Source organism: Pseudomonas sp. RG1 (genome assembly GCF_025910115.1).
Classification (GTDB): Bacteria; Pseudomonadota; Gammaproteobacteria; order Pseudomonadales; family Pseudomonadaceae; genus Aquipseudomonas; species Aquipseudomonas atacamensis.
The window spans coordinates 166054-207926 of the sequence record NZ_JAPCIK010000020.1 but is presented as its reverse complement, the minus strand read 5'-3'; the positions used below and the strand labels follow the sequence as shown (position 1 = coordinate 207926).

General features: G+C 58.4%; 39 protein-coding genes, 1 tRNA gene and 1 pseudogene (1 of these 41 running past the window's edge). 15 read left to right on the top strand and 26 right to left on the bottom strand.

Features of this window, described 5'->3' with window-relative positions:
* Both OK411_RS14405 and OK411_RS14400 read left to right on the top strand, forming a co-directional pair.
* Window positions 1–1846 (top strand): annotated as a pseudogene (locus OK411_RS14405) (hypothetical protein); the annotation flags it as partial.
* A gap of 472 nt (window positions 1847–2318) precedes the next feature.
* The gene (locus tag OK411_RS14400; protein ID WP_122699330.1) at window positions 2319–2678 is read left to right on the top strand and encodes a DUF6124 family protein; all 360 of its coding nucleotides are present in this window, start codon (window positions 2319–2321) and stop codon (window positions 2676–2678) included.
* Window positions 2679–3173: 495 nt separating this feature from the next.
* Here the strand turns inward: OK411_RS14400 and OK411_RS14395 are convergent, their stop codons facing one another.
* The 10 genes from OK411_RS14395 to OK411_RS14350 form a co-directional block, all read right to left on the bottom strand.
* Window positions 3174–4154: a substrate-binding domain-containing protein gene (locus OK411_RS14395; RefSeq protein WP_217878082.1), complete on the bottom strand. Its 981-nt coding sequence runs from the start codon at window positions 4152–4154 to the stop codon at window positions 3174–3176.
* A gap of 166 nt (window positions 4155–4320) precedes the next feature.
* Window positions 4321–5268 (bottom strand): peptidylprolyl isomerase, encoded by a 948-nt coding sequence (locus OK411_RS14390; RefSeq protein WP_264365194.1) that lies wholly within the window; start codon window positions 5266–5268, stop codon window positions 4321–4323.
* Window positions 5265–5735 (bottom strand): YbjN domain-containing protein, encoded by a 471-nt coding sequence (locus OK411_RS14385; RefSeq protein WP_130888114.1) that lies wholly within the window; start codon window positions 5733–5735, stop codon window positions 5265–5267. The genes OK411_RS14390 and OK411_RS14385 overlap by 4 nt, the downstream gene beginning before the upstream one ends.
* Window positions 5736–5752: 17 nt before the next feature.
* Window positions 5753–6382 carry a DNA repair protein gene (locus OK411_RS14380; RefSeq protein ID WP_264365193.1) on the bottom strand — a complete coding sequence of 210 codons (630 nt, stop codon included), beginning with the start codon at window positions 6380–6382 and terminating at the stop codon, window positions 5753–5755.
* Window positions 6383–6399: 17 nt separating this feature from the next.
* The gene (locus tag OK411_RS14375; RefSeq protein ID WP_264365192.1) at window positions 6400–8097 is read right to left on the bottom strand and encodes a putative porin; all 1698 of its coding nucleotides are present in this window, start codon (window positions 8095–8097) and stop codon (window positions 6400–6402) included.
* A 39-nt stretch (window positions 8098–8136) separates the two neighbouring features.
* On the bottom strand, window positions 8137–8841 hold the full coding sequence (locus OK411_RS14370; RefSeq protein ID WP_122692655.1) for an energy transducer TonB: 705 nt from the start codon (window positions 8839–8841) through the stop codon (window positions 8137–8139).
* Between the two features lie 3 nt (window positions 8842–8844).
* A complete protein-coding gene (locus OK411_RS14365; protein ID WP_003201710.1) occupies window positions 8845–9270 on the bottom strand; it encodes an ExbD/TolR family protein in 426 nt (141 codons plus the stop codon).
* A gap of 11 nt (window positions 9271–9281) precedes the next feature.
* On the bottom strand, window positions 9282–11081 hold the full coding sequence (locus OK411_RS14360) for a DUF2341 domain-containing protein (protein WP_136493427.1): 1800 nt from the start codon (window positions 11079–11081) through the stop codon (window positions 9282–9284).
* A gap of 12 nt (window positions 11082–11093) precedes the next feature.
* Window positions 11094–12692: a ShlB/FhaC/HecB family hemolysin secretion/activation protein gene (locus OK411_RS14355; protein WP_122610433.1), complete on the bottom strand. Its 1599-nt coding sequence runs from the start codon at window positions 12690–12692 to the stop codon at window positions 11094–11096.
* A 54-nt stretch (window positions 12693–12746) separates the two neighbouring features.
* On the bottom strand, window positions 12747–13358 hold the full coding sequence (locus tag OK411_RS14350) for a transposase (protein WP_073474621.1): 612 nt from the start codon (window positions 13356–13358) through the stop codon (window positions 12747–12749).
* A gap of 376 nt (window positions 13359–13734) precedes the next feature.
* Here OK411_RS14350 and OK411_RS14345 point away from each other — a divergent pair, with 376 nt between their 5' ends.
* From OK411_RS14345 to OK411_RS14330, 4 genes are all read left to right on the top strand, one after another.
* Complete coding sequence (locus OK411_RS14345) at window positions 13735–15360, top strand: NADP-dependent glyceraldehyde-3-phosphate dehydrogenase (RefSeq protein ID WP_264365191.1); 1626 nt, start codon at window positions 13735–13737, stop codon at window positions 15358–15360.
* 105 nt (window positions 15361–15465) lie between these two features.
* On the top strand, window positions 15466–15822 hold the full coding sequence (locus OK411_RS14340) for a DUF3302 domain-containing protein (protein WP_110599509.1): 357 nt from the start codon (window positions 15466–15468) through the stop codon (window positions 15820–15822).
* Between the two features lie 2 nt (window positions 15823–15824).
* Window positions 15825–16784 (top strand): HlyD family secretion protein, encoded by a 960-nt coding sequence (locus OK411_RS14335; protein ID WP_016774598.1) that lies wholly within the window; start codon window positions 15825–15827, stop codon window positions 16782–16784.
* A 55-nt stretch (window positions 16785–16839) separates the two neighbouring features.
* Entirely contained in the window at window positions 16840–17880 is a 1041-nt protein-coding gene (locus OK411_RS14330) for an FUSC family protein (protein WP_177421660.1), read from the top strand.
* A gap of 3 nt (window positions 17881–17883) precedes the next feature.
* Here OK411_RS14330 and OK411_RS14325 read toward each other — a convergent pair whose 3' ends face one another.
* Window positions 17884–18777: a DMT family transporter gene (locus OK411_RS14325; RefSeq protein ID WP_056785729.1), complete on the bottom strand. Its 894-nt coding sequence runs from the start codon at window positions 18775–18777 to the stop codon at window positions 17884–17886.
* 147 nt (window positions 18778–18924) lie between these two features.
* On the opposite strand from OK411_RS14325, the gene OK411_RS14320 reads away from it, so the two are divergent.
* Together OK411_RS14320 and OK411_RS14315 are read left to right on the top strand one after the other, a co-directional pair.
* Window positions 18925–19362 (top strand): Lrp/AsnC family transcriptional regulator, encoded by a 438-nt coding sequence (locus OK411_RS14320; protein WP_016774595.1) that lies wholly within the window; start codon window positions 18925–18927, stop codon window positions 19360–19362.
* A gap of 58 nt (window positions 19363–19420) precedes the next feature.
* Complete coding sequence (locus OK411_RS14315; protein WP_217878078.1) at window positions 19421–19750, top strand: YceK/YidQ family lipoprotein; 330 nt, start codon at window positions 19421–19423, stop codon at window positions 19748–19750.
* Between the two features lie 66 nt (window positions 19751–19816).
* Here OK411_RS14315 and OK411_RS14310 read toward each other — a convergent pair whose 3' ends face one another.
* Window positions 19817–20488 carry a Bax inhibitor-1/YccA family protein gene (locus OK411_RS14310; protein ID WP_008006561.1) on the bottom strand — a complete coding sequence of 224 codons (672 nt, stop codon included), beginning with the start codon at window positions 20486–20488 and terminating at the stop codon, window positions 19817–19819.
* A 123-nt stretch (window positions 20489–20611) separates the two neighbouring features.
* Between OK411_RS14310 and OK411_RS14305 the strand changes: the two genes are divergently transcribed.
* Window positions 20612–20699, top strand: a tRNA-Ser gene (locus OK411_RS14305).
* A 138-nt stretch (window positions 20700–20837) separates the two neighbouring features.
* On the opposite strand, the gene OK411_RS14300 is transcribed toward OK411_RS14305, so the two are convergent.
* The 6 genes from OK411_RS14300 to pstS form a co-directional block, all read right to left on the bottom strand.
* Window positions 20838–21479: a hypothetical protein gene (locus OK411_RS14300; RefSeq protein WP_240997324.1), complete on the bottom strand. Its 642-nt coding sequence runs from the start codon at window positions 21477–21479 to the stop codon at window positions 20838–20840.
* A complete protein-coding gene (locus tag OK411_RS14295; RefSeq protein ID WP_264365190.1) occupies window positions 21479–22177 on the bottom strand; it encodes a hypothetical protein in 699 nt (232 codons plus the stop codon). Before OK411_RS14295 ends, OK411_RS14300 begins: the two co-directional genes overlap by 1 nt.
* Window positions 22178–22270: 93 nt before the next feature.
* The gene (gene pstB / locus OK411_RS14290; RefSeq protein ID WP_016774591.1) at window positions 22271–23032 is read right to left on the bottom strand and encodes a phosphate ABC transporter ATP-binding protein PstB; all 762 of its coding nucleotides are present in this window, start codon (window positions 23030–23032) and stop codon (window positions 22271–22273) included.
* Between the two features lie 75 nt (window positions 23033–23107).
* Window positions 23108–24019, bottom strand: coding sequence for a phosphate ABC transporter permease PstA (gene pstA / locus OK411_RS14285; protein WP_016774590.1), 912 nt, complete (start codon window positions 24017–24019; stop codon window positions 23108–23110).
* Window positions 24019–24984 carry a phosphate ABC transporter permease subunit PstC gene (gene pstC / locus OK411_RS14280; protein WP_024012838.1) on the bottom strand — a complete coding sequence of 322 codons (966 nt, stop codon included), beginning with the start codon at window positions 24982–24984 and terminating at the stop codon, window positions 24019–24021. The genes pstA and pstC overlap by 1 nt, the downstream gene beginning before the upstream one ends.
* Before the next feature lie 74 nt (window positions 24985–25058).
* A complete protein-coding gene (gene pstS / locus OK411_RS14275) occupies window positions 25059–26090 on the bottom strand; it encodes a phosphate ABC transporter substrate-binding protein PstS (RefSeq protein WP_051600442.1) in 1032 nt (343 codons plus the stop codon).
* Between the two features lie 313 nt (window positions 26091–26403).
* Here pstS and OK411_RS14270 point away from each other — a divergent pair, with 313 nt between their 5' ends.
* Together OK411_RS14270 and OK411_RS14265 are read left to right on the top strand one after the other, a co-directional pair.
* On the top strand, window positions 26404–27843 hold the full coding sequence (locus tag OK411_RS14270) for an ATPase domain-containing protein (protein ID WP_264365197.1): 1440 nt from the start codon (window positions 26404–26406) through the stop codon (window positions 27841–27843).
* Between the two features lie 23 nt (window positions 27844–27866).
* Entirely contained in the window at window positions 27867–28226 is a 360-nt protein-coding gene (locus tag OK411_RS14265; RefSeq protein WP_016774585.1) for a response regulator, read from the top strand.
* Here OK411_RS14265 and OK411_RS14260 read toward each other — a convergent pair.
* Window positions 28221–29177 carry a fimbrial protein gene (locus OK411_RS14260; protein ID WP_123442582.1) on the bottom strand — a complete coding sequence of 319 codons (957 nt, stop codon included), beginning with the start codon at window positions 29175–29177 and terminating at the stop codon, window positions 28221–28223. The genes OK411_RS14265 and OK411_RS14260 overlap by 6 nt on opposite strands.
* Before the next feature lie 329 nt (window positions 29178–29506).
* Here OK411_RS14260 and OK411_RS14255 point away from each other — a divergent pair, with 329 nt between their 5' ends.
* A complete protein-coding gene (locus tag OK411_RS14255; protein ID WP_264365189.1) occupies window positions 29507–30091 on the top strand; it encodes a hypothetical protein in 585 nt (194 codons plus the stop codon).
* Window positions 30092–30129: 38 nt separating this feature from the next.
* Here OK411_RS14255 and OK411_RS14250 read toward each other — a convergent pair whose 3' ends face one another.
* The 7 genes from OK411_RS14250 to OK411_RS14220 form a co-directional block, all read right to left on the bottom strand.
* Complete coding sequence (locus OK411_RS14250; RefSeq protein WP_073474635.1) at window positions 30130–31758, bottom strand: methyl-accepting chemotaxis protein; 1629 nt, start codon at window positions 31756–31758, stop codon at window positions 30130–30132.
* Window positions 31759–31872: 114 nt separating this feature from the next.
* Window positions 31873–32334 carry a hypothetical protein gene (locus OK411_RS14245; RefSeq protein ID WP_073474637.1) on the bottom strand — a complete coding sequence of 154 codons (462 nt, stop codon included), beginning with the start codon at window positions 32332–32334 and terminating at the stop codon, window positions 31873–31875.
* 308 nt (window positions 32335–32642) lie between these two features.
* Window positions 32643–33020 carry a type 1 fimbrial protein gene (locus OK411_RS14240; protein ID WP_016774580.1) on the bottom strand — a complete coding sequence of 126 codons (378 nt, stop codon included), beginning with the start codon at window positions 33018–33020 and terminating at the stop codon, window positions 32643–32645.
* Window positions 33021–33122: 102 nt separating this feature from the next.
* On the bottom strand, window positions 33123–36002 hold the full coding sequence (locus OK411_RS14235; protein WP_264365188.1) for an ATP-binding protein: 2880 nt from the start codon (window positions 36000–36002) through the stop codon (window positions 33123–33125).
* Window positions 35962–36690 carry a transporter substrate-binding domain-containing protein gene (locus tag OK411_RS14230; protein ID WP_264365187.1) on the bottom strand — a complete coding sequence of 243 codons (729 nt, stop codon included), beginning with the start codon at window positions 36688–36690 and terminating at the stop codon, window positions 35962–35964. Before OK411_RS14230 ends, OK411_RS14235 begins: the two co-directional genes overlap by 41 nt.
* Before the next feature lie 73 nt (window positions 36691–36763).
* Window positions 36764–37471: a response regulator transcription factor gene (locus tag OK411_RS14225; protein WP_016774579.1), complete on the bottom strand. Its 708-nt coding sequence runs from the start codon at window positions 37469–37471 to the stop codon at window positions 36764–36766.
* A 173-nt stretch (window positions 37472–37644) separates the two neighbouring features.
* Entirely contained in the window at window positions 37645–38865 is a 1221-nt protein-coding gene (locus tag OK411_RS14220; protein WP_024012832.1) for an EAL domain-containing protein, read from the bottom strand.
* Window positions 38866–39185: 320 nt separating this feature from the next.
* On the opposite strand from OK411_RS14220, the gene OK411_RS14215 reads away from it, so the two are divergent.
* From OK411_RS14215 to OK411_RS14205, 3 genes are all read left to right on the top strand, one after another.
* Window positions 39186–39788, top strand: coding sequence for a fimbrial protein (locus tag OK411_RS14215; RefSeq protein WP_101159472.1), 603 nt, complete (start codon window positions 39186–39188; stop codon window positions 39786–39788).
* Between the two features lie 68 nt (window positions 39789–39856).
* Complete coding sequence (locus OK411_RS14210; protein ID WP_130899379.1) at window positions 39857–40606, top strand: molecular chaperone; 750 nt, start codon at window positions 39857–39859, stop codon at window positions 40604–40606.
* A 197-nt stretch (window positions 40607–40803) separates the two neighbouring features.
* Window positions 40804–41873, top strand: partial view of a fimbria/pilus outer membrane usher protein gene (locus OK411_RS14205; RefSeq protein ID WP_264365186.1) — the beginning only. It continues 1390 nt past the right edge of the window; 1070 of the gene's 2460 nt are visible here — the first part of the coding sequence; its start codon is at window positions 40804–40806; the stop codon falls past the right edge of the window.

Below are 41873 nucleotides of genomic sequence, written 5' to 3'. Positions count from 1 at the left end.
GGCGAAACCCGGTGTGAACAACGGCAGCGTCGAATTCCTGATCCCCGCCGAAGCGGTTGCCGCGAACATTGGCAAAAACGTCAAGAACCTCACGCTGCAATACGAAGTGACCTCCCCGGGCTCCAATGAAGTCCCGTCAAAAACACTCACCGTAACTGTCATGCCCCTGCCGGCTGCGGAACTGGACAAGCTGAGCATCGTGCAGGCTGATGATGGTGAACTGGATCTGAGCAAGATTACGGCGGGAGGCACTATCAAAGCGGGTGTATGGGCCTTTATTGCGCCTAATCAGCGCGTGAAACTGGTACTCAAGGGCCGCAAAAACAACGGCGACGAATTCAATCAAGTGATCTGGCCGTGGCCTTCTTCGTACGTCAACCAGAACTGGATAACAGCCGGTGAGTTTACTTACCCGCTGGCGTATGACGATGTGAAGGATCTGGCGCATGACAGCCAGTTCGAAATGCATTTCAAAGCGGCATTGACCCTGAGTCAGGTTGAGGCGGATGCGATTGACGGGCCGGTTAAGCGTTATCGGGTGAAGGCGGTTGAGGATGTGGCGCCGATGATCGATTTGATTGTGGCCACCGATAACGGTGAAGAAATCGCCGAAGGCGCCACTATTGTTAAAACCGCCGTGACGTTGAGCGGTATAGGCGCCAAGGGTCAGAAAGTCGAAGCGTTCGACAATGGAAAATCCATAGATACGCCTTTGGTTGACGGTGCTGGGGAGTGGACTTTGCCGGTATCAGGTTTGGCACTGACGCTGCATAAATTCACTGTCGCGCGGATTGGCTCGGGTGATCGATCAGAGGAAAGAACGCTGACGGTTACTGAACTCGTCACGCCCACGCTCACTTCTGTCAAGGACAGCAAGGATGTCGAAGTTCCTGAGGGGGCGTACACAGTCAGCACTTCGCTTACGGTTAGTGGTAAAGCGAGTAAGGGACAGGAAGTAGAGATTTTTGATGGCACCGCTCCGGATGCGGAATCGAAAGGAAAAGCGTTAGCTGACTCAGTGACAGGGGATTGGCGACGGCCAATATCGATCGATTTAGGCCCGCGCCGGTTGTTTGCCAGGTCGTTGTATCACAGTGGTGAAATGGATTCTGGCGCGCGTAGTTTTACGGCAACAGCGGAAGTTAGTCCGACGATTGATTCGGTGAAAGGATTGCCAAGTAATGTCGAGATTGAAAATGGTGGTACTACAGAGGATAGAGAGGTAATCCTGACCGGCGCCGCATCCAAGGGACTGAATGTTGAGATATTCGACGGCGCGAATACTAGCGGGTCGGCTGCGGTGAATCCTACAACAGGAACTTGGAAGGGAACAGTCAACAACTTGAATCTGGGAGATCACATATTTACCGTTAAGGCTTCGTATGGAGCGGAGCAAATATCTCAACCTCGAAATTTACAAGTGATGCCGAAACTTGATGATCTGACGACATTTACGAACTATGAATGGAATGGATGGAGCAATGCAAATCCACAACACCCCATTTCTATCACAGCAACTGCAGGTGAATATTTCGTAATTTCGCAACCTGGCACAGATGGATATCACCGAACACTCGAGATCGTGAAAGCATTTCCAAGCTTGGACGAAGATAAAACTTACACCTTGAGCTTCGATTACAAATGCGCAAGCAATCCATGGTTAAGCACTACTGGCATTCCAGGAATCAGTTTACCAGCAAGCGCACAATGGAGAGGTCATTCATCCACATTCATTATGCCAAGCGCTTTCCCGGATTATCCACCGCCGATGTATTATTTTTCCCTAAGCGGTTTTAGTAATAATCAAAGCGTGAGCTTGGATAATTTGCGACTAACAAAAAATTAGTCAATAGAGTTGATATTTAGCGTCACGCGACCGCAAAGGTGACGGATTTGTCTAACCTATTATTTAACGATGATTTAAACAGCGAAGCGCGATCCAGGCTTCTCTTCTGATCGCGAAAGGACCGTCAGGTTTGCGCAATTCTTTGATTTAAACGAAGGTGTTTAAAAGACACCTGCTGACACGCCTTCCAGGCTACAAATTCTTGCACCATTGCCTACAGCTACGCGAGAATCCGCCGGCTTGTGCGCCTTGGGGACGGGTTCTATTGTGGTGCGGTCGCTGAATGTTCAGTGATCGGGTTTAGCAGCCCGGGTTATCTCTAGACGCACAAGGTGTTGCCGTTATGGCGGCTTTGCGTGGGGCACTTCGGTGCGCCGGGTTCTAGAGTCCTGGTCTGCTAACCCGCGTACAGCCGCCACCTCCTTCGTTAGCAGCGAACGGTGGCAGCTCCACCACTCTAGAGGCTTCACCCATGATCAAACCAACACCCAACCCACCCGAAACTGACCCCACCTCCCCCTACGAATCCCTCGATTCAAAAAAACTCCACCAAGCCGCCGACCGCGCCCTCGACCACTACCTCTGCCCACCCGGCTCTACTCCACCGCCGTTCAGCCCCCGCGCCATGTACGCCGTCACCGCCGATACCAAAAACGAAGACCTGCTGGCCAATGCCTGCGAAACGCTTGCGTCGGCCAAAACCATCGCTCAGGAATTCGCCGGGCTGGCGAAGCCATCGCAGCGCCGGACGCTTATGGGGATTGCGCAGTTGATCATGCTCGGGGAGTTGGCGGTGAATCGGGTGCTGGATAATCTGGAGTTGCCGCAGTAGCGGGCCTTTGATGATCGTTCCCACGCTCTGCGTGGGAATGCCTCAAGGGACGCTCCGCGTTCCAGCTCTTGGGGGGACGCAGAGCGTCCCGGGCTGAATTCCCACGCGGAGCGTGGGAACGATCAACGCGTAAGCAGTGAAGATTCTTGTGGGAGCGAGCCTGCTCGCGAATGCGGTTTGTCAGTCACTGTGGCTTCGACTGGCGGATTGCTTTCGCGAGCAGGCTCGCTCCGACTGTTGATGCGGTACGGGTGCAGTTGATGATCGTTCCCACGCTCTGCGTGGGAATGCCTCAAGGGACGCTCCGCGTTCCAGCTCTGGGGGGACGCAGAGCGTCCCGGGCTGCATTCCCACGCGGAGCGTGGGAACGATCAACGCGTAAGCAATGAAGATTCTTGTGGGAGCGAGCCTGCTCGCGAAAGCGGTTTGTCAGTCACTGTGGCTTCGACTGGCGGATTGCTTTCGCGAGCAGGCTCACTCCTACAGGGGGGCGGGTCAAGGCTGGAACCATTCGTGGCGTTCGTTGAAGGTTTGCTGGATGAGGTCGATGAGGGCTTGGATTTCGGGAGAGTTTTGCGAGTCGGTGTTGACGGCGAGCCAAGCATGGAGCTGCATCGGTTCGGCGAATAATCCGGGCAGTGCGATGAGGCCTCGGTCGAAGCGGCTCATGTATGCCGGCAGCAATCCGATGCAAGCGCTGCACCGGATCATCTCCAGCATCAATTCATAAGATTGAATCTGTACTACGCCAGCCAAGCGCCGCTCGACCAACTCATTCCAAGGGCGAAAGCTCTCAACCTGCCGATCGCACTGCCACTGCACCAGCATGAAGTCCGCCAGATCATCCGGCGTTTCCGGTCGCGCTGTCACCCGCGAATAGCGCTTGGCGATGTGCGGCAGATATTCAATTCGCGCGAGGTGTTGCGGTGCGCTTGTGGCGAAGGTGGGACCAGGGTTTGAAGCATCGCTGGGCGCCAGCCAGAGGACAATGTCGGCGCTGACCGCACGCAAGGCCAGTTCGCTATCCAGAGCAATAATTTCCAGACGCAGGCTGGCATTGCGGCGCAGCAATGCGATGAGGTCGCGGCCGAGGATGTCGTGGAGGATGGATTCGGCGATGGCGAGGCGGATCAGCGGTTGTTCGATGACCGGGAGTTTGCGTTGGTGGGCCAGGGTGCTGAGTCGGGCCTGCAACTGTTGGCCTTCGCGGGTGAGCGTTAGGGCGCTGCCCTGGAAGCTGAACAGGCTGTGTTGCAGTTGTTGTTCGAGTTGCGCGAGTTGTTTGCGCAGCAGCGTCGAGCGCACATTGAGGCTGCGCGCGGCTTGCATGAAGCAACCGCAGCGGGCGCTGACGAGGAAGTATTGGGCGACTTCGCTGTCGATGGTCGCGGCCTGGTTGAGCCAGGGTTCGGGGCTGGTTTGGGACGATTGGTAATCAACGGCGCCCGGGCGTCCTGCGGGTTCGGTGAATGACATTGATGACTCCCTGTCGATCTAATGTGGTTGCTCTGAATACACCGGATCTCATTGTGGGAGCGAGCCTGCTCGCGAAAGCGTTGGCACATTCAACATCTTCGCTGACTGACCCACCGCATTCGCGAGCAGGCTCGCTCCCACAGGGGTGATTGGTGTTTGGCTGACGTCAGTGTTTTTCCTCGAGGATTTTGTTCAGTTCAGCCCCGTCGATGCTCAGGGTGGCGGTATTAAGCATGCCGTCCAGATAAGCCTGGGCGATCTGTTCCTCGCGTTGTGCGCGCAGGGCCTGGGTCAGTTGGTCGCGCAGTTCCTCCAGCGTCGCGGTGCGGGCCGGTTGTTGTTCGGTGAGTTTGATCACGTGGAAGCCGGCGGCGCTTTGCACCGGATCAGACACGGCGCCCACCTTGAGCCGCGCTACAGCGCCACGTACTTCCGGCACCAGCTGTTGCAACGGTTGCAGGCCGGTATCACCGCCCCGCTCTGCCGTGACGCGATCCTGCGAATATTGCGTAGCGAGCGCCGCAAAATCAGCCGGTGCTGATTGCGCCTTCTTGCTCAATTCAGCGGCTTGTTTGCGCACGGTTTCCACATTCGCTGCGTCACTGACGCCAAGGAAAATCTGACTGACCCGATACAGCGCCGGGGTCTGCCAATTGGCCTTGCCGGCGTCGTACGCCTGCTGCAATTCAGCTGCGCTTGGATACTCCGCCGGCACCTGACTCACCGAGCGCAGATAATCACGAAACACGATTTGCTCAGTCGCCGCGCGAGTTTGCCGGGCGACGTCCGGCCGCTGCGCCCAACCCTGCGCATCGGCCTGTTCCAGCACGGCTTTTTCCGCCAGTCGCGAGCGAATCCAGCGCTCCAGCGCCTCACGGTTGCCGCGCAATTGCTCGCGGGTTTGCGCCGGGACAGTGGCCAGCAGCGCCTGCAATTCCTCTGGCGAAACCTGCTGATTGCCCAACCGCGCCACCGCTGGCCCGACTGCAACCGGCATCACCGGCGACGGCTGCTGAGCGGCGACCGGGTCACTGCCCGGTCGCATCACCAGCGCCACGGCCATCACCAACAGCGCCACTGCTCCGGCGCCGATCACCATGGCAGGCTTTTTCACAGTGCAACTTCCTCTTGTTCGGCGACAGCGGATTTGGCGGTGTGCGAAGCAGCGGTCTGGCTGAAATCGCGCAGGTACACGATGAATTCCTGCAACAGGCGATCCCACAACTCCAGATTGCCGCGCAGGTGTTCGTTGCTCACGCCCGCAGCCACGACAACGTCCATCTCCATGACCAGAAACTCACCCTGCAACGACAACCGTGCAAAACGTCGAGTAGCATTCCACTGCTCTGCGACTCCCTCAGGCAACTCACCCTGCACGCGCAGCGCACAGCTGAAAGTGAAATCAACGAACCCGCCCTGCTCCAGCGCCGGGTTGCCGAACCGCACGGCGTAGCCGATGCCCTGACTGGCGCTGAGCAACTGGACGATGCCGTTCTGTTCGCTCTGGTTGACGCGGTAACCGGCGGCTTGCAGAACGTCGGTCAGCGATTGCGGGGAAACGTGGGTGATCAATTGAGTCATGGCTTTCTTCCTTGCTATCAGTGAGCGATCGCCGCTTGCGGCGCGTCGAATTGGGTTTTGTACAGCTCGTCGCCGAAGCCCTGGGCCAGTTCATCGAACTTGACCCGGGCGCTGCCAGCGAAGGGCTGGCGGATCTTCATCACTTCGGCGACGTCGATGTTTTCGTAGGCCGTGAGGATCTGTTTGGCGACGCCGTACATTTGCTGATTCTTGGCTGAACATTGCTGCACTTGTGTGTCACGTTCCGCCAGTTGCGCTTGCAGCTTCGTGCGTTCGGCTTCTTTGCCACGAGCGAGGACCAGCAATTCGTCATAGGCTTTTTTGAACTTGCCGGTCTGCTCGGCACTGGCCGCGACTTGCGCCTGCGCCTGGCTGTGCAGGCTCTGTTGTTGTCCGGCCAGTTGCTCGGCAAGGCCTTTGGCTTTGGCCAATTCGGCCGTTAGTTGCTTGATCTGCGCTTGGGCAGCCTTGGCTTCGTTCTGCGCCGCCAGTTGCGCGGCGCTGGCCTGGGCCTGCTGACTTTGCAGGGCCTGCAATTGCTGGGTGGTGCTGCGCAACTGCGTGCGCAAGCGTTCTTCCATGCCTTCGGCGCTCGCCCCGCTGGCAATCAATAAACCCAGGCCCAACGCGAGAAAACGCGTGTTCATAAAGCTCTCCCGGCGCCCTAGAAGCGCGTGTTGATCTCAAGCTGCAAGACGTCGATGTCGAACGGCGCGCCGTACACCGCTTCGGTGCTCATCCAGCGGCCCGTTGCGGAAACGTTCTTCGCCAGGCCGTAGTTGCCGCCCATGAAATAGCCCTTGGCGTTGGTGCCGCCGAGGTGGAACGACGAGTCGTTGAAGCCGTCCGGCAAGGCGTCCGGCTGGATGTACTTGTAGCCGGCGAACAGGTTCCAGTCGCCCTTGCGCGTAAGGTCCAGCGCGTTGCCGAGGGTGAACTGCACCATCCATGCGTTGGCGCCGCTTTCGATCTCGCCGCTGCTGTCGAGGTTGTTGACGATCTGCCCGGCGGAGCGCTTGCGCATGTCGCCTTCGTCGTAGCTGAGGTTGTGGATGTAATTGCCCTGGCTGCGCAGTTTGAAGTCCTGCGGCAGGTCGGCGTCCCACACGACGTTGAGATCGAGCAGGTTGAACTCGGACGCAAGCCCGACGAATTGCGGCTGCGGCGTGGCGCTCGGGTTGAGCGGGTTCGGCGTGATGTCACGCAGCAGGAACACGCTGTTGCCCTTCTGCATGAACGCCGCACGGGTACCGTCGCTGTCGCAACCCGGCGCGCCGGCCCACGGTTCGCAGGGGCTGGAGCGCTGGCCCTGTATGTCGTCGAAGCGGTAATAGGCCAGCGCACCTTTGAGGCGGTTGTTGCTGTTGATCGCCCATTTCGCGCCGAGCTGGGCGCCGTAAAGCCACTTGTTGTCGCTCTCTTCCTTGTCGAAACCGTTACTGCTGGAGGTGTCGTTGGTGTAATCCACCGGGAATGCGCCGACGGTGCCGAACACGCCCCAATCGCGGTTGAGCTTGTGATCGAAAATCGCCGCCACACCATCGAAATTCAGGTCGTTGGAATAGAGCATGTCGGTGGACATGAACGGGTTGGCGAAGCGCCCGCCGGTCAGGGTCAATTCGTCCATTGGCTTCCAGGTCAGGTAGCCCTGATCGAGCCAGATGTCCTTCTTGGCAAAGCCGCCGCCGAGGTTTTGCGTGGTCGATACCGGGTTGTCGTCCGAACCGGTGCCGATGCGAATGCCGGCGGTCCATTCCTCCGAAATCACCGCTTTCATGCCCAGGCGTGCGCGCAGGCGAAAGAGGTTTTCGCGGTCTTCGCGGGTGTTGAGCAACGGTGGCAGGCTGGTGCTGCTGTTGGGATTCACGTCGTACGGGCCGTTGTTGTTGAGCTTGGCGAAGTCGACGATTTCGTTGCTGTTGTTGCCCGAGTAGTACCGCGATTCGTCACGCAGACGAATGTCGCCGTCGAAGCTGATGCGCGAGGCCCAGTCCGGAAAGGTATTCGGCGCTGCCCAGTTTTCCTGTTTGGCGGTGGCCATGACCTCGGCTTTGACCTGATCGCGGATCTGGTCGCGCACCGCTGCCGGCACGTACTGCACACGCACATCGCCCGGCGCGGCGACCGGTCCGGCCGCGACTGCGGTGGACGCGGCAGCCTGTTTGGCCTGCGCCGCTTCGTTCTGCGCCTGGGCGATCAGCGCGTCGGCCTTGTCCTGTTTGAGAATGCCCTGCTCGACCAGCAAGCGGATCAGATTGATCGTGGCGTTCTCCGAGGGCGCAGGCGCTGCCACGGCCTGACCGACCAGGGTCGCAATGACCATGCCGACCGCCAGGGACAATCGATTCACGTTGGAAATCATCTGCACACAACTCCTTTTGCCGAAGCTTGAATAAGTGAATTAACCCGGACGCCGCCCTTGCAGGGACAAGCGCACGGGCAAAGTGATGGAGGCCGGAGGCCGTTCGCTGAGGGCTGGCGCACCGCGTAAAGCGGCCAGCACCTGGGTATCGATTTGCGGGTTGCCACTGGACTTGATCAGCTCGACACGGGTGATCTCGCCGACGCTGCTCAGCCACACATCGGCCTGCAGCGAGAATGCGAGGTTGCGCAGCTCGGGGTTCTCGCGCAGCAAACGCTGGAAAGTGAACGCGAGAAACTGGCTGTACGTGCCCGTACCCAACCGCCCACCACCCGCGCCGGCCATGCCGCCGCCCTTGCCGGCGCCGATGTTGAAAGCGTCGCTGCCGGCCTGCGCGTCGCCGTCCATTTGCATCGGATTGGCCAGATCGTCCGCCGGCGATGGCGGCGCCTCCTCTTCAGGCTTGACCTCCTCCGGCTCCGGCGTTGGCTCGGGCTCGACGACTTTTTCTTCCACCGGCGTTTCCGGCTCTGGCGGTTTCTCCGGCGGCGGTGGTGGCGGTGGCGGCAACGGAATGATCGTCGGCACTTTCGGCGCTTCGCGGCGCACGCCGGCCATGTCGTTGGCCCACTGCCAGAGGAACCACGCGGCGAGCGCGCCGACCAGCAATCCGGCGCCCCACTTCACATAGCGCAACGGCGACTTTTTCACGGGCGGCGGTTCGATCGGGAGTTGTGCGGTCATGACTCAGCCCTGACTCGGTTTGCCGGTAACGAGACCGACCTGGGACAGTTCGAGCCGGCGCAGCAGATCCAGCACTTCGATGACTTTCTGGTACTGCACCGTCGCATCGCCGCGCACGATCACCGGGAAATCCGGGCTCTGCGCTTTCTCGATGCGCAGGCGCTCTTCCAGCTCCGCCAAAGTGACCGGATAGGCATCGAGGAACACCTGGCCGCCGTCGTTGACCGAGATCGCCTTGGTCTTGGCTTCCGACAGCGACACCGAAGCGCTGGCCTTGGGCAGGTTGATCTGGATCCCGGAGACCTGCGCGGTGGCGGTGAGGATGAACATCACCAGCACCACCATCAGCACATCGACCAGCGGAGTGATGTTGATGCTGTCGACCGCGGCATCGTCATCATCGTCGTGGGAGGCATTTACGGACGCCATGGCAGTGCTCCTCAGGCCGGTACGGAGTGGTTGGCGTGATGGCCGCGCTGGTGCGACGCCTCACTGAACTGGCTCTCGCCGTGCATTTCCGCCAGCCGGGTGATGAACTCGTCGACGAATACGCGCATGTCGGCGCTGACTTCCTTGTTGCGGGTGATCAGGCGGTTGTAGCCAAACAGCGCGGGGATCGCGACGAACAGGCCCATCGCCGTGGCCAACAGCGCGGCGGCCATACCGGGAGCGATGGCGTTGATGTTGACGTCGCCGGCCATCGCCGTGCCGAGGAACACCACCATGATCCCCAGCACGGTGCCGAGCAGGCCGATGTACGGGCCGCCGGCGATGGCGTTGGACAGGGTCGAGAGTTTCGAACTCAGTTGTTGGTTCTCGCGGGTGCGCACGCCGTCCATCGAGCAGCGGATGGCTTCGATGGTCGCCGCTGAAACCGAGGAGGTATCGGCGCCCTGCTCACGACGGGTACGGATCTCTTTGACCGCCACCAGGTACAGGCGCCACAGCGACGAATGCTGCAGACGCTGAGCCAGTTGCGCATCGTCGGCGAACATTTCCAGACGCGTGCCGACCTTGGCGAATTGCACGCGAAAGTCTTCGTTGGCAGCGGTGACGCGACTGAGGCTGCGGTTCTTGCGCAACATGATGATCCACGACTGGAACATCATCAGCACCAGCACGGCGATGATCACCCAGGCGTCGACTGGCACCGCGTTGAGCAGGAAGCCGAGGCTACCGAAGCCAAACCCGGATTGTTCTTCATCGACGCCGTAAGCGACCAGTTTCGACTCGGCGCCTTGCGAGGTGGCATCGGCCAGCAACAGCGCGGCCGGACGGGCGACTTTCGACAGGCGCAGCTCATCAATTGCGCCAGCGAATGGCTGGAACGCGCCTTCCTGCAGATCGGCACCGATGGCCATGACCGAGTTGAACGCCGGCATCGCTTGGGCCAGTGCAGCGCTTTCGCGACCGTTGATGTACAGGGTGACTTTCGAACCCTCGGCGGTCAGCGCAACGTGTTGCCATTGCGCCGGAGCCAGAGCTTGCGTTGCGGCGGCGCGCTGGCCGTCGATTTCCACGAACGGCAGGCCTTGGCTGACGCCGATCAGCAGACTTTGCGTGCCTTCGCGCCGAGCCAGGATCAGTTGCTCGCCAGAGGCCTGATCCAGACGCAGCCAGGCACTGAAGGTGAACGCGCTGCCGGCGTTGTGTTGCAGCGACGGACTGGCCGGCAGCAACAACGGCTGGCCGCTGAACTGCAAGGCGCGCCCGACGACGCCATCGATCGCTGTGCCGGTCGCGCTTTGCGCGGTGTTGCCGTACGCCGTGGTGTCTTTCGCCGGGGTGCCGGTGGCGCCGTCGAAGTGATACAGCGCGGTGTAATTCGGATCGAAAGTGAGTTGGCCGTTGCCAGTGGCCGGGGCTTTCTGGTTGCCGTAGTACATCCAGATGTCCTGACGCTGACCGCCCTCTACATTCGGCACATCAACCCAGATCAGCGCCATGCCCATCAGCGCGTCGAAACTTTCGATCTGGTGGTTGAGCACGGTTTTGTCATCCGCCGCGACGAAGCGCAGATCGGAGCCGTCCTCTTTCACGCCGTCGAAGGTGAAGTTGCCGGTGTGCAGGCGCACCAGCAGCGCGGTGCGGCCGAGGGCCTGATTGATCGCCGCGCCTTGCGGGGTGGTGTCGACGGCGATCTGTTTGCGGTAATGCCAGTCGTCCTGCCACCAGGCCTGAGCCGTGGCCGGGAGCACGAAGCCCAGGCAGATCAACAACGAAAGGAAGAGGCGTTGCATGGACGTGCTCCGTTAGAAAGTGGCTTGAAGGTTGAAGTGCAGGCGCGATTCCTGCTTTGAGGTGTTCGGCCCTTCGAGTAGCGGGTAGCCCCAGTCGAGGCTGCCGGACAGCCATTTACTCAGGCTGGCGCGGGTGCCGAGGCCGACGCTGGCCAGGGCGTAATTGGCGTCCTGATCCGGCAGTTCGTCGCGCAAATACAACTGCGCGCCTTCGGCGAAGGCATAGAAGCGCCAGTCCTGCATCCACGTGCCGGCAAATTTCGCCAGCGACGGTGTGCGCAATTCCTGGCTGAGCAGGTAACCGTCATCGGCGGTACGTTCAGCCGCGAGATAGCCGCGCACGGAGGTGGCGCCACCGGCGGAGAATTGTTCGTTGGAAACCAGCGGCCCCGAGGCGAGTTGGAATGCGGCTTTGCTTGCGCTCTGCCAGTCGCTGTCGAAGGTCCAGGTGTAGTTGGTGTCGCCCTTGAGCACGGCGAAACTCGGTTTGGCGCGATAACGTTTGTAGTCGAAGTCTTCGTCGTCGCTGCCGTAGCCGAACACGCTGCGCGTGGCGGCCACCAGACTCAGGCCGAGGCCGAGCTGGCTCTTTTCGCTGTAGCGAAAGCCGTTGTAGGCGAAGGTGAACGGTGCGTATTTGAGCGGCACCTTGTCGCTTTCGCCGGACAGGCTCAGGCGCTCGTCGAAGTCCTTGAAGTCGATGCCGGCCGACAGCGAGTTCGACCAGTTACCGCTCGAGGGCAGCGTGTAAATCGCCGCGACGCCGTAAGAATGACCCTTGCCGAGCACGTTGCTGCCGCCGATGGTGGCGACGTTGCTGTCGGACTGGTAACCGGAGAACTGCACGCTCCAGCGCTCGCTCAGCGGCGCGGTGTAGGACCCGGACCAGACCTTGGCGTTGTCGGTTTCCTGCGGCGCGGTGAAGAACGTCAGGTTGACGCTGTGGCCGAGCTGCCAGAGGTTGTTGTAACCGAGACTGGTGACGCTGCGCAGCTTTTCGGTGTCGGCACTGTAATCGTTATTGAGGCCGACGCTGGCCGTCCACGGGTTCTGGTCTTCGACCTGCAAGTCGACATCCATGGTGCCGGGGCGCTGCCCTTCACGCACCAGCGGCATGACCTGGCGACCGGGTGTCTTGTTGAGCTGCGCCAGTTCGCCCTGGACCTTGGCAAAGTCCGGCACCTCGCCTTCTTTCAGCGCCGGGACGTTGTCGCGGATATCCAGCGGCGAATAGTGTTTGGCGCCGACCACGCGCACCCGGCCGACCTTGGTTTCGCTGACTTGCAGATAGACGATGCCATCGGCCACGGCCTGCTCGGGCAGCTCGACAAACACCGATTGATAGCCGCGTTCCTGATAGGCCTTCTGCAACGCATCGCGGGCGCCTTCGATGTCGCTCAAGGCTTTCTGCGGGCCGAGAAACGGGTACACCGCTTCTTCGATCGCCCGGGCATCGAGCACGGTATTGCCGCGCACGAAGTATTCGTTGACGTCGACCAGTCGCTGCGCGGCGGGCGCTTCTGTGCCCTCCTCGGCCAGCGCCGGCTGCGCGCCCGCCGTCACCAGCAGCCAGCCCCACAGCGCCAGCCGTGACGTGAAAATCCGTTCCACATTACCCCCTGAAATTCGCGATGACCTGTGGGCGTTAGCGCCCGGTGTGCTGCGTCAATTGCTGATCGTTGTGGCGCAGGCGTGCTTGCCCAGCCAGGTGTGCAACAGCGCAAAGTTCAGCGAGAACTCGGGCATTTGCAGCAAGGCACCGCAGAACACTTCGCCGATGATTTTCTGAATCAGCAGCACCGCGCGCGGCTCGTTGAGCAGCGTGGCGATGTCACGGCTGAGGGCGGTGAAACTCCAGACTTTCTGGTTCAGGCCGAGGCCGACAAACCAGCGGAACAGCAGGTTGTAGTTCAGTTGTTCATAGAGCTGCTGTTCGCTGGGCACCGAATACAGCAATTGCAGGAGCAGGATGTGCATCACCGTTTGCGCGGGAATGAGCATGCCGGGCGCGGCATTGAGGTCGTGCAGCAGGTCCTGATGGGCGTCGAGCAGATCGTCAATCTGCGGGCGCAACAACACCAGCGAATGGCCCGGCGGAATGTAGCTGGACACTTCTTTCAGAGCGCCCTGCCAGTCCTCCTGCGAGACGATCCAGACCCACGGCGCGCCGTAGCGATACACCGAAACCGGCTTCTTGCGCGCGGCTTCGACGATCTTCGACAGGCGTTGATCGAGCTCCTGCATGCCCACTTTCGAATAGCGTTCCATAGTCCCCATTGCCTCACTCCCGGCGTCCCGCCTCGGCTTGCAAAGTACGCCCCGAAAGGCCCCTCAAGCGCGTTACACAGGCATGACCGGACTGGCAAAGGGCTACCGAACTTTTGTCATAAAAGCTTCATTACCGAAGACAGACTGACTGATTTAAACGATCGACCGTGGGAGCGAGCCTGCTCGCGAAAGCGCTGTGTCAGGCAATGAGGATGTTGGATGTGCCGCCGCCTTCGCGAGCAGGCTCGCTCCCACAGGGTGGACTGCGGTTGCACCGTTGCGTGACATTCGCGTGACATTCACAGGGTTAAATCCCGGCCCGTTCAGGCGTATAACCTTCACAAGACTTTCAATCGGCACGCCGACTTCAACACAGGGTAGTGACATGACCACAGCAAACATCCTTGGCAACCTGTTCCCTTCGGTCAGCGACATCCCGGAAAAATATCGCCTCGACGCTCAGGTCGAGCAGCGTGAATACCTGGTCGATGGTCAATTGCGCCGCTGGGACGGCCCGCTCGCGCAGGTGCGCAGCCCGGTTTATCTGAAAAGCGAAAACGGCGAAGAACAGGTGATCCTCGGCAGCACGCCGCTGCTGGATGCCGACACCGCGCTCACCGCCCTCGACGCTGCCGTTCGCGCTTACGATCGCGGCCAAGGCCTGTGGCCGACCATGCGCGTGGCCGAGCGCATCCAGCACGTCGAAGCATTCCTCGGCCGCATGCGCGAGCAGCGCGAGGCGGTGGTCAAGCTGCTGATGTGGGAGATCGGCAAGAATCTCAAGGACTCAGAAAAAGAGTTCGATCGCACCTGCGATTACATCGTCGACACCATCAATGCCCTGAAAGAACTCGACCGCCGCTCCAGCCGTTTCGAGCTGGAGCAGGACACCCTCGGCCAGATCCGCCGCGTGCCACTCGGCGTCGCCTTGTGCATGGGGCCTTACAACTATCCGCTGAACGAAACCTTCACCACGCTGATTCCGGCACTGATCATGGGTAACACCGTGGTGTTCAAACCGGCCAAGCTCGGCGTGCTGCTGATTCGCCCGTTGCTCGAAGCCTTCCGCGACAGCTTCCCGAGCGGCGTGATCAACGTCATCTACGGCAGCGGCCGCGAGACCGTCAGCGCTTTGATGGCCAGCGGCAAGATCGACATCTTTGCCTTCATCGGCACCAACAAGGCTGCCAGTGACCTGAAAAAGCTGCACCCGAAACCACACCGTTTGCGCGCGGCTCTGGGTCTGGACGCCAAGAACCCGGGCATCGTTTTGCCCGAAGTCGATCTCGACAATGCAGTCAGCGAAGCGGTCACCGGCTCGCTGTCGTTCAATGGTCAGCGCTGCACCGCACTGAAAATCCTCTTCGTGCATGAAGACGTGGTCGACAGCTTCATCGAGAAATTCAATGCCAGACTGGCCACGCTCAAACCGGGCATGCCGTGGGACAGCGGCGTGGCGCTGACGCCGCTGCCGGAGTCGGGCAAGATCGATTATCTGCACGGGCTGGTCGCGGATGCGCAAAGCAAAGGCGCCCAGGTGGTCAACCCGAATGGTGGCGAGTCCCACGCCTCGTTCTTCTACCCGGCAGTGCTGTATCCGGTGAATCCGCAAATGCGCGTGTATCAGGAAGAACAGTTCGGCCCGGTCGTGCCCATCGTGCCGTACCGCCACCTCGATACCGTGATTGACTATGTGCTGGAATCCGATTTCGGCCAGCAGTTGAGCATCTTCGGCACCAACCCGGTGGCGGTCGGCCGGCTGGTCGACACTTTCGCCAATCAGGTCGGGCGGATCAACCTCAACGCCCAGTGCCAGCGCGGCCCGGACACTTACCCGTTCAATGGCCGCAAAAACTCCGCCGAAGGCACGCTCTCGGTTCACGATGCCTTGCGAGTGTTTTCGATTCGGACGCTGGTGGCGACCAAGTTCCAGGAGAGCAACAAGGACCTGATCAGCGAGATCATTCGCGGGCGTGATTCGAGTTTCCTGACCACCGATTACATCTTTTGACGGATGATCGGCAGGATTGAACGATCCTGCCGATCCGTCAGCCCCCCCCGGGCGATTCAGTGACTACACTCAGCCCAGCATTGCTGGATGCCCGGGAGGCTGACCATGCTCGATTACTTCGCATTGGGTCTGTTGGTTTTTGTCGGTCTCGTGCTGTTTTACGGGATCATCGTGCTGCATGACATTCCGTACGAAATCGCCGTTCATCGCAACCACCCGCACCAGGACGCGATCCATGCCACGGGCTGGGTCAGTCTGTTCACTTTGCATGCACTCTGGCCGTTTCTGTGGATCTGGGCGATGGCTTATCGCGAGGACCGCGGTTGGGGGTTCGGCGATGGCAAACCCATTCAGAATCACGTCAATCAACTGGAGCAGCAGGTCGTCGAGCTGCAAGCCCGGATCGAGCGGCTCGAAGCGCAGTCGCCGGTTGCGCCTCACTCTGACAGCCGGGGGATCTGAGCATGGATCTGTTGCTCATCCTCACGTACGCCGCACTCTGCGTCGCCATCTTCAAGATCTTCCGCATTCCGCTGAATAAATGGACGGTGCCCACCGCTGTCCTGGGTGGCGTGCTGATCATCGGCGCGCTGATTTTCACCATGAACTACAACCATCCCTATTCCGAGGTGGCGCGCTCCTACTTTGTCTCGGTCCCGGTCATTCCGATCATCAGTGGCCAGGTGATCGACGTGCCGGTTAAGGGCAACGAACCCCTGGAAAAAGGCGACGTGCTGTTCCGCATCGATCCCACGCCTTTCCAGAACCGCTTGAAATCGCTCAAGGCGCAACTGGTTGCAGCCAAGGGCGACCGCTACCGCATCACCGAACTGATACGCCGCAACTTCGGCACCCAGCGTGAACTGGACGCGGCCATCGCCCGCACCGACGATCTGCAGGCGCAACTGGACAACGCTCAATTTGAACTGGACAACACTGTGGTTCGAGCGCCGAGCAAAGGCTTCGTCACCCACGTTTCCCTGCGCCCTGGAATGATGGCGAGCAAGCTGCCGCTGCGCCCGTCGATGGTGTTTATTCCGCAGGAAGGTCAGTACTTCGCCGCTTGGATGCGTCAGAACAGCCTGCTGCGTCTGACCGTGGGCGACGAGGCCGAAGTCGCCTTCGATGGCATTCCCGGCAAAGTCTTCGCGGGGCGAGTGAAAAGCGTGATCGGGGTGATCGCCGAGGGCCAGGTGCAACCTTCCGGCACCCTGATCAGCTACACCGGCTCGCCACCGGCGGGACGGGTGCCGGTGATCATTGAAATCACTGACCCGGCGTTCGCCGAATACAGCGCGCTCATGCCGGGCGGCGCCTACGGGCAAGCGGCGCTTTACAGTCAGCACTTTCATCACATCGGCGCGATGCGCAAAATCCTGCTGCGCATGTCCGCCTGGATGAATTACATTTTCCCCTTCCATTGATGACTGACTCACGAGGTTCGCACTGACTACTTACAGCACCCACCGCCTGCCACCGCTGTTGCGCCGTATCCTGCGTCCGTTACTGGACCCGTATCGGCGCTACCGTCACGCCCGACTGATCCATTCCGTGCGCGTGGCGCTGGGGTTGCTGGCGACGATTCTGCTGACTACTGGCATCAACCTGCCCCACGGCGAATGGGCATCGGTGACCATGCTGGTGGTGATCGGCGGTTTGCAGCACCACGGCAACATCGGCAAAAAAGCCGCCGAGCGCGCCATCGGCACCTTGATCGGTGCAGGGGTCGGATTGGCCTTGGTGGCGCAGCACGCCTGGCTGGGCATGCCGTGGCTGACCTACTTTTCCATGGCCGTGGTGTGCGGTTTTTTCTCGTATCACGCGATTGGCAAGGGCGGCTACACCGCCCTGCTCTCGGCGATCACGGTGTTCATCGTCGCCGGGCATGGCGACAACCCGATCACCGATGGTCTGTGGCGCGGCGTCGACATCCTGATCGGCATCGCCCTCGCCCTGGCGTTTTCCTTCGCCCTGCCGCTCTACGCGGTCTACTCGTGGCGTTACAACCTCGCCGATGCCTTGCGCGATTGCGCCACGGTGTACGGGCGCATCATCAACGGTGAAGCGGTCAGCGCCGACGAGCATGTGCGGCTGATGAGCAAGGTGGGTGCGGTGATGGTGCAGTTGCGCTCGCTGATGCCGTCGGTGTCCAAGGAAGTGAAAATTTCCATGACTGAGCTGGACGCGATTCAGCGCAACCTGCGCATGTGCATCAGCACGCTGGAGATCCTCGGCAATATCCGCCCCAACGCAAGCGACCCGCAGGCCACGGCACATCTGCAAACGGCGCTGAAGGCTGAGCACCGGCAAATTCGTGTGCAACTGATCGGCATGGCTCGCGCGTTGAAAACCGGGGCCTCGCAACGGCTGGAGCGAGAGATGGAGCTGCCAGCAGCGGACCTTGATGCGCCGGTTGCCAATACGCTCGACGGCTACCGGATGTTGACCCGACAACTGGCGGCCAATATCAGCGAGATGCGCCAGCGCCTGGCAGCAACCGCACCGCGCTGGAACATCTGATCCTTATTGTGCCGCCAGCCGTCGGGCTTTCCAGCCCCAACCTTGTTGCATGCCGGCGGCGGCCAGCAGGATCGCTGCAACGCCTATCCATTGCAGCAATTCGAGGCGATGGCCGAAGGCGAACCAGTCAACGAAGATCGCCGCGATCGGATAGATAAAGGACAGCGCGCCGGTCAATGCCGTCGGCAATTTTTGAATCGCGCCGTACAGCAAAACGTACATCAGACCGGTGTGCACGATCCCGAGAGTCAGCAGACTCGCCCAGGCATCGACGCCTTGCGGCAACGCATCGAAATGCGCAAAAGGCGCGAGCAACAACACCCCGGTGCAGACTTGAATCAGCGCGATCAGATGTGGCGGCGTGCCGGTCAGGCGCTTGATGATCAGTGCAGCGATCGCATACAGAAACGCCGCGCCCAACGCCAGGGCAATTCCCATCAGGTAATCGTTACCCTCCTCACCTTGCGTGCCATGGGCGCTGACGATCGCCAGCATGCCCATGAACGAGATCGCCAGCCAGAACAGCTTCTGCAGGGTAATTTTCTCGCCGAGAAACAGTGCCGCCAGACCGACCAGCATGAATGGCTGTACGTTGTAGACCGCCGTACCAATGGCAATCGAGGCGCGGGAATAGGATGCGAACAGCAGCACCCAATTGCCGACAATCGCCATTCCACTGAGCACCGCCAGCAGAAACGTTGTACGGGTCAGCATTCCCGGCCGCAGAAAGCCGAACGCGGCGCAGACCAACAGCAACGTGCCGGCGCCGAACACGCAGCGCCAGAACACCACGTCGAGCACCGGTTGCCCGGACACCAGAACAAACCAGCCGATCGTCCCGGATATGAGCATGGCGGCGGTCATTTCCAGCGAACCGCGGCGGATTGCGTTGTCCATCATCTTCTCCTGAGGCTGTGAGCGAAGCATGGCAAAAGTATGCCAAGCGCACCTCGGGCTGCTCCAGCGCATAAAGCAGGCTAAACTTGGTTTTCGCCTTTTTTATCGAGGGTGATTTGCGCCCTTCGCCTAATCCGGAGTTTGAATGTGACTGACGATATCGATCAGATCCTTATCAGTGCGCTGATGGAAGACTCGCGGCGCTCGCTCAAAGCGCTGGCGCAGATCAGCGGCCTGTCATCGCCCAGCGTGGCCGAGCGGTTGCGGCGGTTGGAAGAACGCGGCGTGCTCAAGGGCTACACGGTGGAGATTGATCCGAAATGCTTCGGCTATCAGTTGCAGGCGATCGTCCGGGTGCGACCGCTGCCGGGCCAATTGCAAGAGGTTGAGCGGCAGATCTTGTCGATTCCGGAGTTCACCGAGTGCGACAAGGTCACCGGTGACGATTGCTTCATCGCCCGCCTGCACGTGCGCTCGATGGAGCAGCTCGATACCCTGCTAGACCGACTGAATACGTTGGCCGAAACCAACACCGCGATCGTCAAGAAGACCCCGGTCAAGCGACGCCTGCCACCGATGGCGTAGGTGTCTTTTACCAATGAACAGGGTAGATTGGGGTTTTTCGCGGCTAAGGAATGGCGCTATGAAAACTCAGGCTATGCTGCTGGCGGCCCTGCTGCTCGGCGGTTGTGGCACGATTCAAACGGTGGCGCGCGACGACCAGGCTGCCATTGACGGGCTCAAGCAGCAGAAAAGTTATTGCGGCGCGGTGCCGAGAATCTACAGCGGCCTCGCTTATGACTTCTGCACCCTGAACGCTCCGCTGGCCTCAGGCATCGATCCCGATGATCACCGCAACGCGGCCATTCCGGTGGTGCTGGTGGACGCCGTGGTCTCCGGCGCGCTCGACACCTTGCTCCTGCCCTACACGGTCTACCGTCAGCAAGTGGACGGCAGCATCGTCATCAACTGAACGACTACTTTCTTCCAGACAATAAAAAACCCGCAGAAGCGGGTTTTTTTATTGCAGCCATTACGATCAGTCGTCGCGGCTCATGATGCCGAACAGTTGCAGCAGGCTGACGAACAGGTTGTAGATCGATACATACAGGCTGATGGTCGCCATGATGTAGTTGCGCTCGCCGCCGTGGATGATCGCGCTGGTCTGGAACAGAATGCACACCGACGAGAACAGCACGAAGCCGGCGCTGATCGCCAGTTGCAGGCCGCTGATCTGGAAGAAGAAGCTCGCCAGTGTAGCGCCCAGCAGGACAAAGAAACCTGCGGTGATGAAGCCACCGAGGAAGCTCATGTCCTTGCGGGTGATCAGCACGTAGGCCGACAGACCACCGAACACCAGTGCGGTCATGGCGAAAGCCGAGCTGACCACTTCAGCGCCGCCCTGCATGCCCAGGTAACGGTTGAGGATCGGGCCGAGCAGGAAACCCATGAAACCGGTCAACGCGAAGGCGGATACCAGGCCCCACGCGGAATCACGGAGTTTGTTGGTGAGGAAGAACAGCCCGTAGAAGCCGATCAGCACGACGAAAATGTTCGGGTAGCCGACACGCATCTGCTGGGCTACGAAGGCCATCACGCCGCTGAATGCGAGGGTCAGAGCCAAGAGACCATAAGTGTTGCGCAGGACGCGGCTAACCTCTAGCTGCTCAGCCTGCACGCTGTTATTAACTGCGTAATCCTGTTCGCGCATGGCGACACTCCTGTTGGTTTGAAACGTTCAGTCGCAAAGATCATAACAGACGCTCTGTAACAAGCCATGCAGAGAGTTTGACAGTGTGTTTCATTCAGGTATTATGGCGCCCGCAACGCAAACGGAGGTGTGGCCGAGTGGTTTAAGGCAACGGTCTTGAAAACCGTCGACTGTAACAGGTCCATGAGTTCGAATCCCATCGCCTCCGCCATCTTAAGTACGACAAAGCCCTGATTATTCAGGGCTTTGTCGTTTCTGCGAGACATGTTTTGCGCATCTATTGAGTCATTTCTCAGCAGTGCCTCATACACCTGAGGCGCTGCTGTCCAGATAGCCAGTGCGTACTCCCTCAGCCAAGCGACTCAAAGACAGCCTCCGCACGCTGTTGCACCGGCGCCTGAGGTCTGAGCATTTGCTGCCAGGCGAGCTGCGCCTGGACCTTGGCCACCGAATCCAGCACTTTCTGCGCCCAGCGATCATCCTCGGGATGCACCACGACCACTCGGAAGCCATGATCCTTGCCTTCAATCTGCACGCCCTCCGAATCATCGACATGCAAGTCGATATCGAACGCTGGCGGATACTTGGAAGGCGCATTCGACATCCCGTGCGCCGTCAGGGCACGGTTGTGCAGCACGCTGTTGACCACGCCGTCGACGCGGATACCGTACAGCGCCAACCAGCGCCTGATATAGGACGGCGTGCGCCCGGATGAGGTGTAGACCCAGACACTGCAATCCTGGCGGCGCAGCTCTCGGATCAGCGATCGTGTGCCCATCCGCAACGGTTCACCCAGCCAACGATGAATACAGGCCGGTAGTCGACTGTTCTCGACTGCGCAGTGATGAAGCTGGCAAGCCAGCGTGTCATCGATATCGAACGAAATCCGTATGCGCTGACGTTCGAACAACTGCGGCAAAGCGCAGCGGATAGCCTGCCCTGCCCGGCTGCCGAAGGTTTTCAATCTGGCAAATGCTGGTGCCCAGTTCATCAATGGCCACCTTGAGAGAGAGGCAAAGGCTTGCCTTTGAGAAAGAACTTCATTGGATCGGGCGCCTGTTCTTCCAGGAATGCTGCATATTTTTTCTTGATCTTGGGCAATTCGTACAACGCCTTGACGCCATGCTTGGCGGAGTTGCGGATGACCGAGGACGGGTTGAAATAGCCCTCGGCGTTTTCCAGGGTCAACACGAATGGAGGCAGCCCTGCCCGCATGAGCAGGTAGCTGACAATCAGCGAGCCACTGCGGTTATTGCCTTCGATAAACAGCTGCGGCTTGCTCAGAATGCGCACATAGACACCCGCTGCACGCTTCCAGACCGATTCACTGCGGTACGCGCAATACCAGTTGTACAAGTCCTTGATGCCGCCCTCGACGTTGTTGAAGAAATGCGCCTCGGTGGCTGCCAGATGCTGAGCGTATTCCAGCCGGCGCGCCGGATCCCGGCCACACAGCACCGTGGCATTGATCTCCAGCATCAGGTTCAGTTGCTGCAGATCGAACAGGTCGACGCCGCGGGCAACATATTCGTCAACCAACGCATAGCCTTCAAGCACATTGTGCAGAACTTCGTCGGTGAACGGGTCCCGGGGCTCGGTGAAGTGCCGGCTGAGTTCGGCGAAACGGCTCTGCACTTTCCGCAGTGCGCGTTCAATCGCAGGCAAATCAAGACGATGCTGGGCAGGCATTGGAGCTCCTTGGAAACGCTTGGTAAACGTCCACCGATGCCCGCCAAATCCATTTGGCTTGTGCAGGTAGGCGGCCGCGACCGGTGTTGAGGCTTAGCTGAACTTGCCGCTGATGTAATCGCCGGTCATCTGTTCACGCGGATTGTCGAAGATCTGCGCCGTCGGGCCCATCTCGACCAGATAACCGGTGCGTGTGCCCTGGGAAATATCCACCGAGAAAAACGCCGTGGTGTCAGCAACACGGATGGCTTGCTGCATGTTGTGGGTCACCAGTGCGATGGTGTAGTCCTTCTTCAACTCGACCATCAATTCTTCGACGCGTCGGGTGGCGATCGGGTCGAGTGCCGAACAAGGCTCATCCAGCAGCAGGACTTCCGGCTCAGTGGCGATTGCCCGGGCGATACACAGGCGTTGTTGCTGGCCACCGGAGAGCGACAGGCCGCTGACCTTGAGCTTGTCCTTGACTTCGTCCCACAGCGCGGCGCCTTGCAGCGCATGCTTGACCCGGTCGCCGATATCGCCCTTGTAGCGATTGAGGCGAAGACCAAACGCCACGTTGTCGAAGATGCTCATCGAGAACGGGTTGGGCTGTTGAAACACCATGCCGATGTAGCGGCGCACGACCACCGGGTCGACGCCCTTGCCATAGACATCCTGCCCGAGGAAATGCACATGGCCCTCGAAACGAAAGCCCTTCACCAGATCGTTCATCCGGTTGAGGCTGCGCAGCACGGTACTTTTGCCGCAGCCTGAGGGACCGATGAATCCGGTGATCTTGTTTTTCTCGATGGGCACGTGGCTGTCACGTACTGCCATGAAGTTGCCGTAGAAAATCTTGTCCAGTTTGCAGTCCATGACTACAGGCGCCTGGGTGACAAACGGAGCGGCAATTTGCGCAGTGGATACGTTCAAAATCAGATGCTCCCGTTCTTAATACTTGGGCTTGCCGAAAATCCGGCTGATGATGTTCACGAACAGCACGATCATCACCAGCACCAACGAGGCCGCCCATGCGAGCTCGAGCTGGTTATCGAAAGGCATGCCGGAGAAGTTGTAGATCAGCACCGCCAGTGAGGCAGTCGGATTCATGACATCGAGATTGCCCTGGTGGTAGATCCAGTAGTTGCTGAACAGCGCGGTAAACAACAACGGTGCCGTCTCGCCTGCGGCACGCGCCACGGCGAGCATCACGCCGGTCAGGATCGCCGGCATGCCGGTCGGCAAGATGATTTTCCAGATGACCTGCGAGCGGGTGCAGCCCATGCCATAAGCAGCATCTTTCATGATCTTGGGCACCATCCGCATCGACTCTTCGGCGGTCAGCACCACGATAGGCAGCATCAGGACGGCGAGCGCCACGCCACCTGCCGGTGCCGAATACGTGCCGGTGGTCATCACTACCAAGGCGTAGGCAAATACACCTGCCAGGATTGATGGCAGGCCCGTGAGCATCTTGGCGGCAAAACGCGCGGCGTTCCCCAGCTTGCTGTCCGGCCCCAGCTCAGCCAGGAAGATCGCCGCCATGATTCCGACCGGCACCGCGATCGCTGCCGCGATACCGACCATCACAAAGGTACCCGCCATCGCATTGCCGAAACCGCCGCCCATCTCGAAGCCGGTCGGCGGCAGTTCGGTGAAGACTTCCAGGTTCAGACGCGCGCCACCGCGGGTGATCAGCATGTAGAGCACGGAAATCAGCGGCACGCTGGCCAGCAAAGCACCTGCCCAGACCAGGGTGGTCAGGATCAGGCTGCGCAGCGCGCGGCCTTCGAACCTGCGTTGCAAGCTGGGCATCGCACCGGTTGGCGCCGTCAGGTCTGTTGCTGCGGTCAGATCAGTCATCACTTGTTACCCCGTTGGGCGTACATCATGATCATCGAGCCGAAAATGTTCACGATCAGCGTAATCAACATCAGCACGAGGGCGGCGTACATCAACACCTCGATCTCGTTCGGCCCGGCTTCGGGGAAGTTCAGCGCCAGCAGAGCGGCAAGCGTGTTGGCCGGTGCAAACAGCGAGAGGGAAATGTTGTTGGCATTGCCGACCAGCATGGCCAGCGCCATCGTTTCACCCAGCGCGCGCCCCAGGCCCAGCACCAGCGAGCCGAAAATGCCGGTGGCGGCCGAAGGCACCATCACCTTGAGAATCGCTTCCCAATGGGTAGTGCCCATGCCGTACGCGGCCTGCTTGGTTTTCATCGGCACAGCCGTCAGCGCGTCCTGCGACACGGCGGCAATGGTCGGCAGAATCATGATCGCGAGTACCAGCGCTGCGGGCAGCAGGCCCGGACCGCTCAGGGACGTACCGAAAAAGGGTATCCAGCCCAGCTCGCTGTTCAACCAGGTCGTCAGCGGCCGAATCGCCGGAATCACCACATAGATCCCCCACAGGCCATAGACCACGCTGGGAATGGCCGCGAGCAGTTCGACGATGGTGCGAAACAGCGCAGCGAGCTTGGTTGGCAGGAAATCCTGGGTCAGGAAAATCGCCATGCTCACGCCAAAAACACCGGCGATCAGCAACGCGATGAAGGCGCTGTAAAGCGTGCCCCAGATGGCTGGCAGGATGCCGTATTTGCCTTGGTTGACGTCCCACACGCTGCCCAGAAGCACATCGAAGCCGTGCTTTTCCATACCGGGAAGTGCCTTGCGTCCGACTTCGAACACCAGTGCAAATACCAGCGCCAGAATCAGTACCACACCGATGCGTGCGAGCGCGCGGAAGGTGCGATCAACCAGAAAATCCTTCGTCGAGGGTGGCTGGCAGGCAGAGTCGGGATTAACCGGTACGACAAAAGGTTTGTTCATGGGCTAAGTCCGGAACAGGGGGAAAACTCTCCCGGCGTGGCGCAGACGCACACGCCGAAAGAGACCTCACGGCGTTACTGAATATTGGCGGACGCTTTGCGAACCTGTTCGACGACCGATTGCGGCAACGGGATGTAACCCATCGAATCGGCAATCTTCTGCCCCTCGGTCAGGCTGTATTCGACCATTTCACGCATGGCCTTGGCCTTGGCCGGGTTGCCATTGTCTTTGCGGAAAATCATCCAGGTATAAGAGGTGATCGGATAGGACTTGGCACCGTCCGGATCAGGCAGCCAGGCCACCAGGTTTTCCGGCATCTTCACCGCCGCCAGGGCCTCGGCACCGCTTTCGGCGTTTGGCACGACGTAATTGCCAGCCTTGTTCTGCAACTGGGCAAAGTCGACCTTGGCCAGTTTGGCGAAGCCATATTCGATGTAACCAATCGCACCAGGGGTCTGGCGCACGGTAGCGGTTACGCCATCGTTTTTCGGCGATTTGATGAACTTGTCACTGGCCGGCCAGTTGACGGTGTTGCCCTCACCCAACGCCTGCTTGAACTCGGCGTTGACGGTTGCCAGGTGCTTGGTGAATACCGCAGTCGTACCACTGGAATCTGCACGCACGACAACCGTGATCGGCGTATCGGAGAGTTTCAGGTCCGGGTTGGCTGCGACGATCTGCGGATCGTTCCAGCGCGTGATCTTGCCCAGGAAAATGTTGGAATAGACGTCGCGTGGCAGCTTCAGGCCCTTGGGATTGCCCGGCAGGTTATAGGCAAGCACGATTTCCCCGGCGGTCATTGGCAGCAACTGCACGCCTTCGGCGACCTTGGCGATATCTTCGTCTTTCATTGCCGAGTCACTGGCAGCGAAATCCACGGTTTTGTTCAAGAAGTCCTGTACGCCCGCGCCACTGCCCTTGGATTGGTAATCGACAGTGACACCATCGGATTTCTTGCTGAAATCCTTGAACCAGGTCAGATAGATCGGCGCCGGGAAACTTGCTCCGGACCCCGTCAGGCGAACATTTTCTGCTGCAAAGGAGGCCGAGGTAGCACAAAGAGATACCGCAATGGCGAGCGCAGCAGACTTCATCAAACTTTTCATTAAATGACACCTAGTGATTACGGGCTCCCGAACTCTGCAGCAGTTTTGTGACGATTTCATGAAAGCAAAGTGGCAAGCGTTACCCTCATGGTCCGCAGCAGCGCCTACGGATGTAATCGGCTTCCGGGTTTCGAAAAATCGAATCTTCCTGTGCCGGGCTTGTCACTACCCCCTGATCCCGAGCAGTCACGTGCCAGGTTCACATTGCAAAAACGCTACTTTTCCCCAGCCTTTATGGCCGTCAACCGGAAATGGCGTTAGCATTTCACTCATTCGGCTGAACAAGCCTGTTTATTCAGATCAGGGTCGCATTGTGGAAAAGCTAAAACGCCTTCAAAGCGGGATCGAAGGGCTCGACGCGCTGCTTCAGGGGGGCTTTGTCGCCGGCGCTTCATACATCATTCAAGGGCGCCCGGGCTCCGGCAAGACCATCCTTGCCAACCAGCTAGGGTTTCACCATGCCCGCAACGGCGGCCGTGTGCTGGTCGCCACGTTGCTGGCCGAGTCCCACGACCGCCTGTTCCAGTTCCTGTCGACCATGAGTTTTTTCGACGCTTCGCGAGTCGGCGCGGAAATTCAGTTTGTCAGCGCATTCGATACGCTGGAAAACGAAGGCCTCGATGAAGTCGTGAAGCTGCTGCGACGTGAAATCACTCGGCAGAAGGCGACCGTCATGGTCGTCGATGGCCTGCTCAATGCACGCTCCAAAGCCGACTCGCCGATCGACACGAAAAAATTCATCTCTGAACTGCAAGGCCATGCCGCATTTGCCGGTTGCACCGTGCTGTTTCTCACCAGCTCGCGCCTGGACGACGGCAGCCCCGAGCACACGATGGTCGACGGCGTCATCGAAATGGGCGAAGAGCTGTTCGGTACCCGTTCGGTGCGCCGCATTCATTTGCGCAAGACTCGCGGCAGCGGCGCGTTGACCGGTCTGCACGAATGCGAAATCACCGATAACGGCCTTGTCGTCTATCCGCGCCTCGAAAGTCTCTACAAGCGCCCTTCCGCCCCCGACAGCGCGGACATGACGCGCATTGCAAGCGGCATTGCGTCGCTCGACGAGATCTTCGGTGGCGGCTTGCACAGCTCCAGCGTCACGCTGGTCATGGGGCCTTCCGGCATCGGCAAAACCACGCTGGGCCTGAAATTTCTCGCGCAATCTACGGCCGAAGCGCCTGGCCTGCACTTCGGCTTCTATGAAAGCCCGCAGCGGCTGCGGCTGAAAGGCCGTTCGCTGGGCATCGATATCGAACAAATGGAACACAGCGGTGCGCTGAGCATTGCCTGGCAGCCAACTACCGAAGGCTTGCTGGACGGACTCGGCGCACGCCTGCTGAGCCTGGTCGATGAAAAAGGCATCAAGCGCCTGTTCATCGATAGCCTCAGCGGCATGACTCGGGTTTCAACCACTCCGGAACGCATCACCGACTTTTTCAGCGCGCTGATGAATGAGCTGCGCTCCAGAGGCGTTACGGTGTTCGCCTCATGGGAAATGCGCGATTTGTTCGGCTCCGAGGTCAGCGCACCGAACTCTGACCTGTCCAGTATTGTCGACAACCTGATCCTCATGCGTTTCTTTGAAAATCACGCTGAACTTCGCAGGACGCTTTCCATTCTTAAGGTACGCGATAGCTCCTACAACCCGTCGCGGTTCGAGGTGGTTGTACGCGATCAAGATGTGTTCCTGGAAAAGGCTTTGAAAAATGAACCTTCAGTCGCAGCTGAGTCATTGCCTGGTTCAATTTCGTAAGTCTTCAAGCGGGTTGAAATAACATGACCACCATTCTGGTAGTCGACGACGAGTATCTGATTGCTGACATTCTTGGCTTTGCGCTTGAGGATGAGGGCTTCATGACCGTGACCGCGAGCAACGGCAAGAAAGCGCTCGAGGTGCTGGAAAGAGAACGTCCGGCGCTGGTTATTACCGACTTCATGATGCCAGTCATGGACGGCCTCGAATTCGCCGAAGCCGTGCGTGCCCAGCCGTCCGTCAAACACTTGCCGATCATTCTCATGAGTGGCGCGCAAGCGCACATCGGCATGCAGCGCTCCGATCTGTTTGATGTGGTAGTGCCCAAGCCGTTTGATATTGCGGTGATTGTGGCTGAGGTGAAGAGGCTGTTGGGCTCATAGATACTCGACGACAAAGGCAATTTCGGCATTGGCATCGCCCGCTCGCATTTGCGCATTGGAAGGCTCGATGCGCACGAAGCGGGCTTGCAAGGAAACGGATGCATTACCGCCGCTCGATGTTGGCGCTTTCATTATGTAATTCTGGTTCAGCTTGAGTATCGTCCTGTCACTGAAGCGCATTTGCAATGCCAGCCCTTTGGCAGTGGAATTACTGTTGAGGTGTACCACGCCGGTATCAGCGCTCCATGCAGGGCTGCCCGCAGTGGGCGAAAAGGAGTACCTGAAGTTATTGATTCCGGGAGGACAGTTTTTCATATCAAGAAAGAAGTATTTCTCCTTCGCATAGTCACCGTTCTGCAAAAAATCGCTCATGGTGTAGCTGCCCATATCCACTTTCACATCAGGTGTTTCACAAGACTGCGAGACGATCCGCGTGCCATTTGTATTCATTGCCAGAGGCTCGATTTCTGCAGCGACGAAGGTCCCAAGTTGGCCTGAGGGTATCGTCGCACTGCCGGAAATAGTTCCCGTCTTTACAAAACGCAAGATGTGCTCAGAACCATTCCAACCCCAACCGCCAGCAGTGTCGGTAGTTCCTGGAAAGCCTTTCCACGCTTTCCCCGATGGCGGTCGGACCCATTGCCAGCCGATTCCGGTATTTCCGATAGGAAAAATCTCCGCGCCCGGCTGAGTAACGCCGACAGTATTGCGTACACCTTCGTTGTGTACCGCAGAGCACCTGAATGAGCTGGGTATGGCGCTCAGGGTCACGATCGGGCTTTCATAGATAACCGTACCGTTGGGCGTGTCACGAGGCACCGAGATCGTGGCTGGAAGAACCACCCTGACACTGCCCTTGGAATGGTCGGGATAAAATTCGCAAACTGCAGCCATTGCGTTAAATGGCAGTAAATACAAAAACCCGACAATTAAAACGTGGGAAAACTTCATAGCAATCTCTCTGAACTCGCCGTGTTTGCAAACAATTGAATGGCGGACGATTGCGTGAACTATCAGCAGTAACGCCACCAAAGCGGCAGCAGACGATAATTAAAAAAATGAGCTTGAGCAAAAAGTTTATTTATTCGCAAACAAGACAATTCTCATGGACCCACAAGAAACTTTAGATAGTCGGTTTAAACAAGAAACCTTCTGCGAATTCTTTAACAAATGTTAGCCGTTATCGACATTTGCAAATAGAGCACAATTTAAGACTCGTCTTAAAGGCCCAGCGAATCGAGGTTATTACACTGTCTACTCTTGATAGGAGAAACGATTCCGTGAGAGCCCTCGATACCCTCAATAGCTCAAAACCCCAGAGCAACGCCGCCATCTACTGCCTGACCATTCTTGCGCTGGCACTGATCGCCATGACTGTGGTCGCCGGCTACCATCTCAATGAACTGTTTCCACTGAAGGCTGTGGTGCAACAACAGGAGGTCCAACTCACCCAGCGCGCCGATGCAATCCAGTCGATGAGCGCAGAACTGAAGCGCCTGGCGGAACAGAAACAGGTTTTGGAGACCGACCTGCTTAGCGCAAAGGAACAGGCGAAGGCCGCTGAGCACGCAAAAACCGAACTCGAAAACAATCGACAGGCAGCCCTGACCAGCGCGGTGTTAGAGGATGAAGATTCACTGTGCGCGATCATCGAGCAAAACATCCGACTTGTTGCGGACCAACTCAATCGCGACGATTTCTTCCGCCTGCGTGATGAGCGCGAAGCTGAAGCCGAAGCGGTACTTGAAAGCTATGAAAAACAACTCGCCAGCTGCATTGAGCAGTTGACAGCACAAACCGCATCGCCAGCACAATCTGACTCTGCACCCCATGCGCAGGATTTTGCTGCGCCGATCGAGCGCTGATCAAAAAGCCCTGGTAGCCAGGGCTTTACGTTTACTGATTAAAGTTTGAATTCCTTGGTCAGTTTGTTCAGCGACGCGGCCAATTGCGACAGCTCCGCCGATGCGACTGCGGTCTGTTTCGATCCCTCAGCGGTTTCACACGAAAGGTCGCGAATGCTGATCAGGCTGCGATCCACTTCACGCGCAACCTGAGCCTGCTCTTCTGCAGCGGTTGCCATCAGCAGGTTTCGCTCGTTGATGAGATTCAGCGAGCCAGTGATGTCGGTCAACACTTCGCCGGCGATATTGGCCATTTCGAGCGTTCTCTCGGCCTGAGCGCGGGTGTGGCTCATGGAGGAAACTGCGCGGCTGGTGCCCGACTGAATGGAGCTGACCATGGACTCGATGTCCTCGGTCGACTTCTGAGTACGCTGCGCCAGCCCTCTCACCTCATCGGCAACCACGGCAAAACCGCGACCCGCCTCCCCCGCCCGCGCTGCTTCGATCGCTGCGTTCAAGGCAAGCAGATTGGTTTGTTCGGCAACCTCTCGGATAACGTCCAGCACGCTGCTGATATCGCTCGCCATGGTCGATAGCGCCTGCACCTCAGCCGAGGTGCTGTGCACGCTGGACACCATCAGGTTGATTGCGGCGACCGTGTCGCTGACCTGACTTCGACCGGCAATGGCTGCCGCACTTGATTCCGACGTCAGCTGCGAGGTCGATGCGGCGTTGTCTGCAACCTGCTCCACCGCCGCACTCATTTCAGTGACGGCGGTGGCGGCCATTTCGATTTCATGGCTCTGACGCTGAGTGATACGCGAGATATCTTCAGTGACGCCGTGCATGACCTCCGAGGTCTCGGCCAACTGCGTGGACGAATCACGGATCATGATCAAGGCATCTCGCAGACTGGTTTGCATCGCCGCCAATGACGACAGCATTTGCGCCGCCTCATCGGAGCCATCCAGCGCAATGGTTTCGCTCAGATCATTGGCGGCGATGCATTCCGCCACCCTTAGCGAGCCTGCAATGGGTACCGTCAGGCTGCGGGTATACAACACGGCCAGGGCCAACGAAGCACCGATCGCGATGAGAATGAACACACTGACGATCAACAGCGTGTGCTCATAGACATTGTCGGCCTGCTTGCCCGCCTCATAAGCTTCTATCTCGTTGAGAGCAATCAACTTTTTGAGCGCGACCTGTACGCCATCCGACGCCGCACGCATCTGATTCCTGGACAGCGCAATGGCCGCTTCAAGCTGCCCGTTCGCCACTGTTTCAAGGTATTGGTCCTGCGCCTGATCGTTGACCTTCTGTGCTTTGGCAAACTCCTCGAACGCCTCGCGCCCGGCGTCAGTCGCCAGCAGGTCAATGAGCGCACGCTGATGATTTTTGATCATCTGACGCGACTGCTGGATGTCAATCAGGGCCTGCGCTTTGCGCTCACTCGTTTCAATGGGATTGCGCAAGCGAGCGTTGTTGCCCTTGATTTCGACGAACTCTCGATCGAGTTGGCCGAGCAGCTTGATACTCGGCACGATCGTCGTCTCGACGTACGTTTCTGCCTTGTTGAGCAAGTCGACTTGCTGCAGAGCGATCAATCCGATCGCGATAATCATGAGACAGAACAAGCCGAAACACAGCGCCGAACGCGGCGCGAGATTGAGTTTACGAAGCAGCATGATGCCTTACCTTAGAGTGTATTCAAGACAATGGGGTAAACGAGTGGGCAGCAGAGCGGCGCTGCGGTATAGCGCCTCGGCGCATACCTGGATCAACGCGGGAAGGTGCGGTAGCTAGCGGTTGGCGCACGGAGAGAGTGTGGAGTTGGTCGAGGCCGGCTCCGCAATTTCCTTGAGCGCCGGGTCGGCCAGCATCAGAAAATCTGCCAGTCGCGGCAGATTGATTTTCGAGACCAGGCGCATCCAGCGTTGCGGATGCGGGTTGAAGAAGGTCTTCGACCACTGGTGATCATCGTTGGGATTGAAAATCAGCAGATGACGAATCAGCGGGTTTTCCCCGAAAAAGTCGAGCGGATCCATCGCCATTTCGCTGAGCAACTCAGCATTGACGACGACCAGGCTCAACCGTTGAGGGCAGTAATACGTCAGTATTTTCAGGTCACGATAAGTGCAAACGTTCAAGACGCTGAGACAGCCCAGCTTGTTGAACTGCTGTTCGATTGACTGACCTCTGCGCACATCGCTATCGGCGATCAGGATCCGCAAGGATCTACTGCGGTTATTTTCAAGAAACATCGGACACCTTTGGCAGCTCCATTCTTCCTTTCAAGAAAATAACCAAGGGCCAATCTGCCTGATATGAGACTTGTCTCAAAAATGAACGCAGGGATAGCTGATAAAAAGCCACACCTTGACGACAGCCCACGCGATCGGCGCATGGTCTGGCTCAGAAAGTGTTGAAGGAGGGATTTTGCAACGCAGGGGAGTCGCGACAAGCCTGAAGCGCAGGACGGTTCTGCACGAACCAGACAATTCTCATTAGTGACGCCCCTTTTTGTCAGTAACCTTGAAACAAGGGGCGCAGACTCATTCTTTCCAAGCCATCAAGGCAGCGTCATCGTCACTACGTAATTACCGCTCGTTATCTGGTGACCCTTGTTGTCCGTGAGCAGCAAGCGCTGGTCGTAATAATCGTCCTGCTCATGAGTATCGGCAATCACCTTCACAAACACCTGCTGGCGCGACTCACCTCGCCCTGCCGCACTGACGTTGTTCACGGTAAAAATCTGCCCGGTGCTTGCCTGGGGGCAATCAAGCAACTCGACAGAAGAATGGCTGGCGCCACTGGCAATGCAACTTGCCTCGACAATTCGACCGCTGAAGCGAATCACTCCGCTGACCGGCGCAGACTGGGCTGCGCTGACGGTGTCAAAACCGAGCAGGCAAAGGCAGGCAATCAATAAAGGACGTCGAATGATCATCGCGAAACTCCAGGGTTATTAACCAAGGTATCGCCCGCTGCAAAATGATCTTTAACGTCAGCTTCAATGCAAGGCCAGTCGGATGGTCATGAGCCGATACGTTTACAGCTCGATCCGTTTGATTTTCTTGATCAGATCAGCCTGTGCATGCTCCAGCTTCAATGCACTGCGATTGAGGTCCAGCGGATCGATAACAGGCGCCTCGCACTCGGCTTCAAGCTCGTTACACGCCTCAATGACCTGATGCTCGGCAACAATGCGCGCCGCCCCCTTGATGCGGTGCGCCAGGTCAGCCAACAGCCCGGGATCGCTTTCGGGTATTAGCGAATGCAACTCCTCCAGATCCTTTTCGCAACTCGACAGCGCCTCGCGCAGAAGTTCTTTCATCATGTCGAGATCGCCTCCGGTGAGCTCGTCAAGACGCTCGCGAATCGAACCCAGCTCCTTGATAGTCGCCGCAGGCGGGCTTTCAAATGGCTGGGTTTCAACAGTTTTTTCCCAGCCTGCAAGCATGATCGACAAGGTGCCGAGACTGATCGGTTTGAACAGGCAATCATCCATCCCGGCCTCCCGGCATTTCACTTTTTCTTCCGGCTGCGCGTTGGCCGTGAAGCCCAGTACGATGCACGGCGATCCACCACTTTCGCGTTCGTCCTGGCGAATGGTGCGGGCCAGCTCATAGCCGTTCATGACCGGCATGTTGCAGTCCGTGATCACAATGTCGAACGGCTCCGAGCGCCACAGCGCCAATGCCTGGGCACCGTCGGCGGCATCACGCACCGTCTGGCCAAGGAAACTCAGCTGCTGCGTCAACAGCAGGCGGTTGGCGCTCTGGTCATCGACTACGAGAATCCTGAGTGTCGGTACCGGTTTGTCCTGAACAACCGAAACAGGCAGCACTTTGCCGCCAAGCGGGCTGAGAATATTGAAGAACAGCGACACTTCCAGGCAGGTGCCTTTGCCAAGCGTACTGGTAATGTTCAGCCGCCCGCCCATCAATTCGCACAATGAACGGGAGATCGCCAGTCCCAGACCGGTGCCGCCTCTGCTGGAGGGACCATGATTGGCTTGGGAAAACGGCTGGAACAGATTCTGCAGATCGGCGCTGGAAATGCCGATACCGGTGTCCTCGACCTTGAGGTCGACCTGTAAGCGTTCGTCAGCGAGACGTTGGCCGCGAATCGAGACGCTGACATGACCGGTGTCGGTAAACTTGATCGCGTTGCCCACCAGGTTCGAGAGCACCTGCTGGAAGCGCATCGGATCAACCAATACGTCACAGCCGACAGTGGCGTCGATGTCGAGCTTCAGCACCAGACTCTTCTGCCTGGCCAAGCCGTCGAACACCCGCGCCACGGATTCGACCAATTCGCGCAGGTTGGCACGTTTCGGCGAAAGGCTGACATGGCCCGATTCGATGCGTACCACATCGAGGATATCGCCGATCAGTTCCAGCAGACCTTTTGCCGAGTCGTATGCCACTTCAATCGCCGGCCGATCGAAGTGTCCCTGCTCGGCACGCTTGAGGGTAAGTTCGAGCATGCCGATCACGGCGCTCATCGGCGTACGGATTTCGTGGCTCATGGTCGCCAGGAAGGTGGTTTTGGCGCGGCTCGACTCGTCAGCCAGCTCTTTCGCCGAACGCAACTCCTCGATCAGTTCACGGCGTTCGCTGATATCGATCCAGCCGCAGATCACGCCTCTGACTTCACCCGCCGTGTCGTGATACGGCTGGATCCAGTGGTAAATGATCAGCCGCGTATCACCGACATGCAGCGTGCGATCCACCTCGTAAGGTTCGTCCTGCTCGATGACGCGCAGGTAGTCGTCGTGAAATTGCAACGCCTCCTGACGATTGCGCTTGCCGCTTTCGAGCACGGTCTTGCCGATCACGTCCTTTTCCAGCAGGCCAAATGTTTGCAGATAATTATTATTGCAGGTGACAAGCCGACCTTCACGATCACGTACGTAGATGGGATGCGGCGTGCCGTTGATCAACGCGCCCATGAACTTCAACTGATCGCCCAGCAAGCGCTCTGCCCGGCTGCGTTCGCGGATCTGCCGGCGAATATAGAAATTCCACGCCAGCGATCCCAGGATAATCAGGAACGCGCCAGCGCTGATCTGGTAGATCAGCGCCTTGTAATCGCGCCACGACAAACCCGAAAACGCTGCAATGGGACGCCACCTGTTGAGAATTACGTCCAGCTCATCCGGCGGAATGCTCAGCAGCGCCTTGTTCAGAATGCTGACCAGTTCGGTATCGGCACGCCGCGCGGCGAAAGCGAGGAAGCCTTTGTTCATGCCGACGATGTTGGAGATACGCAAGCTGTCGCTGTAGATGTGGGCGATGTAGTAGCGCGCACTGTGCAACGTGGTAATCATCGCGTCCGCTCGACCGTCCTTCACGTCAGCCAAGGCGCCCAGAACTGTTTCGTTATCAACGATCTCGATGTCGGGGTAGTCCTTGAGCAGCTCACGCTCAGCCGAACTTTCGGGCACTGCGACGCGCTTGCCGCGCAGCTCCTGCAGGCTTGAAGGCGCGCCTGCGTCCTTGGTGGTGACGATCACAAAGGGGCTGGCAAGGAACGGATGAGTGAAACGCATGCCGACTTCCCGCGAGACCGTTGGTGTCAGCAGAGAAATATCCGCGCTGCCATCCAGCAGACGCGTGCTCAGACTGGAAAAGCTGTCGGTGCGCTCGACATTGATCTGCAAGCCGGTACGCCGCTGGATGAGCTCGAGCAGATCAGCGCCGATCCCGCCAAAGTTGCCGTCACCATCAAAGAATGCAAACGGTGCCTGATCGTCATTGATCACGAACCGCGCGACCGGATGCAGCTCAAGCCAACGTGCTTCGCCGGGTGTCAGGTCAATGCGTTTGGGCGTCAGCGCCCCGCCGCCGCCCGACCAGCGCTTGGTAATTTCGGCAATCTTCGCATCACCCAGCGACTCGAGGGTCGAATCGATCAGACGCAGCAATTGGTCGTTGCCCCGGCGCAAGGCAAAGCTGAAACCGCTGGTTTGGGGTTTTGACGAAAGAGTGCAGCCGCACATAGTTGAAGTAGTTGAGGTTGATCAGGTAATTGCTCGACACCGTATCGCCGAGAAACAGGTCGACCTTGCCAAAAGCCAGCGCAGCCAGTGCCAACTCGTTCGATGGAAAAAGCACGAATTCGGCGTTGGGGTATAACGCGTGTAATTGACTGGAAGGCAGGTAATCGTCGGCAACCGCAATACGCAAACCGGCCAGATTGGCCGGCATCGGTCGTCGATCATCGCCGCGCATGAACATCGCCGGCACGTCTTCGACATAAGGTTTGCTGAGCGTGACGAGGCCATCGATCAATTCGAAACTGTTGGAACTGCCCAACATGTCAATGTCACCGCGCTCAAGTGCGGCCATGGCGTCACGCCGGTCAGGGTAAGCCTTGACGGTAATCTCAACATGCAGTGCCTGACCGATAATGCAGGCGATATCGGCGGCAATCCCCTCATAGCGCGTACCGCTGGCGGTCATGACATAAGGCGGGAAATCCGGAAGCGCAGAACCCAATATCAGGCTGCGCTTTTGCCGCAGCCAACTCCAGTCTTCATTGGCCAGATCGACTTGCAGCTCCTTGCAGTCCGAGCGACCGAACACCTGCAAGGTGCGCGGCTCTGCTGCCAATAACACACCACTACTGAATACGAAAAGCACACTGATTAGCAAAACACCGCGCAACAGATGAAACATAAGCGTGTTATCCCTGGTTGTCGGCTGTCAGGCTGTGCTGCAACTTGAACAGCTCTGCGTCACCACGAATGCCAAGCTTTTTGAAAGCGGCCTGTTTTTGCCCACTGATGGTTTTGCGACTGCGCGAGAACTTCAAGGCAATCTGCGTCACCCCCATCCCCTCGAGACAACAGCGCAAGACTTCTTTCTCTTTAGGTGACAGCAGAGGATTACTGAGGAAATCGTCGCTGTGCGCCGCGCTCTCGTCTTTGGCACCGGCGGGCTCTTCGATCGATGCTGGCAACACGTCAAGCTCAAAGGCCATGGTGGGAGACAGGTACAACTGGCCGGACGCTGCACAGCGAATCGCAGTAATCAGGTCATCGACCGACTGTGACTTGCCGAAGAATCCACTGACGCCCGCCCCGACCGCCATGTTCACCACTGCCGGGCGCTCTTCTGAGGAAGAGACGAGGATGCGCATGCCCGGATATTGCTTGCGCAGCAGGCGGATCAGATTGAGCCCGTCCAGCTCCCCATCGTGCAGTTTGTAATCGAGTATCAGCAGGTCGATGTCGATTTCGCGCAATCCGGCGAGCAACTGCGCGCTGCTGCCATACACACCTACGACACTGAACTCGGCTTCGCGCGTCAGCCGCGACTTCATCGCCAGACGTATGAGCGAGTGATCATCAAGGATGGCAACGCGTAACGGATTCACGACTGACCAATGCATGAACAGCTCCATGATGAAGAGTGTTGGAGGACCATCAGCACTTGGCAACCGCAGCAAATCCCGGGCATCACCGAAGCATTCAGGTGCATCTGATTGATTTCTCGGCACATGATGAGTGTTTTAAAGGCGTGACGAAATAGGGCTTTGTCCCAAAAGTCAGAATGCCGCTTGCATCAACGATCGGATGTGCCTATTGCGCGGCGCCAGGATGACTTCTGACCCTCGAAACGCCAGTCGACCAAATGCGCCCAATTCATCGGGCGAGCATAGAAGAAGCCCTGCCCCCACTGACAACCAAGCCGCGCCAGATGCTGAACCTGATCTGCGGTTTCAATACCCTCTGCCACCACGCGCATGTCCAATTCCCGCGCCAGGGCCAACGCCCCGTGGATGACCGCGCTGTAGCGCGCCTGATGGAAATTCTGCACGAAGCCGGCGTCGAGTTTGATTTCGTTGAACGGCATCTGGCACAGCCGCTCAAGTGAAGAATAGCCGACACCGAAATCATCGATTGCCAGACTGAAGCCGAGCATGCGCAGACGCACCATGTTTTCCATGCTGATCTCGGGCATCTGCAGCAGGCCGGTTTCCGTGAGCTCGAAAATGAGCCCAGCTGGCGAGGCGCCATGGATGCGCAACAGCGCCTTGATCCGGTCGACAAGATTCGGATTGGCCATCTGCGTCACGTCGAGATTGAACGCCAGCTTGAACGGCTTGCCGTGAGACTGGACGAAGCGCTGCAGACTCAAGCCTTGCGTGAGCAGGCTGAAAAACATCTCATCGAGCAGCCCGCAGCGCTCGATCGTCGGCAAGAACATGCCCGGTGAAAGCAAACCGCGGCTGGGACTCTGCCATCGCACCAGCACCTCGGCGCCATCCACTTCACCACTGCGCAGATGAAATTTGGGCTGGAAGTAGGCGCGAAATTCCTGACGGCGTATCGCTTCGAGCACTTCGTTCTCCGAAGGCTGATCGAGATGACTTTCCACCACTTTGGCATCGCCCGGCGTGTGCGGCCGATAACGCGCCAACAATGGCCCCAGCACATCGACCATCAGAGGCTTGCCGACACTGCCAAGCAATTCCAGCCCCTGCAACGTGACAATCCGGTCAACCGTGCGCAACAAGTCTTCAGGCAGTGAACTGCAGATGATCACTGCACGAATCAAACCGGCCTCTCTCGCCAGGCGCAAGAACGTCAAACCATCCATCCCGGCCATGCTCAAGTCACACAATGCAACGTCCACGCCTCCAGCCTGGGATATCACAGCCAGCGCATCCTTGCCGTCAGCCGCCTGAAAGATATTTTTGTACCCCAGACTATTAAGCGCACTGACTGCCGCCGTGCGCTGAAAGGCGTGATCTTCCAAGACCAATATACGAAGCGTGTTCACAAACCTGGAACCTCTTTCTATCAGTCGTTAATAGCGAAAGTTTGAATAATCTTTCAAGCAGGACGCCCGCTCACAAACTTTGCGTTGACTGAGAATTTCTGCATCCGCGAATACTAGCCAGACAAAGACCGCACGACTTTGAGAATTGTCTCATTTGGTTCGCTGCACCATTACCGCAAATATGAATACGCCACTGCCATATTACTGACTGGCTCGCACCTTTATCGCTTTAAGACAAATCCCAAAGACCCGCCACCACCGCACACCTAATATGGCCTGGCATTTCAATGCAGCACTTCACAATAACTTCGGATATAAACATGAAAAAGTTCGCTTTCGCAGTACTCACTCTTTCCGTACTGGCTGCCTCCACTGGTGCAGTGGCTGAAGAAGCCGCCAAAGCTGTAAAAGGCGGCAGTGGTCAAATCAGCTTCACCGGCGTTATCAATAACGACGCTTGCTCGGTAGATGGCGCGTTGGGTAACGACAAGATGATTGCCGTGGACATGGGCAGCGTGTCGATCAAAGACATGGGCACCGACTCTGCTCCGGGCGCCGGTCGTGTGGCCGCCAACGATTTCAACCTGAAAGTGAACTGCAACGCTGGCACCAAGGTTTCGATGCTGTTCAAACCAACCGTAAACGGCGGTTCGGGCCTGGTTGATGGCAAGAAAGTTCTCAAGCTGCAGGGTGCAGACGCGGCCAAAGGCGTTGGTATCGCACTGCTGGACAGCAATGGCCAGTTGATCGACCTGAGCTCCGAAGCCACTGCCAAAGTGCAGACCAACCTGACTGGCGACGCAACCACAGGCGGTGACGGCACCCTGTCGTTCGCAGCCGCTTACGTCACCACCGGCGACAAGACCACCGCTACTGCCGGTACCGGTAACGCCACTCTGCCGTTCGTTCTCGAATACGAATAAGCAGCCCGCAATACCTGGACGGGGCCGCTGTGCCTCGTCCTTCCCGACCAGATTAATCGGTGAAATCTATGTTAAGTCGCTACTTTCCGCTTTGCCTGGGGCTTGCCGGGGTGTTGATGACGCACTCGGCATTCGCCAGCATCTCCTTGAGCTCCACCCGGGTTATCTTCGATGGCGCGCACAAAGAGGCGAATGTCACCGTGCGCAACGGCGGACAAACCATTCTGGCGCAATCGTGGCTGGATGCCGGCGACACGGCTGGCAGCGCACCGCCTTTCGCAGTTACTCCACCACTGGCCAAACTTGAGCCCAATCAACAGCAATTACTGAGGATTCTTTATGAAGGCCGCGGCATGCCTGCGGACAAGGAGTCGGTGGTATGGCTGAACGTGCAGGAAATCCCCCAGGCCAGTGCTGCCGATGTCAACACGCTGCAATTGGCGGTACGTCAGCGTATCAAGGTCTTCTTCCGCCCGGACGGACTCACCGGTGATGCCGCAAAGGCACCGGAGCAACTTGCATGGCAATTGGTCACTCAGGCTGGCAAGTCGGTGCTGAAAGTAAAAAACCAAAGCAACTACCACGTGTCGCTGGCGGATCTGAAAGTCGTTGCAGGGAAAAAAGCGGAATTGGTAATTGATTCGACAATGATCGTTCCAGGGGAAGTTCGCTCATTCAATCTGAAAGATCTGCCAGCTGGCACTTCGCATTTGAGTTTTTCAGCAATTAACGATTACGGCGCACAACAACGATTCGATGCACCACTAAGCGTTGCCGAAAGCCATGCCGAGCGCGTGAAAGATGCCTCCGCCCAGTAAATCCCCCGCCCCACCCTGCCAACTTACAAGCTATTCAAAAGTTCCGGACTCCGGTTGAAGCAACACGGACTGATAAGGCAAATTGCATGTTTTCCTCCCAACACCACACATCTGAAAGTTGTGTTAAGCATCATGTTGCGCGCCAGAAAAACAAAGCGGCGTTGGGCTGCCTGCATCCATTGTGCTTTGCTATCAACATGGCCATTTGCGGATTCGCCGTGGGCGCCGAAGCCCCGGCCGCAGTGGCGAGTGAATCTTTCAATACGCTGTTCCTTGAAGGTTCATCGGCGGTCGATCTGCAACCGTTGCTGAATGCCAACAGCGTCTTGCCAGGCCAATACCGCGTCGACGTGTTCAGCAACGGCACGCTGGTCGGGCGTCGCGATATCGATTTCGCGGCCAACCCGGTCAACGGCAAAGTCGAGCCACGCATCACCCTGGAACTGTTGCAGCAGCTGGGTGTGGACATGCGCAAACTGCGTGAGCAGGGTCTGGTTGACGAGCAACACCCTGCCGATCACTACGACCTGCCTGCAATGATCGAGCAAGCGAGTCTCAATTTCGATGCCAACCGCCTGCGCCTCAATATCAGTGTGCCGCAGGTCGCCATGGCGCGTGGCATGCGCGGCTATGTAGATCCGGAGCTTTGGGACCAAGGCGTGGCCGCCGGTTTCATCAACTACCAGCTGAGCAGCACCCGCAGCAAAACCGATTACACCACGCAAATCTCCAATAACCTGGGGCTGCGCAACGGCATCAACTTTGGTGCCTGGCGTCTGCGCAACGAATCCAACCTGAGCAGCTCCACCGGCCGGCCCAATCGTTTTGTCAGCAACCGCACGTTCATCCAGCGCGACCTCACGGCGATCAAGGGGCAACTGAGCGCGGGTGAAATCTTTTCCGACTCGGATCTGTTCGACAGCGTGCGCTACCAAGGCGTCAAGATCGCTTCTGATGAAGGCATGCGTGCAGACAGTGAGCGCGGTTATGCACCGATCATTCGTGGCGTGGCGGAAACCAATGCGAAGATCGAGGTCCGCCAGGACAACTACATTCTCTACACCACCAATGTACCGCCGGGTCCGTTCGAGATCAGTGATATCTACCCATCGGGCTCCAACGGTGACCTGGAGATCACCATTGTCGAAGCGGATGGTCGGCGCAAGGTAACCCGGCAGGCGTTCTCCGCCCTGCCGACGATGGTGCGTGAGGGGCAACTGAAGTACAGCCTGTCGAGCGGCAAGTTCAACAACAACAGCGAGGGCTA

Excerpts from the sequence above, each read along its gene's own strand:
- OK411_RS14245 (WP_073474637.1), bottom strand. The coding sequence starts at position 32,334 with ATGTTTCTTGAAAATAACCGCAGTAGATCCTTGCGGATCCTGATCGCC.
- OK411_RS14300 (WP_240997324.1), bottom strand. The coding sequence starts at position 21,479 with ATGAACTGGGCACCAGCATTTGCCAGATTGAAAACCTTCGGCAGCCGG.
- pstA (WP_016774590.1), bottom strand. The coding sequence starts at position 24,019 with ATGACTGATCTGACCGCAGCAACAGACCTGACGGCGCCAACCGGTGCG.
- OK411_RS14325 (WP_056785729.1), bottom strand. The coding sequence starts at position 18,777 with ATGGACAACGCAATCCGCCGCGGTTCGCTGGAAATGACCGCCGCCATG.
- OK411_RS14375 (WP_264365192.1), bottom strand. The coding sequence starts at position 8,097 with ATGATTTCCAACGTGAATCGATTGTCCCTGGCGGTCGGCATGGTCATT.
- OK411_RS14345 (WP_264365191.1), top strand. The coding sequence starts at position 13,735 with ATGACCACAGCAAACATCCTTGGCAACCTGTTCCCTTCGGTCAGCGAC.
- pstS (WP_051600442.1), bottom strand. The coding sequence starts at position 26,090 with ATGAAAAGTTTGATGAAGTCTGCTGCGCTCGCCATTGCGGTATCTCTT.
- OK411_RS14310 (WP_008006561.1), bottom strand. The coding sequence starts at position 20,488 with ATGCGCGAACAGGATTACGCAGTTAATAACAGCGTGCAGGCTGAGCAG.
- OK411_RS14400 (WP_122699330.1), top strand. The coding sequence starts at position 2,319 with ATGATCAAACCAACACCCAACCCACCCGAAACTGACCCCACCTCCCCC.
- pstB (WP_016774591.1), bottom strand. The coding sequence starts at position 23,032 with ATGGACTGCAAACTGGACAAGATTTTCTACGGCAACTTCATGGCAGTA.
- OK411_RS14340 (WP_110599509.1), top strand. The coding sequence starts at position 15,466 with ATGCTCGATTACTTCGCATTGGGTCTGTTGGTTTTTGTCGGTCTCGTG.
- OK411_RS14370 (WP_122692655.1), bottom strand. The coding sequence starts at position 8,841 with ATGACCGCACAACTCCCGATCGAACCGCCGCCCGTGAAAAAGTCGCCG.
- OK411_RS14210 (WP_130899379.1), top strand. The coding sequence starts at position 39,857 with ATGTTAAGTCGCTACTTTCCGCTTTGCCTGGGGCTTGCCGGGGTGTTG.
- OK411_RS14225 (WP_016774579.1), bottom strand. The coding sequence starts at position 37,471 with ATGCATTGGTCAGTCGTGAATCCGTTACGCGTTGCCATCCTTGATGAT.
- OK411_RS14335 (WP_016774598.1), top strand. The coding sequence starts at position 15,825 with ATGGATCTGTTGCTCATCCTCACGTACGCCGCACTCTGCGTCGCCATC.
- OK411_RS14395 (WP_217878082.1), bottom strand. The coding sequence starts at position 4,154 with ATGTCATTCACCGAACCCGCAGGACGCCCGGGCGCCGTTGATTACCAA.
- OK411_RS14380 (WP_264365193.1), bottom strand. The coding sequence starts at position 6,382 with ATGAACACGCGTTTTCTCGCGTTGGGCCTGGGTTTATTGATTGCCAGC.
- OK411_RS14365 (WP_003201710.1), bottom strand. The coding sequence starts at position 9,270 with ATGGCGTCCGTAAATGCCTCCCACGACGATGATGACGATGCCGCGGTC.
- pstC (WP_024012838.1), bottom strand. The coding sequence starts at position 24,984 with ATGAACAAACCTTTTGTCGTACCGGTTAATCCCGACTCTGCCTGCCAG.
- OK411_RS14215 (WP_101159472.1), top strand. The coding sequence starts at position 39,186 with ATGAAAAAGTTCGCTTTCGCAGTACTCACTCTTTCCGTACTGGCTGCC.
- OK411_RS14240 (WP_016774580.1), bottom strand. The coding sequence starts at position 33,020 with ATGATCATTCGACGTCCTTTATTGATTGCCTGCCTTTGCCTGCTCGGT.
- OK411_RS14315 (WP_217878078.1), top strand. The coding sequence starts at position 19,421 with ATGAAAACTCAGGCTATGCTGCTGGCGGCCCTGCTGCTCGGCGGTTGT.
- OK411_RS14350 (WP_073474621.1), bottom strand. The coding sequence starts at position 13,358 with ATGGGGACTATGGAACGCTATTCGAAAGTGGGCATGCAGGAGCTCGAT.
- OK411_RS14295 (WP_264365190.1), bottom strand. The coding sequence starts at position 22,177 with ATGCCTGCCCAGCATCGTCTTGATTTGCCTGCGATTGAACGCGCACTG.
- OK411_RS14260 (WP_123442582.1), bottom strand. The coding sequence starts at position 29,177 with ATGAAGTTTTCCCACGTTTTAATTGTCGGGTTTTTGTATTTACTGCCA.
- OK411_RS14265 (WP_016774585.1), top strand. The coding sequence starts at position 27,867 with ATGACCACCATTCTGGTAGTCGACGACGAGTATCTGATTGCTGACATT.
- OK411_RS14360 (WP_136493427.1), bottom strand. The coding sequence starts at position 11,081 with ATGCAACGCCTCTTCCTTTCGTTGTTGATCTGCCTGGGCTTCGTGCTC.
- OK411_RS14385 (WP_130888114.1), bottom strand. The coding sequence starts at position 5,735 with ATGACTCAATTGATCACCCACGTTTCCCCGCAATCGCTGACCGACGTT.
- OK411_RS14250 (WP_073474635.1), bottom strand. The coding sequence starts at position 31,758 with ATGCTGCTTCGTAAACTCAATCTCGCGCCGCGTTCGGCGCTGTGTTTC.